53 protein-coding genes and 3 pseudogenes (2 of these 56 cut by a window edge) are annotated in these 55632 nt (G+C 72.6%); 37 read left to right on the top strand and 19 right to left on the bottom strand.

Going from position 1 to position 55632, the window contains the following annotated elements:
• Both OHB56_RS38820 and OHB56_RS38825 read right to left on the bottom strand, forming a co-directional pair.
• Nucleotides 1-1427, bottom strand: partial view of an alpha-1,4-glucan--maltose-1-phosphate maltosyltransferase gene (locus tag OHB56_RS38820; RefSeq protein WP_406358582.1) — the 5' portion only. Its footprint begins 571 nt before the window's first position; only the first 1427 of its 1998 coding nucleotides appear in the window; it begins with the start codon at nt 1425-1427; its stop codon lies off the left edge, out of view.
• Between the two features lie 74 nt (nt 1428-1501).
• Nucleotides 1502-1801, bottom strand: coding sequence for a DUF5133 domain-containing protein (locus OHB56_RS38825; protein ID WP_406358584.1), 300 nt, complete (start codon nt 1799-1801; stop codon nt 1502-1504).
• Nucleotides 1802-2166: 365 nt separating this feature from the next.
• Here OHB56_RS38825 and OHB56_RS38830 point away from each other — a divergent pair, with 365 nt between their 5' ends.
• Nucleotides 2167-2679, top strand: coding sequence for a pep a2 (locus tag OHB56_RS38830; protein WP_326751068.1), 513 nt, complete (start codon nt 2167-2169; stop codon nt 2677-2679).
• Entirely contained in the window at nt 2676-4820 is a 2145-nt protein-coding gene (gene glgX, locus OHB56_RS38835) for a glycogen debranching protein GlgX (RefSeq protein WP_406358587.1), read from the top strand. Before OHB56_RS38830 ends, glgX begins: the two co-directional genes overlap by 4 nt.
• A 63-nt stretch (nt 4821-4883) precedes the next feature.
• Here glgX and OHB56_RS38840 read toward each other — a convergent pair whose 3' ends face one another.
• Complete coding sequence (locus OHB56_RS38840) at nt 4884-5687, bottom strand: VOC family protein (protein WP_326751066.1); 804 nt, start codon at nt 5685-5687, stop codon at nt 4884-4886.
• A 253-nt stretch (nt 5688-5940) separates the two neighbouring features.
• Here OHB56_RS38840 and OHB56_RS38845 point away from each other — a divergent pair, with 253 nt between their 5' ends.
• Nucleotides 5941-6315 carry an ANTAR domain-containing protein gene (locus OHB56_RS38845; RefSeq protein WP_406358589.1) on the top strand — a complete coding sequence of 125 codons (375 nt, stop codon included), beginning with the start codon at nt 5941-5943 and terminating at the stop codon, nt 6313-6315.
• A 19-nt stretch (nt 6316-6334) separates the two neighbouring features.
• Here OHB56_RS38845 and OHB56_RS38850 read toward each other — a convergent pair whose 3' ends face one another.
• Entirely contained in the window at nt 6335-7129 is a 795-nt protein-coding gene (locus OHB56_RS38850; protein ID WP_326751064.1) for an RNA polymerase sigma factor SigF, read from the bottom strand.
• Nucleotides 7130-7674: 545 nt separating this feature from the next.
• Here OHB56_RS38850 and OHB56_RS38855 point away from each other — a divergent pair.
• Nucleotides 7675-8196 carry a hypothetical protein gene (locus OHB56_RS38855; protein ID WP_326751063.1) on the top strand — a complete coding sequence of 174 codons (522 nt, stop codon included), beginning with the start codon at nt 7675-7677 and terminating at the stop codon, nt 8194-8196.
• Between the two features lie 7 nt (nt 8197-8203).
• On the opposite strand, the gene hemC is transcribed toward OHB56_RS38855, so the two are convergent.
• Nucleotides 8204-9139: a hydroxymethylbilane synthase gene (gene hemC, locus OHB56_RS38860; RefSeq protein ID WP_326751062.1), complete on the bottom strand. Its 936-nt coding sequence runs from the start codon at nt 9137-9139 to the stop codon at nt 8204-8206.
• Between the two features lie 128 nt (nt 9140-9267).
• Nucleotides 9268-10044 carry an NPP1 family protein gene (locus OHB56_RS38865; RefSeq protein ID WP_326751061.1) on the bottom strand — a complete coding sequence of 259 codons (777 nt, stop codon included), beginning with the start codon at nt 10042-10044 and terminating at the stop codon, nt 9268-9270.
• 466 nt (nt 10045-10510) lie between these two features.
• Between OHB56_RS38865 and OHB56_RS38870 the strand changes: the two genes are divergently transcribed.
• The 3 genes from OHB56_RS38870 to OHB56_RS38880 all read left to right on the top strand — a co-directional run bounded on the left by OHB56_RS38870 (nt 10511) and on the right by OHB56_RS38880 (nt 11954).
• Nucleotides 10511-11032: a MarR family transcriptional regulator gene (locus OHB56_RS38870; RefSeq protein WP_326751060.1), complete on the top strand. Its 522-nt coding sequence runs from the start codon at nt 10511-10513 to the stop codon at nt 11030-11032.
• A 74-nt stretch (nt 11033-11106) separates the two neighbouring features.
• Entirely contained in the window at nt 11107-11490 is a 384-nt protein-coding gene (locus OHB56_RS38875; protein WP_406358593.1) for a hypothetical protein, read from the top strand.
• Entirely contained in the window at nt 11487-11954 is a 468-nt protein-coding gene (locus OHB56_RS38880; RefSeq protein ID WP_326751059.1) for a peroxiredoxin, read from the top strand. Before OHB56_RS38875 ends, OHB56_RS38880 begins: the two co-directional genes overlap by 4 nt.
• A 78-nt stretch (nt 11955-12032) precedes the next feature.
• Here OHB56_RS38880 and OHB56_RS38885 read toward each other — a convergent pair whose 3' ends face one another.
• The gene (locus tag OHB56_RS38885; RefSeq protein WP_406358595.1) at nt 12033-12863 is read right to left on the bottom strand and encodes an aldo/keto reductase; all 831 of its coding nucleotides are present in this window, start codon (nt 12861-12863) and stop codon (nt 12033-12035) included.
• 143 nt (nt 12864-13006) lie between these two features.
• Here OHB56_RS38885 and OHB56_RS38890 point away from each other — a divergent pair, with 143 nt between their 5' ends.
• Entirely contained in the window at nt 13007-14032 is a 1026-nt protein-coding gene (locus tag OHB56_RS38890) for a TauD/TfdA dioxygenase family protein (protein WP_406358597.1), read from the top strand.
• 47 nt (nt 14033-14079) lie between these two features.
• Here the strand turns inward: OHB56_RS38890 and OHB56_RS38895 are convergent, their stop codons facing one another.
• The 3 genes from OHB56_RS38895 to OHB56_RS38905 form a co-directional block, all read right to left on the bottom strand.
• Nucleotides 14080-15585: a metallophosphoesterase family protein gene (locus OHB56_RS38895; protein ID WP_406358599.1), complete on the bottom strand. Its 1506-nt coding sequence runs from the start codon at nt 15583-15585 to the stop codon at nt 14080-14082.
• 152 nt (nt 15586-15737) lie between these two features.
• Nucleotides 15738-16493: a dienelactone hydrolase family protein gene (locus OHB56_RS38900; protein WP_406358600.1), complete on the bottom strand. Its 756-nt coding sequence runs from the start codon at nt 16491-16493 to the stop codon at nt 15738-15740.
• A gap of 225 nt (nt 16494-16718) precedes the next feature.
• Nucleotides 16719-17339 carry an L-threonylcarbamoyladenylate synthase gene (locus OHB56_RS38905; protein ID WP_055596841.1) on the bottom strand — a complete coding sequence of 207 codons (621 nt, stop codon included), beginning with the start codon at nt 17337-17339 and terminating at the stop codon, nt 16719-16721.
• 245 nt (nt 17340-17584) lie between these two features.
• Between OHB56_RS38905 and OHB56_RS38910 the strand changes: the two genes are divergently transcribed.
• The 3 genes from OHB56_RS38910 (at nt 17585) to OHB56_RS38920 (ending at nt 22276) form a co-directional block, all read left to right on the top strand.
• A complete protein-coding gene (locus OHB56_RS38910; protein ID WP_326751054.1) occupies nt 17585-19093 on the top strand; it encodes a helix-turn-helix domain-containing protein in 1509 nt (502 codons plus the stop codon).
• Between the two features lie 971 nt (nt 19094-20064).
• Nucleotides 20065-21723, top strand: coding sequence for a catalase (locus OHB56_RS38915; protein ID WP_406358602.1), 1659 nt, complete (start codon nt 20065-20067; stop codon nt 21721-21723).
• 232 nt (nt 21724-21955) lie between these two features.
• On the top strand, nt 21956-22276 hold the full coding sequence (locus OHB56_RS38920) for a hypothetical protein (protein WP_326751052.1): 321 nt from the start codon (nt 21956-21958) through the stop codon (nt 22274-22276).
• 27 nt (nt 22277-22303) lie between these two features.
• Here OHB56_RS38920 and OHB56_RS38925 read toward each other — a convergent pair whose 3' ends face one another.
• A complete protein-coding gene (locus tag OHB56_RS38925) occupies nt 22304-23677 on the bottom strand; it encodes a trypsin-like serine protease (protein WP_406358604.1) in 1374 nt (457 codons plus the stop codon).
• Nucleotides 23678-24266: 589 nt separating this feature from the next.
• Between OHB56_RS38925 and OHB56_RS38930 the strand changes: the two are divergent.
• From OHB56_RS38930 to OHB56_RS38945, 4 genes and pseudogenes are all read left to right on the top strand, one after another.
• Nucleotides 24267-24539, top strand: a pseudogene (locus OHB56_RS38930) (alcohol dehydrogenase); the annotation flags it as partial.
• A 138-nt stretch (nt 24540-24677) separates the two neighbouring features.
• Complete coding sequence (locus tag OHB56_RS38935) at nt 24678-25283, top strand: hypothetical protein (RefSeq protein ID WP_326751050.1); 606 nt, start codon at nt 24678-24680, stop codon at nt 25281-25283.
• A 219-nt stretch (nt 25284-25502) separates the two neighbouring features.
• Nucleotides 25503-27233 carry a SulP family inorganic anion transporter gene (locus OHB56_RS38940; RefSeq protein ID WP_406358606.1) on the top strand — a complete coding sequence of 577 codons (1731 nt, stop codon included), beginning with the start codon at nt 25503-25505 and terminating at the stop codon, nt 27231-27233.
• Nucleotides 27234-27677: 444 nt separating this feature from the next.
• Nucleotides 27678-28022 carry a metalloregulator ArsR/SmtB family transcription factor gene (locus tag OHB56_RS38945; RefSeq protein WP_055626368.1) on the top strand — a complete coding sequence of 115 codons (345 nt, stop codon included), beginning with the start codon at nt 27678-27680 and terminating at the stop codon, nt 28020-28022.
• A gap of 28 nt (nt 28023-28050) precedes the next feature.
• Here the strand turns inward: OHB56_RS38945 and OHB56_RS38950 are convergent, their stop codons facing one another.
• A complete protein-coding gene (locus tag OHB56_RS38950; RefSeq protein ID WP_406358609.1) occupies nt 28051-28704 on the bottom strand; it encodes a class I SAM-dependent methyltransferase in 654 nt (217 codons plus the stop codon).
• A gap of 132 nt (nt 28705-28836) precedes the next feature.
• On the opposite strand from OHB56_RS38950, the gene OHB56_RS38955 reads away from it, so the two are divergent.
• From OHB56_RS38955 to OHB56_RS38970, 4 genes and pseudogenes are all read left to right on the top strand, one after another.
• Entirely contained in the window at nt 28837-29289 is a 453-nt protein-coding gene (locus OHB56_RS38955) for a flavodoxin family protein (RefSeq protein WP_055591628.1), read from the top strand.
• A gap of 74 nt (nt 29290-29363) precedes the next feature.
• Nucleotides 29364-30016 (top strand): annotated as a pseudogene (locus OHB56_RS38960) (GNAT family N-acetyltransferase).
• A 263-nt stretch (nt 30017-30279) separates the two neighbouring features.
• Nucleotides 30280-30957 (top strand): lytic polysaccharide monooxygenase auxiliary activity family 9 protein, encoded by a 678-nt coding sequence (locus OHB56_RS38965; RefSeq protein WP_326751046.1) that lies wholly within the window; start codon nt 30280-30282, stop codon nt 30955-30957.
• Between the two features lie 285 nt (nt 30958-31242).
• Nucleotides 31243-33183, top strand: coding sequence for a DUF1996 domain-containing protein (locus OHB56_RS38970; protein WP_406359302.1), 1941 nt, complete (start codon nt 31243-31245; stop codon nt 33181-33183).
• 116 nt (nt 33184-33299) lie between these two features.
• Here the strand turns inward: OHB56_RS38970 and OHB56_RS38975 are convergent.
• Nucleotides 33300-33863, bottom strand: a pseudogene (locus OHB56_RS38975) (MMPL family transporter); the annotation flags it as partial.
• A 664-nt stretch (nt 33864-34527) separates the two neighbouring features.
• On the opposite strand from OHB56_RS38975, the gene OHB56_RS38980 reads away from it, so the two are divergent.
• The 4 genes from OHB56_RS38980 (at nt 34528) to OHB56_RS38995 (ending at nt 37163) form a co-directional block, all read left to right on the top strand.
• Nucleotides 34528-35133, top strand: a complete 606-nt coding sequence (locus tag OHB56_RS38980) for a hypothetical protein (RefSeq protein ID WP_406358612.1) — start codon at nt 34528-34530, stop codon at nt 35131-35133.
• 104 nt (nt 35134-35237) lie between these two features.
• The gene (locus OHB56_RS38985) at nt 35238-35504 is read left to right on the top strand and encodes a hypothetical protein (RefSeq protein WP_055597419.1); all 267 of its coding nucleotides are present in this window, start codon (nt 35238-35240) and stop codon (nt 35502-35504) included.
• 150 nt (nt 35505-35654) lie between these two features.
• The gene (locus OHB56_RS38990; protein WP_406358614.1) at nt 35655-36575 is read left to right on the top strand and encodes an oxygenase MpaB family protein; all 921 of its coding nucleotides are present in this window, start codon (nt 35655-35657) and stop codon (nt 36573-36575) included.
• 81 nt (nt 36576-36656) lie between these two features.
• Nucleotides 36657-37163, top strand: a complete 507-nt coding sequence (locus OHB56_RS38995) for an SRPBCC family protein (protein WP_406358616.1) — start codon at nt 36657-36659, stop codon at nt 37161-37163.
• Nucleotides 37164-37244: 81 nt separating this feature from the next.
• Here OHB56_RS38995 and OHB56_RS39000 read toward each other — a convergent pair whose 3' ends face one another.
• From OHB56_RS39000 to OHB56_RS39020, 5 genes are all read right to left on the bottom strand, one after another.
• Entirely contained in the window at nt 37245-37940 is a 696-nt protein-coding gene (locus tag OHB56_RS39000) for an adenosylcobinamide amidohydrolase (protein ID WP_406358618.1), read from the bottom strand.
• 73 nt (nt 37941-38013) lie between these two features.
• Nucleotides 38014-38451: an ATP-binding protein gene (locus OHB56_RS39005; protein WP_326751041.1), complete on the bottom strand. Its 438-nt coding sequence runs from the start codon at nt 38449-38451 to the stop codon at nt 38014-38016.
• Nucleotides 38452-38537: 86 nt separating this feature from the next.
• On the bottom strand, nt 38538-38690 hold the full coding sequence (locus OHB56_RS39010) for a hypothetical protein (RefSeq protein ID WP_107097835.1): 153 nt from the start codon (nt 38688-38690) through the stop codon (nt 38538-38540).
• 146 nt (nt 38691-38836) lie between these two features.
• Nucleotides 38837-39919: a DUF6745 domain-containing protein gene (locus OHB56_RS39015; RefSeq protein ID WP_326751040.1), complete on the bottom strand. Its 1083-nt coding sequence runs from the start codon at nt 39917-39919 to the stop codon at nt 38837-38839.
• A gap of 121 nt (nt 39920-40040) precedes the next feature.
• Nucleotides 40041-40367, bottom strand: a complete 327-nt coding sequence (locus OHB56_RS39020; protein WP_406358621.1) for a hypothetical protein — start codon at nt 40365-40367, stop codon at nt 40041-40043.
• Between the two features lie 222 nt (nt 40368-40589).
• Here OHB56_RS39020 and OHB56_RS39025 point away from each other — a divergent pair, with 222 nt between their 5' ends.
• The 7 genes from OHB56_RS39025 to pgm all read left to right on the top strand — a co-directional run bounded on the left by OHB56_RS39025 (nt 40590) and on the right by pgm (nt 48228).
• Nucleotides 40590-41546 (top strand): STM4015 family protein, encoded by a 957-nt coding sequence (locus OHB56_RS39025; protein ID WP_326751038.1) that lies wholly within the window; start codon nt 40590-40592, stop codon nt 41544-41546.
• A 10-nt stretch (nt 41547-41556) separates the two neighbouring features.
• A complete protein-coding gene (locus tag OHB56_RS39030) occupies nt 41557-42804 on the top strand; it encodes an STM4014 family protein (protein WP_406359303.1) in 1248 nt (415 codons plus the stop codon).
• 118 nt (nt 42805-42922) lie between these two features.
• The gene (locus OHB56_RS39035; protein WP_326751037.1) at nt 42923-43744 is read left to right on the top strand and encodes an STM4013/SEN3800 family hydrolase; all 822 of its coding nucleotides are present in this window, start codon (nt 42923-42925) and stop codon (nt 43742-43744) included.
• On the top strand, nt 43741-45114 hold the full coding sequence (locus OHB56_RS39040; protein ID WP_406358623.1) for an STM4012 family radical SAM protein: 1374 nt from the start codon (nt 43741-43743) through the stop codon (nt 45112-45114). Before OHB56_RS39035 ends, OHB56_RS39040 begins: the two co-directional genes overlap by 4 nt.
• A gap of 34 nt (nt 45115-45148) precedes the next feature.
• Entirely contained in the window at nt 45149-46057 is a 909-nt protein-coding gene (locus tag OHB56_RS39045) for an STM4011 family radical SAM protein (protein WP_406359304.1), read from the top strand.
• A complete protein-coding gene (locus tag OHB56_RS39050; RefSeq protein WP_326751035.1) occupies nt 46054-46482 on the top strand; it encodes a hypothetical protein in 429 nt (142 codons plus the stop codon). Before OHB56_RS39045 ends, OHB56_RS39050 begins: the two co-directional genes overlap by 4 nt.
• 105 nt (nt 46483-46587) lie before the next feature.
• Nucleotides 46588-48228, top strand: a complete 1641-nt coding sequence (gene pgm, locus OHB56_RS39055) for a phosphoglucomutase (alpha-D-glucose-1,6-bisphosphate-dependent) (RefSeq protein ID WP_326751034.1) — start codon at nt 46588-46590, stop codon at nt 48226-48228.
• A 99-nt stretch (nt 48229-48327) separates the two neighbouring features.
• Here the strand turns inward: pgm and OHB56_RS39060 are convergent, their stop codons facing one another.
• Nucleotides 48328-48849, bottom strand: coding sequence for a hypothetical protein (locus tag OHB56_RS39060; RefSeq protein WP_406358626.1), 522 nt, complete (start codon nt 48847-48849; stop codon nt 48328-48330).
• A gap of 274 nt (nt 48850-49123) precedes the next feature.
• On the opposite strand from OHB56_RS39060, the gene OHB56_RS39065 reads away from it, so the two are divergent.
• The 7 genes from OHB56_RS39065 to OHB56_RS39095 all read left to right on the top strand — a co-directional run.
• Nucleotides 49124-50215, top strand: a complete 1092-nt coding sequence (locus OHB56_RS39065) for a PP2C family protein-serine/threonine phosphatase (protein ID WP_406358628.1) — start codon at nt 49124-49126, stop codon at nt 50213-50215.
• 73 nt (nt 50216-50288) lie between these two features.
• Nucleotides 50289-50846 carry a MarR family winged helix-turn-helix transcriptional regulator gene (locus OHB56_RS39070; RefSeq protein ID WP_406358630.1) on the top strand — a complete coding sequence of 186 codons (558 nt, stop codon included), beginning with the start codon at nt 50289-50291 and terminating at the stop codon, nt 50844-50846.
• A 117-nt stretch (nt 50847-50963) separates the two neighbouring features.
• The gene (locus OHB56_RS39075; RefSeq protein WP_406358631.1) at nt 50964-52076 is read left to right on the top strand and encodes an alpha/beta fold hydrolase; all 1113 of its coding nucleotides are present in this window, start codon (nt 50964-50966) and stop codon (nt 52074-52076) included.
• Nucleotides 52073-52504: a hypothetical protein gene (locus OHB56_RS39080; protein WP_406358633.1), complete on the top strand. Its 432-nt coding sequence runs from the start codon at nt 52073-52075 to the stop codon at nt 52502-52504. The genes OHB56_RS39075 and OHB56_RS39080 overlap by 4 nt, the downstream gene beginning before the upstream one ends.
• Nucleotides 52505-52602: 98 nt before the next feature.
• A complete protein-coding gene (locus OHB56_RS39085) occupies nt 52603-53868 on the top strand; it encodes a glycosyltransferase family 4 protein (RefSeq protein ID WP_406358635.1) in 1266 nt (421 codons plus the stop codon).
• Entirely contained in the window at nt 53865-54683 is an 819-nt protein-coding gene (locus OHB56_RS39090) for a transferase (protein WP_406358637.1), read from the top strand. Before OHB56_RS39085 ends, OHB56_RS39090 begins: the two co-directional genes overlap by 4 nt.
• A 419-nt stretch (nt 54684-55102) precedes the next feature.
• Nucleotides 55103-55632: the 5' portion of a hydroxyacid dehydrogenase gene (locus tag OHB56_RS39095; protein WP_326751025.1), read on the top strand. It continues 502 nt past the right edge of the window; 530 of the gene's 1032 nt are visible here — the first part of the coding sequence; the start codon lies at nt 55103-55105; its stop codon lies off the right edge, out of view.

Genomic DNA, 55632 nt, shown 5'->3' on the forward strand with positions numbered 1-55632 from the left:
TGGAGGTAGGCGTGCAGGATGTCGGGGGTGTTGGTGAACAGGTTGGGCCGCATGTAGCAGGCGGCGTCCCCCGACAGTTCGGTGAGGTGGTCGGTCAGTTCCTGTTTGGTGGTGCGCCAGGTGAAGTAGGTGTAGGACTGCTGGAAGCCGATCTGGGCCAGGGTGTGCATCATCGCGGGGCGGGTGAAGGCCTCGGCCAGGAAGATGACGTCGGGGTCGGTGCGGTTGATGTCGGCGATGACGCGTTCCCAGAACGCGACGGGTTTGGTGTGGGGGTTGTCGACCCGGAAGATGCGCACGCCGGTGTTCATCCAGTGGCGCAGGACGCGGCAGGTCTCGGTGTGCAGGCCCTCGGGGTCGGCGTCGAAGGCGATCGGGTAGATGTCCTGGTACTTCTTGGGCGGGTTCTCGGCGTGGGCGATGGTGTTGTCGGGGCGGTGGTGGAACCACTGGGGGTGTTTGTGGACCCAGGGGTGGTCGGGGGAGCACTGCAGGGCGAAGTCCAGGGCGATCTCGAGTCCGTGGCGGGCGGCCCGGCGGACGAACCAGGTGAAGTCCTCCGGGGTGCCCAGTTGGGGGTGGACGGTGTCGTGGCCGCCCTCGGGGGAGCCGATGGCCCAGGGCACGCCGACGTCGTCGGGGGCGGGGGTGAGGGTGTTGTTGCGTCCCTTGCGGTGGGTGGTGCCGATGGGGTGGACGGGGGGCAGGTAGACGACGTCGAAGCCCATCGCGGCGATGGCGGGCAGCCGGCGGGCGGCGGTGCGCAGGGTGCCGTGCGGCACGGTGGGGGTGCCCTCGGAGCGGGGGAAGAACTCGTACCAGGAGCCGTAGAGGGCGCGTTCGCGTTCCACGAGCAGGGGCATCGGGTCACCGGCGGTGACCGGGTCCCGCAGGGGGTATCGGGCCAGTACCGCGTCCACCTCCGGCGTCAACGCCCCCGCCAGCCGGGTGGCGGGGGGCAGTGAGTCGTCCCGGAGCGTCTTCGCCGCGGTGAGGACGAGGGAGCGGCCGTTGCCCTTCGGTACTCCGGCCGCGGCCCGCTCGAACAGGTCGCCGCCCTCCTCCAGCACCAGACCCGTGTCGATCCCCGCGGGCACCTTGATCCGTGCGTGGCGCCGCCACGTGGCGACCGGGTCCCCCCAGGCCTCCACGCGGTAGGTCCACCGGCCCACGGCATCCGGGGTGATCTCCGCGCCCCACCGGTCGGTGCCCGGCGCCAGTTCCCGCATCGGCGTGAACGGCCCCGGCCGGCCCTCCGGATCCTTCAGGACGACATTGGCGGCCACCGCGTCGTGCCCCTCACGGAACACGGTCGCCGTCACCTCGAACGTCTCCCCGACGACCGCCTTCACCGGCCGTCTGCCGCATTCGACGGTCGGCCGGACATCCCGTACCGGGATGCGCCCGATGGCCCGGGTCGCCTTCATGGGTCTGTACCTCCGCCGTGCTCGACGCCGGGCCCGCGCCCGGTCGTGGGACGAAACTGAGGCGGGAAGGTCCTTTACCTTCCCGCCGGGGACCGCCGCTCGACCGCCGGCGGACTCCGCCTGGCCGCGGTGGCCGGACGAGGCCGGTCGTTCTGTTCCTGCAGGTAGGTGACGAGACCGGTGCGCAGGTACCGTTCGGCCGCGTCGGCCGCCTCCCGCGCGCAGCGCTTGCCCATCAGCACAGAGAGGGTGTAGCCCGAGTCCTCGAACGTCGTCCGTACCGTGAGGTCGGTGGGGGCGGCGAGCATCACACGTTCCCAGGCCCGGTAGCGACGCAACTGCCGGGCGACTTCGGCTCTGGCGGGTAGCAGCATGGCGCCGTTCACCTTTCCGGGGCTCGTGGGGGGACGTTTCTTCCGACGGCCGGGCGGCGGCCGTGCGCGCGAAGGACACGGCCCGTGACGGCGTTCGACGGTCTTCACACATGGTGCATGATCAGTAACTGTGCGTCCTGTTGAGCCTTGGTTCGGTGCGGCGGGCCGAGGACCGTCCGGGGTCGGCGCGAACTGCGCCCATCCGGCGCAACGGTCACCCCGGCCGTGCGCTCGTGTTGCACGAATGGACCAACCCGGTCACGCTGATGATGACTCAGAAGCGCCAGCCGCTCACTTTTCGTGTTCGGGGCTCGTCCCGCAGGGGCGAGGGGAAATGGGAGCTTCGCGGTGAGGAGCCAACGAAGATGAAGACCGCAGTGCCCTGCTGCTACCACCTCGACGTGGAAGTCAGCCCGGAGCGCCTGGAGCAGGTCGGCCGCATTCTGGCCGCCCACCTCCGGCACTGGGACCTGGAGAACCTGGTGGAGCCCGTCTGCCGCGGCACCGAGATGCTGCTGCGCGCCATCGACGAGCACGCCACCGACAAGAACACGTCGATCGAGATGTGGTGGAACGGCCAGCACCTCATCACCGCCATCGGGGGCCACGACCGCGCTCTGCGCCCCGACCAGGAGCTGCGCGGCTGCCTGGAGCACATCGCGGCCAGCAGCGACGGCTGGGGCTGCTGCGCCACCGCGACCGGCAGCAAGGTCATCTGGTTCTCGCAGCGGGCCCGCGCCGACGAGCGTGTCCCGCTGGTGCCGACCGGGCCGGATCCGAGGGTGAGCGAGGGCCTGAGCCTGCCCCGCGTGGTCACCGTCGCCCAGCTGGCCGGCCTGGTGCGTACTCCCGCCGGCCTTCTGGAGGCAGCCCGGTGACCCGGAGGAAAACCGGCAGAGGGGCGCCCGCGTGGAGCGGGCGCCCCTATCCGCTGGGCGCGGTCCATGACGGCGAGGGCACCAACTTCGCACTGTTCAGCGAGGTCGCCGACGGCGTCGAACTCGTCCTGGTGGACGACTCCGGCCGCCACACCACCGTCCCGCTGACCGAGGCCGACGGCTTCGTGTGGCACGGCTACCTGCCCGGCGTCGGACCCGGCCAGCGCTACGGCTACCGGGTGCGCGGGCCGTGGGCCCCGGCCGCCGGGCATCGCTGCAACCCGGCGAAGCTGCTCCTCGACCCGTACGCCACGGCCGTGGACGGGCAGATCGACAACCACCCCTCGCTCTACGAACGCCGTCCCGACGGCCCGGACCCGGCGGACAGCGCCGGACACACCGTGCTGGGCGTGGTGACCGACCCGGCGTTCGACTGGGGCGACGACACCCGGCCCGGCCGGCCGTACGCCGACACGGTGATCTACGAGGCCCATGTCAAGGGCATGACCCGCACCCACCCCGAGGTCCCCGCCGAACTGCGCGGCACCTACGCCGGACTGGCGCACCCGGCGGTGGTCGACCACCTGACCTCGCTGGGCGTCACCGCGGTGGAGCTGATGCCGGTGCACCAGTTCGTCCAGGACGGTGTGCTGCAGAGCCGCGGCCTGGCCAACTACTGGGGCTACAACACCATCGGCTACTTCGCCCCGCACAACGCCTACTCCGCCCACGGCACCCGCGGACAGCAGGTCACCGAGTTCAAGACGATGGTCCGGACCCTGCACGCGGCGGGGCTCGAGGTGATCCTGGACGTCGTCTACAACCACACCGCCGAGGGCAACGAGAAGGGCCCCACCCTCTCCTTCCGCGGCATCGACAACTCCGCGTACTACCGGCTGGTGGACGGCGACTGGTCGCACTACTACGACACCACCGGCACCGGCAACAGTCTCCTGATGCGCCACCCCTACGTACTCCAGCTGATCATGGACTCGCTGCGGTACTGGGTCACCGAGATGCATGTCGACGGCTTCCGCTTCGACCTCGCGGCCACCCTGGCCCGGCAGTTCCACGAGGTGGACCGGCTCTCCGCGTTCTTCGACCTCATCCAGCAGGATCCCGTGATCAGCCGCGTCAAGCTCATCGCCGAACCGTGGGACGTCGGCGAGGGCGGCTACCAGGTGGGCAACTTCCCCCAGCTGTGGTCGGAGTGGAACGGCAAGTACCGGGACGCCGTACGGGACTTCTGGCGCACCGAGCCGCACACGCTCGGCGAGTTCGCCTCCCGCCTCACCGGCTCCTCCGACCTGTACGCGCACAGCAGGCGACGGCCCCGCGCCAGCGTCAACTTCGTCACCGCGCACGACGGCTTCACCCTGCGCGACCTCGTCTCGTACAACGACAAGCACAACACGGCCAACGGTGAGGGCAACCGGGACGGCGAGAGCCACAACCGGTCCTGGAACAGCGGTGCGGAGGGCGACACCGACGACCCGTCCGTGCTCGAACTACGGGCTCGCCGTCAGCGCAACTTCCTTGCCACGCTGCTTCTTTCGCAGGGAATTCCGATGCTCTCGCACGGGGACGAAGTGGGCCGCAGCCAGCGCGGCAACAACAACGCCTACTGCCAGGACAACGAGACCTCCTGGATAGACTGGAAGCTGACCGAGGAGCAGCGTTCCCTGCTGGACTTCACCCAGCGTGTCATCTCGCTGCGGATCGCCCACCCCGTACTGCGGCGCCGCCGCTTCTTCCACGGCGGGCCGGCGTCCCGCGCGGGCCGGGGCCTGCCCGACCTGGTGTGGCTGCTGCCGAGCGCCGAGGAGATGTCCGACGTCGACTGGCGGCGCTCGGACGCGCACAGCGTCGGTGTCTTCCTCAACGGCGACGCCATTGCCGAACCGGACCCGCGCGGCCGGCGCCTGGTCGACGACTCCTTCCTGCTGCTGCTCAACAGCCACTGGGATCCGGTGGACTTCCGTCTTCCGGCCGCCGCCTACGGTGAGCGCTGGACGGCGCTGATCGACACCGCCGACCCGGACGGCGTCCCCGACGAGTCGGAGTGCAAGGCCGGCACCGGGCTGACCGTGGGCTCGCGCAGCCTGGTGCTGCTGTCCCGGCCCTCGCACACCGCGGAGTGAGGGACCGGGACCGCGGTCCTCCCGGGAGACGGGTCCGGGAGGACCGCGGGCGCCCGGCCGGAGTCAGCCGCCCCGGCGCGCGGTCACCGTGAACACGGCACCCTCGTTGTCGCGCAGCACGGCCTCCTCGTCGCGCAGGGTCACCACGCTGCCGCCGTGCCGCTCGGCCGCGCGGACGCAGGCGTCCACGTCCGGCACGCTGAAGTGCACCTGCCAGTGGGGCCGGATCGTCGGATCGGGCGCCGATCCCAGTGCCCCCGACTCGATGCAGGCGAGCACCTGCCCGTCCCCGCGCAGCACCACCTCGTCGCCCTCGTAGACGACCTCCGTGTGGCCCGTCCCCGTCACACCCCAGTCGAAGACCTCGCCGTAGAAGATGGCGGCGTCGAAGGCGTCCCGTGTGTGCAGCCTGATGAAGGAGGGCTGGGACCGCTGCCAGCTGAGCCAGTCGGTGGACAGCTCGCCCTCCCACACCCCGAAGGTCGCGCCGTCCCGGTCGGCCAGCAGCGCCGTGCGCCCCGGGGGCAGTGAGATCGGGCCGACCGCCAGAGTGCCGCCGCGTTCCTGCACCCGCGCCACCGCCTCGTCCGCGCTGCGCGCCGCGAAGTACGGGGTCCAGGCCACGGCCATCCGCCACATGTCGGCGACCGCGGCGACGCCCGCCACCGGGACGCCGTCCGCCAGGGCGACCCGGAACCGCTCGTCCATCCTGACGGGGCGCCATCGCCAGCCCAGCACGGCCCCGTAGAACTCCTCGGTCGTCCCCAGATCGCGGCTGGTCAGACTCACCCAGCAGGGTGTTCCGTACACGGAGTGCGTCGAGAAGACGTCCGTCGTGCCGGAGGGGGAGGGCATGTCGTGGTTCATCACACTCGCGTCCTGATCGCTGATCTCGTCGGCCGGCAGTGACCCGCCGACTCCAGTGTCCGGCCTGTACGGCTCCGGGCGCCTGCCGAGTACCCCGACGGCGGTACCCGGTCCCGTGCGGCAGGGGCCATGGAGACGTCCGGTGGCACAGGACGGGACGAGTGACGACGATGGAGGAGCCGGACACTCGCTGAAGGCGCCCGAACACGGGTGCGTGCGGCACGGAAGCGGCACACCGGACCCGGAGGTGACCATGCCCACGGAGGGGGAAGCGGACCGGATCCTTCAGCTGGAGGAAGAGGTGCAACAGCTGAAGGAGGCGGTCGTCTCGCACGCGGTGGTGGACCAGGCGATCGGAGTGGTCGTCGCCCTCGGGCGGGTGTCGCCCGATCAGGGGTGGACGGTGCTGAAGGAGGTCTCCCAGCACACCAACGTCAAGCTGCGCGACATCGCCGCGACGATCGTGGCCTCGGGACGCACCGGTGTGCTGCCGCCGGGGCTCCGTGCGGAGCTGAGGAAGGCCCTGGACCGGGTCGGTGCCCCGGGCTGCCCGGACGCCACCGGCTCGGGCGTCCCGGTCCGTCCCGCCGGTCCACCCTGCGCCCGGGACGCGGTGGCCGGACCGTGACGGATTCGGCCGGACCGGTTCAGCCGGCCTCCGCCCGCAGTTCCTCGCGTACCTGCGCGAAGCAATTGCTGAGCAGGCGGGACACATGCATCTGCGAGATGCCGAGCAGCTCGGCAATGCTGCTCTGTGTCATGCCCCGGAAGAACCGCAGATAGAGGATGAGCCGCTCGCGCTCCGGAAGCGCCTCGAGGCAGGGCCGGACCGCCACCCGGTCGACGACCGTGTCGTACGCGGGGTCCGGGCCACCGAGCGAGTCCCCGAGCGCGTAGCCGTCCGTGCCCGGCATCTCCGCCTCCAGCGACAGCGCGGAGAAGCACTCCAGGGCCTCCATGCCGGTGCGTACCTCGTCCTCGGTCAGCTGCGCGTACGCGGCGATCTCGGCGGTCGTCGGAGCCCGGCCGGGAGTGGTCTGCGCCAGCTCCTTGGCGGCGTGCCGCACCCGGTTGCGCAGGTCCTGGACCCGGCGGGGCACGTGCAGGGTCCACATGTGGTCACGGAAGTGGCGTTTGATCTCCCCGGTGACGGTCGGCACGGCGTAGGCCTCGAAGGCGGTGCCGCGCGCCGGGTCGTAGTGGTCGACGGCCTTGACCAGGCCCAGGGCCGCCACCTGGTACAGGTCCTCCAGCGCCTCGCCGCGCCCGCGGAAGCGCACGGCGATCCGCTCGGCCATGGGCAGCCAGGAACGGACGAGCCCGTCCCGCAGCGCCTTGCGCTCGGGGCCTTCCGGCAGCCGGGCGAGGCGGACGAAGTCCTGGGCGGTGTCCGGGGCGTCGTGGTGAGGATGCGGCTTCGTGGTGCTGCCGGCGATACGCATGACGCGCACCTCCCTGAGCAGGTACCGGGTGGACGGGCACCGTGGGAGCGCGGACTCGGACCACACGGAGAAGACCCGGGGCGGCGAGCCGGTTCCCACGGTCGTGCCTCCGGTCCGAAGCACTGAACCACTCATTCCCCGTATTGCTGTGGTGAAACGATTCTCCGAATTCGGGGCGGGGAATGCGCGGGGAATTGAGGGAGTCGCACGCTCTGAAATCGGGGGAATTCAGTGCGTGAAATTCCGGAGGCCGGTGGTGCCGGTGGTACCGGTGGTGCCGGTGATGAGGCTCCGAGGGCCGGCGGCGCGGAGCGCGCCCGCCCCGGCCCGGTGATCGTCCGGCCGGGGTGAGGAGAGCGGCGGGGGCGACGTGATGTACGGCACGCCGTCGCGCGGGCCGGGCGGAGGGTCCGGCGGATCGTGCCAGCGCAGCGCTTGATCGGTGGTCGTCGGGGACGAAGCGCCCGACCACGGAGCATTCCGCTCATTTGACAGTGCCCCGAGCCCACAGATAGGAAACAGCGACAGAAGTCGAGAGGTGCACCGTGTACGAGCCGAACGTGGTCGGGGACTGGCAGGAGTACGACGAACATGCCGGTCTGCGGGTCCGCGTCCACCGTCTGGAATCGGGCGAGCCGCCCCGGGGACGGGACGACGCCGCCCAAGGGCTGACGTACTTCAGGGTCCGCGTGACCGTCGAGAACCGCGGCGAGCGGAACGTCGGAATTCATCTCGAGGACGGTCAGGTCGACGTACGGATCGGCCCCGACGGGGAGAGCGCGCTCCTGGACTGGCGCAACTCGCAGTTCATCGAGGGATTCGACGTCTATCCGCTGCGCCGGGCCACCGCCGTGCTCTACGCGGCCGGCCCCGAGGCGTCCCTGAGCCATGTCGACGTCCAGGTGCAGTTGCGGGTCGACGAGGAGTGGACCGGCCGTCGTCTGTGGTCGGGCGGCATCGACGTGCACGAGGGGCCCGCCGTGACTCCGTCGGGCGGTGTCCGGGAGGGCCTCGCGCATCAGATCGGCGTGTTCCTCCAGGAGCAGGCCGAGGAGGGCACCGCCTGAACCGGCGTCAGTGCGGGATCCCGTCGATGAGCTCGCGGGCACCCTGACGGAGCAGGGCGACCGCGACCGAGGTGCCGAGCGTCGCCGGATCCAGCCGGCCGGCCCACTCGTGGGCGTTCAGCCGCACCTTGCCGTCCGGGGTGAAGACACAGGCCCGCAGCGACAGTTCGCCGCTCCGGTCGACCCGCGCGTATCCGGCGATCGGGCTGTTGCAGTGTCCCTGCAGCACATGCAGGAACATCCGCTCGGCGGTGGCCTCCCGATGTGTTTCCGGATGGCCGAGGGTGCTGACCGCGTCGATGAGATCCGTGTCGCCCTCACGGCACTGGAGTGCGAGGATGCCCGCGCCGATGGGCGGCATCATCGCCTCGGGGGAGAGGAGCTCGCTGATCACGTCGCGGCGGCCGATGCGCTCCAGGCCGGAGACCGCGAGCAGCAGCGCGTCGGCCTCACCCGCCGCGAGCTTCGCCAGCCGCCGGTTGGCGTTGCCGCGGAACGGTACGCACTCGAGGTGCGGATGGGAGACGGCCAGCTGCGCGACACGGCGCACCGAGGAGGTGCCGATCCGGCTCCCGGCCGGCAACTCGTCCAGGGTGAGTCCGTCCAGGTGCACGAGGGCGTCCCGGACGTCGTCCCGCTTCATGAACGCGGCGAACACGGTCCCCGCGGGGAGCGGGCGGTCGGCGGGCACGTCCTTGACGCAGTGCACCGCGAGATCCGCCTCGCCGGTCAGCAGCGCGGCGTCGACCTCCTTGGTGAACGCGCCCTTGCCCTCTACCTGTGCCAGGTCGCCCAGCCATGTGTCGCCGGTGGTCCGCACGGGGACGACCGCAGTGCGCACACCGGGCAGGATGTCGGCCAAGTCGGCCCGGACGCGCTCCACTTGGGCGAGCGCCATGGGCGAGTCGCGGGAGACGATACGGATCAGTTCGGGGACGGACATGGCGACACGATAGACCCTTCGGCTCGAGCGCCCGTGCAGAGCGGGCCGGTTCGGGAGCCCGGACGGCGGATTCGTCCGGACTCCCGGTGACGGGTGGTCAGGTGTTCGGTCCCGGAGGGGTTACCGGGTCAGGCGTTCGGGTCGAACGGGATGCCCGACGGTTTCGCCGCGGCGAGATGGGAGGCGAAACTCCCGTCCTTGAGACCGAAGTTCGCACTGCCGAAGTTGTGCTGGACGAGCTTGTCGCGCAGCCCGGCCGGATACCCGTCCCAGCCGACCAGCGCCGGGTACTGCCAGGTGCCCTTGTGGTTCTCCGGCGGTTCGTCGCCGGTGCTCGCGAGCCGGAAGCAGTGCGTGCTGATGCCGTCCTTGTGGTACACGATCTTCGGGTGCGTCCCGTCGAAGCGGACCGCCGACCTCGCGTGGATCGAGAACGAACCGTGGTTGGAGGTCGAGACGTACTGGGCCGTGTCGTTCTGCACCCACACCACGACGTGCTCCCAGTCGTGGCGGTGGCCGCCGAGGCTGACGCCCGGAAGCGCCTGGTCCTTCTCGAAGTACAGGGCGTAGACGATGGCGCACCAGCCGTTGTTGCACTTCGAACGCGAGTAGCCGTTGGTGCTGTCCAGGTCCGGGGCGTCGCGGCAGTTGCCGTTGAGGGCGCCCGTCGGGTTGAGTCCGGGGTTGATCGCGCCGTCCGGGCCGATCGCGGGTGTGGGGTAGCACCCGTCGGTGTCGTAGTCGTAGGCGGGCTGGTACGTCCGGTCGAGAGTGCCGGCGTCGGCCGGCAGGGCCGGTGGTGGTGCGGCGAAGGCGGTGGCGGGGAAGGCGATGACGAAGGCGAAGGCGCCGGCGAGACCGGTCAGCCATCTCCTGCGGTGCGTTCGGAAGGTACTCGACGACACTGCGTCCTCCTCGGAATCCGGGCGCAGCCCAACGGCTGTGGGGGGCAAGGGCGTTCAGCATCGCGGTTAGACGCGTCCATGCCAAGGGTCGTGGGCGTACCAAGGGTGAAGCGCTGCCCAACACTCGTGGAGCCGCTGCCGGATCACTCCCCGGCGTCCGGAACGCCGGCGGCCTCCTCCTCGGGGAGAGGGCGGGCCGGAGCCGGATCCGGAGCCCCGGGACGGCCGGCCGGCATGCCGTGCCGGGTGCGGGCGTCGCGGTGCGCTTCGCCGACCGGCAGCGGCACCCCCGGTGCGCGCCCGTGCGATCGGCGGCAGGGATGTGGCGGGGTGCGGGCGTCCGGGCGCCCCGTCGCGCGCTGTCGCCCCCGGTCTTGCCCGAACGGTGCCCCCTGGCGGGCGGAGCGGTACGCTCCGTGCCCCCATGGATTGATTGAGTTACGCAATGAGATGGTAAAGTGGGCGCATGCACGCATCCTCGGTCCCCGACATTCCCGCCTCGCCGGAAGTGGCCGAGATCGAGCGCGCGCTCATGCGCATCACCTATCTGGGCTCCCGCGCCCGCCAGCACGAACGGCTGATGGCCATGGCGGGCGTCCCCCTGGACCGTGCGGCCGTCGCGCTGCTGCGGCAGGCGGCCGACGCCGAACCGATGCGGCCGGGCGAACTGGCCGCCCGCCTGGGCGTCGAGGCGTCGCACGTCACCCGCACCGTGCAGCAACTGCAGAAGTCCGGCCACGTCACCCGGGTCCCGGACCCCGACGACCGCCGCGCCCACCGCGTCGAACTCACCGAGACGGGCCGGGAGGCCATCACCCGCATCCGTGAGGTCGGGGCGCGGGCCATGCAGGTGGCTCTCTCCGACTGGTCCCCGGCGGAACTGCGGCAGCTCGCCACGCTCTTCCACCGCATGGTCGACGACTTCCTCGCCCACGCCGCCGAAGGAGAAGCGGAACCGCGCGGCGCCACCCCGGCCGGAGCCGCCTGACACGCTCCCGACCCGGTGACCCCCTGTACTTACCGTCCGGTAATGTCGCGGGGCAGGCCACCGGAGGAGGAACCGTGTCACGGTCCGATCGCTCACCCCTGCTGCTCGCCGGCCTGCTGGCCGCCGCGGGCACCACCCACTTCACCGCCCCGCGCCGGTTCGACCACATCGTGCCGCGCTCCCTGCCGGGCTCGCCCCGGGCCTGGACCTACGCCAGCGGTGCCGCCGAGCTCGCGCTGGCCGCCGGAGTGGCGCTGCCGCAGACCCGTAGGGTCGCCGCACTGGCCACGGCCGCCTTCTTCGTCGGGGTCTTCCCCGCCAACGTGAAGATGGCTGTGGACTGGCGCCGCCGCCGCCCCGCGCCGCAGCAGGCAGCCGCCTGGGGCCGACTGCCCCTGCAACTGCCGCTGGTGCTGTGGGCGCGAGGGGTCGCCAAGAGCGCGGAGCGTGCGGCGTGAGCGGGAGGCCGGAGAAGGGCGACACGGTCGAGGACTTCGCGCTCCCGGACGAGACGGGCACCGTCCGCGGGCTGTCGGAACTGCTCGCCGAGGGGCCCGTGGTGCTGTTCTTCTATCCGGCCGCGCTGACCGCCGGCTGCACCGCGCAGGCCTGTCACTTCCGCGACCTGGCCGCCGAGTTCGCCGCGGCCGGCGCGCGGCCGGTGGGCATCAGCGGTGACGCCGTCGAACGGCAGGCGGAGTTCGCCGGACGGCACTCCCTCGGCATGCCCCTGCTGTCCGACGCCGACGGCGCCGTCCGCGAGCGGTTCGGGGTGAAGCGGGGCATCTCCCTGGCGCCGACCAAGCGCGTCACCTTCGTCATCGGGCAGGACCGCACCGTTCTCGAGGTCGTGCGCAGCGAACTGCGGATGAACGTGCACGCCGACCGCGCGCTCGCCGCACTCCGCGACCACCGGGCGTGACCCGCGCCCGACGGGCGCACGGCCCGCAGCGGCACACGTGGTCCGACTGCGGGCCGCGCGCCCGTCAGGGGGCGGCGGTCAGAACTCCTCGTGCACCTCCGGGTCCCCGCCGATCCGCCGGTGGGCCCGGTCCGTGAGGGTGCGCATCTGGGCGTCGTCCAGCGTGAAGCCGAAGACATCGAGGTTGGCGCGCTGCCGCTCGGGGTCGGCCGACTTGGGCACGGGCAGCGCCCCGAGCTGGATGTGCCAGCGCAGCACCGCCTGGGCCGGGGTGACCCCGTGGGCCTCGGCGACGGCGGCCACGGCAAGGTCGCCCAGGAGCTGCGAACCCCGGCCCAGCGGGCTCCAGCTCTCGACGAGCACGCCCTTGTCCGCGTGGTGGGAGCGCAGCTCCTCCTGGGGGAAGAACGGGTGCAGCTCGACCTGGTTGACCGAGGGCAGCACCCCGGTCTCCTTCTCCAGCCGCTCGATGTGGGCGGGCGTGAAGTTGGAGACGCCGATCGACCGTACGAGACCGTCCTCGCGCAGCTTGATCATGGCCTTCCAGGAGTCGACGTACTTGCCGACCCGGGGGAGCGGCCAGTGGATCAGATACAGGTCGACGTACTCCAGGCCGAGACGCGCGCGGGACTCCTCGAAGGAGGCGAGGGTCTCCTCGTAGCCGTGGTGGCGGCCGGGGAGCTTCGTCGTCACGACGACCTCCTCGCGCGGGACACCGGCACGGGCCACGGCACGGCCCACCCCGGTCTCGTTGCGGTAGTTCGTCGCCGTGTCGACGAGGCGGTACCCCGCCTCCAGGGCCGCGGCCACGGACTGCTCGGCCTGCGCGTTGTCCATCGGCCAGGTGCCGAGGCCGATGGCGGGGATCGTTGTGCCGTCGTTGAGCGTGTGGTTCGGGATGCTGATCACGAGGGGACCTTCCCGTTGACAGTGTCGTCTCTCCAGCCTCACCGACCGGGCGGCCGACGATCAACCTGACGGGCGGGCCGGACGGACGACACGGACGCATCCGAACCGGCACCGGCCGGGGACGAACGATGGAGGGGGCACGCATGACCACGGGCGGGAGCGACATGGACGGCACGAGGAGCATCGGGCGGCACACGGGAGGGGAGCGGCACGCGGGGACGGGGCCGGGCACGGGTCCGGGCGTCGAGGTGCGTCCGGTCGCCGGGCACATCGGTGCCGAGATCACCGGTGTCGACCTCGCCGACGAGCCCGGTGACGCCGTGATCGCCGCCATCCGGGCGGCGGTGCTGCGCTGGAAGGTGGTGTTCTTCCGCGGGCAGCGACTGGACCACGCAGGGCATGTGGCGCTGGCCCGGCGGTTCGGCGAGCCGGTCGTCCTGCCCCGGCGGGGCAAGGCCTCGCCGCCCGGCTTCCCGGAGGTCGAGACGACCGCCGACCGGCTGGAGCTCGGCGGACGGTTCGGCATGGAGCACGACGAATGGCTGCGGCGCCGCCGCCACACCCTGCTGCGCGGCTGGCACTGCGACCACGGCGCCCGGATCGACCCGCCCGCCGCGACGATCCTGCGCGCCCAGACCGTCCCGTCCTACGGCGGTGACACCACCTGGTCGAACCTGGCCGCCGCCTACGCCGGACTGTCCGCCCCGGTACGGGAGTTCGCCGACCGGCTGCGCGCCGAGCACCGGCTGGGGGTCGGCTACCTGCCCCGGTCCGGCGACGACGCCTATGTACGGCACCTGCTGGACCACCAGACCGCCTCCGAGTATCCCCTGGTGCGGGTCCACCCGGAGACGGGGGAGCGGGTGCTGTTCGTCAACGGCTACTACGTCGAGCAGATCACCGGGCTGTCCCGGCCGGAGAGCCGGGCGATCCTGGAGATGCTGCTGGAGCAGGCGACCCGGCCCGAGTACACGGTGCGTTTCCGGTGGGAGCCGGGGAGCGTGGCGTTCTGGGACAACCGTGCCACCATCCACCTCGCCCCGGGCGACACCGCCCACCTCGACCACCCACGGATCATGCACCGGGTGATGCTCGCGGGGGAGGTGCCGGTCGGCACCGACGGCCGCGCCTCGGAGCCGATCACCGGGACCGCACCCGGACACTGGTGACCGCCCGCCCGACGTGCTCCGCCCGACAGCCCCGTGCCGGGGACCGGTCACGTCAGCGGGATGGTCACCTCGTCCTCGACCGGCGGGGCGACCTCCTGCGCGAGGTTGCCGGTGGCGGCGTGGCAGCGCAGCCGGATCGCGTCCGGGCCCACGTCCAGCCGCAGGAAGCACTTGAAGAACGGCGGCGTGTAGGTGGCCGAACCGGGTGAGAACACCTGCGTGTGGACCTTGCGCACGGGCAGCCTGAACCGTTTGCCCCGGTCGGGCCGGCGGCCGGTCCCGAGCAGTCCGGCGACCAGCCGCATCCGCCGGGTGACCCGGGCCGGCGGGTGCGGCACGCGGGTGGGACCGATGCCGAGGCGTTCGGCGATCACGGCCGCCGCCTCGGCATCGGTGAGGGTGAAGAAGCGGCGCAGCCGCGTCCGGCGCGCGTAGAGCGCGCTGTAGAAGGCGAGGGAGTCGCCGCGCAGCGGATAGCAGCGGAAGTCCCGCTCGGTGACGCCGGCGACGTCGACACGGGGGATGGTGTGGGTGGCGTGCGTGAAGGCGCCGCCACCGCCCGCCACCACGTACTGGAGGGTACGGCCGTCGTCCAGACGGACCGGATAGCGCTGGTAGTTGTGGATGTCACCGCCGATCGCCGCCACATAGTGGTGGTCCGGGTCGCGGACGATGTCGTCGACGGTTCCCCCGCCCTCGACGGGACAGGGACGGTGCGCGCCGTCCACGTACAGCGGCGAGCCGGTCACGAGGATCTTCGGGCGCGGCCCCCGGGACACCTCCCGCAGCCAGGCTCCCTGCTCGGCGTCGACGGTTCCCAGCAGGCCGGTGTCGATGCCTATGATCCGCACCGGCCCCGCGTCGATCGCCCAGTACGGGCCCGGCTGCACCGCCCGCTGTTCCGGACCGGACCGCAGCTTCCGCGCCTCGGCCAGGCATTGCCCGTCGCCCGGGCGCGGCCGGTGCCACAGCAGGGAACGCAGCCACGCCCGGGTGAGGGGACGCGGGGCGGGCTCGGGCGGCAGGGGAGGGGCGTCGTCGCAGAAGACCCGCATGAACCCGTCGAGGTCCTCGTACCAGTCGTGGTTGCCGGGGATCGCGTAGATGGGCGCCCTGTAGTCCTGGTACGGGCGGAAGAACTTGTCGCCGTAGTCGTCGGCGCTGCCCACCGGATAGATCACATCGCTGGCAAGCACGGTGAAGGCGGTGTCCCGGCCCTCCTTCAACAGCCCCGGTACGACGGCGTACTGGGGCTCACCGCCCTCACCGGTGTCGCCGATGACGAGGAAGGAGAACCGGTCCGGACCGTCGTGCCGGATCACCTTGTCGGCGGGCGCGCCGGCCGCCGTCCGCTGGGCCACCCACCGGCTGCGGATGCGGCCCGTCGGGTCCCCGAGCCAGGAGGCCAGGACCCCGTTGCGGGCGGCCCACAGCATCTGCGGGTCGAACCAGGAGATCTTCTCGGCCCCGGGCGGCAACAGCCGCCGGTACTCGCCCCGTTGCCCGGTGCCCCAGCCGGCGCCCTCGGCCGTGTCGCGTGAAGAGTCTGACATCGGAGCACCGTAACAACGCTGCCGCGGACGGCCGGAGAACGGGTGTGGACAGCGGTATGCACGAACCTGGTCCGTTCCGATGAGACGTTGACCGCTTTGCTCGGTCGGTGCCCCCCGACAGGGCTCTCGGAGAGCGAGGTTCGGCAGGTTCGTCAGAGGGTTCGGTTCAACAGGTCCAGCAGTGCGGTCCAGTGGCGCTCGTCCGCCTCCTTGTCGTAGGCCGCGGTGTCCGCCTGCGTGTAACCGTGGCGGGCCCCGGTGTACACCTCGCAGCGGTGCCGGACCCCGGCCGCGGTCAGCGCCTGCTCCAGCCGCTCGATCTGCTCCTCGGGCATCGACGGATCCTGGTCGGCGTGACCGAAGTACAGCTCCGCGGTGATCCTGTCGGCCAGCAGATGCGGGCTGTCCGGCGCGTCCGGCGCCAGCCGGGCCCCGTGGAATCCCGCGGCGGCCGCCACCCGGTCCGGGTAGGTGCCCGCCGTGTGCAGGGAGAGCACCGCACCCATGCAGTAGCCGGTCACCGCCACCGGGCCGTCGGCCGCCGCGGGATGGCCGGCCAGCCACCGCAGGTAGGCGCCGGCATCGCGCATGGCGAGCTCCGGCGTCAGCTCCCGCAGGATCGGCCCGATACGTTGGAAGATCTCCGGCCGCGCCACCGGGTCGATGAACTCGGGCAGTTCGACCACCGGACTGCGCCCATGGCGGTAGAACACGTTCGGTACCAGGACCGTGTACCCGGCCTCCGCCAGCCGGTCGGCCATCGCCCGCAGCCGCGGCCGCAGCCCGAAGGCGTCCATGTAGAACAGGACCGCCGGCCGGGAACCCCCGTCGGCGGGATGCGTCAGATACGCGTCGGCGGTGCCGTCCTCGGTGGTGATGTCAACGGTGCTTCCCTGTACGGCGGTCATGGCCGGCTGGCGCCTCTCTGCGGGATGTCGGACGGGGCCGCCCCCGCGACGGGCGGGACGGATCATGCCCCATCGTGACATGTCCCGGGCCCGGCACTTCGGCTCTGCCCGGTCCAACACGGTTCAAGGTGCGCTTCTTTGGGACAACCTGCGCGCGCCCCGGTACGTTCGTCACCGCTCCCGCGGATCCGGCGGCCCGTATCGGGGCAGTTCACCGCGTCGCCCTCACTCGAACCGTGAGACGTCCCCCGCGCCCCGCCGTACGATTTCGGCCTCGCCGCCCGAGAAGTCGATCACCGTGGTCGGCTCGGTGCCGCAGTCCCCGGAGTCGAGCACCGCGTCCACCACGTGGTCGAGCCGGTCCTTGATCTCCCAGCCCTGGGTCATCGGCTCGTCCTCGCCGGGCAGCAGCAGGGTGCTGGACAGCAGGGGCTCGCCCAGCTCCGCGAGCAGTGCCTGGGTGACGACGTGCTCGGGGATGCGCACGCCGACGGTCTTCTTCTTGGGATGCTGGAGCATGCGCGGCACCTCCTTCGTCGCGGGCAGGATGAACGTGTAACTGCCCGGCGTGGACGCCTTGACCGCGCGGAACACGTCGTTGTCGATCCGTACGAACTGGCCGAGCTGAGCGAAGTCCCGGCACACCAGAGTGAAGTGGTGCCGGTCGTCCAGCTTGCGGATGGTACGGATCCGGTCGATGCCCTCCCGGCTGCCGAGCCGGCAGCCGAGCGCGTAACAGGAGTCGGTGGGGTACGCGATCAGGGCGTTGTCGCGGATGCTCGCGGCGACCTGGGAGATGGTGCGCGGCTGGGGGTTGTCGGGGTGCACGTCGAAGTACTTCGCCATTCACCGAGCTTATGCCGACCGCACGGCGGGACCGCACATCCCCGGCCGGGGCCGTCCGTGCCCCGGTCCCGTACCCGTCCGTTTCCCGGCCGTGGACCGTCCGTGTGCCGACGGCGTGTCGATGGTGTGCCGACGTCGTGCAGGGCTTCCCCTTCACCCCCTCCGCCCGGCATGAACCGGCCGCATGCGTGGGGTAACGTCCGGTGCCGGGCCGAAGAGACCCGGCGTACGAGGGGAAGACCGAGGTGGCAGCCCGTAAGGACGGAATCCCGCAGCCGGCGGCGGCCGGTGAACAGCCGGGGTGGGCGCAGGAACTGCTGGAGCACCTGCGGCCGGCGGGCCGCGATGTCCGCAGGGTCGTCGACTGGCTCGCCCGCACCGTGCACGGGTCGGTGGCACTCCGGGACGGCACCGGCACGCTCGTCGCCGGAACCGGGCTGGCGCTGGACGAGAACCTCGTCGCCGATGTCACTTCCGGCCGGATCGCCTCCGCGGCCTGGGAGGACGGCGAGCGGCACCTGCGTCTGGTGCAGATCGGGCACCCCTCCCGGACCTGGGCGCTGGCAGTCTCCCGGGACACCCCCTTCGACCGGCACAGTGCCGACGTCATCACGCACACCGCCCAGGTGATCGAACTGCTGCTGACCGCCGGTGAGACCACCGCGGCCGGGCAGCGGCTGCGTCGGGCCAGCGCCGACCTGCGGCTGGCGATCCTCCAACTGCTCATGGTCGAGGACACCGTCGCGGCCCGCCGGGTGGCCGCGGGGCTCTGGCCGGGCCTGCTCGAGGCCGACACCGCGTGCGTCTACGTCGTCGAGTCCGAGCCCGCCCGCCGTGACCGCCTCGCCGAGGAGGCCCTGGACAGCACGGAGGAGGAGGCACTGGTCGTGCGGTGCCCGGCGATGGACGGGCACGTGATCGTCGTCAGCCCCCGCGAGGCGACCGCCGGCGATCTGAAGTCCCTGGTCGAACGGCATCCGGACACCTTCCTCGGCGGCAGCGTCTGGCAGAGCCTCGCCCGGACCGCCACCGCGTACGGGCAGGCCGTCAGCGCCCTCGCCGTGGCGCGCTTCCGCCCGGACAAGACGGCGGTGTACGCGGAACGCACCCATCCCGAGCGGCTGATGGACCCGACGGCGCTGCGCGGCTGGACCGCCCGGCTGCTGCGCCCCCTGGACACGGTGCCGCACCACACACGTGCCGAGCTCCTCGCGACCACCCGTCTCGGCCTGGAGTTCACCGCCGTCAACACGGCCAAGATCCTCGGCGTGAGCCGCAACACGGTGCGTGCCCGGATGGAACGCGTCGAGAACATGCTGGACGCCGACTTCGACGACCTCACCGCCCGTGCCGTCGTGCACCTGGCGCTGCACACCCAGTTCAACCTCCAGGACGGCCAGGCGGGCAGCGCCTTCGAGGCGCCCGTCCCCGGACTCGCCCACCTGGTGTCCGGGCCCGCCGTACGCGCCTGGGCGGGAGAACTGCTGGAACGCCTGGACCGGGACGCCCGCCCCCTGCGCCGCACGCTGCGCACCTGGATCGCGGCCGGCGGCAACGCCGAGCGGGCCGCGCAGCTCCTGGGCGTCCACGCGCAGACCGTGCGCGAGCACGTACGCAGTGCCGAGCCGGTCCTGGAGCGCCAACTGCTGGCCGCCGGCACCGACCTGTACGAGGTCGTGCTCGCCCATCTGGCCCTGGGAGACCTGGAGACACCGGTGTTCGCGGGCCCGGTGCCCACGTCCCCACCAGGGTGAACGACGGTCCGCCGACCCCGTCCCGGCCGGCTCGCGCGGGGTGAAACGGGTCGTAACGGACTCAGTTGTGCACGGCTGAGTCCCGCGGCCGTCCCAGCGGGCACCGGTGCTATACACAGCCGCGCCGCCATTCACATAGGTTCGTCGTGCCGCGGGAGCACGACCGGAACGGGGGACCGGTCGCGCTCCCGTGCGCCGTGTACCTCTACGGTGTCCGCCGGATCGGCTCCGCCGTCCGCGACGACGACGCCGCCGCGATGACGGCGTCCAGGAGCGTGCGGGAGCGTCACAGGTCCTCGATCACGCGATCGGCACGGTCCCGCTCCACCGTCGGCTCGCTCACCAGGAGGGCCTCCGCCGTTTCGGACGCGTCCCGCACGCAGGGCGGCAGCTCGGCGATCTGCGAGCCGCACAGCCCGCCGCGTACAGCTCCTGGCTCCGTTGCCCCCGGTCCACCGCCGCCGGCCTCATCACCTCAACCGGTCCTTCCTCACCGACCCCGACCTCGTCGAGCGCCTGTACACCGGTGCTCCGGTCAACGCCGTCCGCAGGGAGGCCGCGATGTACACCGCCGGCCCCCGGACACACCGACTGTCCCACCCGTCACCGCCTCGGCCGCCTCGGCGGTCCCGGCGGTTCCGGCGGTCCCTGCCGTACGGCGGGCGCAGCGGGCCGCCACCGCTTCGAGTCGCCGGTCTCCGTGATGCACGGCAGCATGGCCCTCGTACGCAAGCCCCCGGCGGGACATGCGCGAGGCGCGCGGGCCCGGCCGTCGGGCGGCGGACGTTCAGTGAGCGGGCCACCGACGCGTGAGTGACCACGCGGTTCCTGGGAGACCGGGGACGCCGGGAAAGGGACACGGGGCTGCCGGGACACCGGAGCTCCCGCGCAGTCGAAGGCGACCGGCCCGCGGCCGTGCCACCGTGCTCCGGCCCGCCACCAGCCATGAGCAGCCGAAGGAGTCCACAGACATGACGGACGTTTCGAGCCGGGGTCCTGTTCCGGGCGACGACCGCAAGGTACTCACCAACCGTCAGGGCCATCCGGTCTACGACAACCAGAACCAGCGCACGGTCGGCGCCCGGGGGCCCGCCACGCTGGAGAACTACCAGTTCCTGGAGAAGATCAGCCACTTCGACCGGGAACGCATCCCCGAACGCGTCGTCCACGCGCGCGGTGTCACCGCCTTCGGCTACTTCGAGGCGTACGGGAAGTGGGGGGACGAACCGATCTCCCGCTACACCCGGGCCAAGCTCTTCCAGGAGCAGGGCAAGCGCACCGACCTGGCCATCCGCTTCTCCACCGTCATCGGCGGACGCGACTCCTCCGAGGCGGCCCGCGACCCGCGCGGCTTCGCGGTGAAGTTCTACACCGAGGACGGCAACTGGGACCTCGTCGGCAACAACCTGGGTGTCTTCTTCATCCGGGACGCGATCAAGTTCCCGGACGTCATCCACGCCCTCAAGCCCGACCCGGTCACCTTCGAGCAGCAGCCCCGGCGCATCTTCGACTTCATGTCGCAGACGCCCGAGTCCATGCACATGCTGGTCAACCTGTTCAGCCCGCGGGGCATCCCGGCGGACTACCGGCACATGCAGGGCTTCGGCGTGAACACCTACAAGTGGGTCGACGCCGAGGGCGGGACCAAGCTCGTCAAGTACCACTGGATGCCCAAGCAGGGCGTGCGCTCCATGACCGAGGAGGACGCCGCCAACGTGCAGGCCGACTCCCTCGGCCACGCCACCAAGGACCTCTACGAGGCGGTGGAGCGCGGCGACTACCCGGAGTGGGAACTGCTCGTCCAGATGATGGACGACCACGACCACCCGGAGCTGGACTTCGACCCGCTGGACGACACGAAGACCTGGCCCGAGCAGGACTTCCCGCCGAAGCCGGTGGGAAGGATGGTGCTGAACCGGATGCCGGACAACTTCTTCGCCGAGAACGAGCAGATCTCCTTCGGCACCGGTGTCCTCGTCGACGGCCTGGACTTCTCCGACGACAAGATGCTCGTCGGCCGGACCTTCTCCTACAGCGACACCCAGCGCCACCGCGTCGGCCCGAACTACATTCAGCTGCCGGTCAACCAGGCCAAGAACGCCGAGGTGCGCACCAACCAGCGCGACGGCCAGATGACGTACCACCAGGACGGCGCAGGCGAGAACCCGCACGTGAACTACGAGCCGTCGATCACCGGCGGCCTGCGGGAAGCCCAGTACCCGACGCACGACGACCAGGGCCCGGAGATCCGGGGCCGGCTCACCCGCAAGCGCATCCTCCGCACCAACGACTACCTCCAGGCGGGACAGCGCTACTGCCTGATGGAGGACTGGGAGCGCGACGACCTGGTCAAGAACTTCGTCGACCTGTTCTCCCAGTGCGACCGGGAGGTGCAGGAGCGCATGGTGTGGCACTGCCTCCTCGCCGAGAACGACCTCGGCCGCAGGGTCGGCGACGGCCTCGGCATCGGTCCGCAGGACATCGCCCATCTGAAGCCCCTGGAAGGCCAGGACCTGACGGACGAGGACCGCAAGCGACTGGCCAGCCTCGGCGACAACCCGCCGCGCGACGTGGAGGGACTCACCATGACCCACTGCGTCCCCGACGAACGGCATGTGGTGAGCCGCTGAGCGGTTCTCCCGGCGAGCAGCACGGTGTGCACCGGCGGCGGAAGACGCCGGTGCACACCGTGCTGCTCGCCGACGCGTTCCCGCCCGCCGTCGCCGAGGACGCGACCTCTCGTGGGCCGTCCCCGGTGCGCCCCCTCCACGCCCCGACATTCGCCACCGACCCGTCACGCGGGACGGTGAAAACGCCCCGCCCCCCGATCGAACGGGCCGGTGCCGGGGGACGACTCCGTTCATGACTGCATCGTTCTCCAGCACCCTCACTCTGCCCGCCTCCGTGTGCGACCAGGCCGCACAGCACCTGGAGCAGGCCGCCGAGCGGACCGTCGACGGGGCGGGGATCCCGTTGAAGGCGTTCCGCGCGGCGGCCGACAGCGACTACACCTTCCCCGTCGCCGTGGTGGAACAGGCCGCCGCCTGCCTGCTCGTCCTGGCCACCGAAACGGCCCAGACGGTACGGCCGTCGGCGCTGCGCGCCACCATCAGCGTCGCCCTGAACCTGCGCGACGCCGCCCAGGCGGTGCGCCGGCCCGCGCTCACCACCCGGTTCTGGTGAGGCCCGTCGGGCTCCACGGAGCAGGTGTCAGAAGCGCTGCCACAGGGCCGGCGTGCCGGCGGGCGCCCACGCGCTCTGGGCCTGGTGCGTCTGCAGGCACTGGTAGCGAACCCCGTCGCGGGTCACCGTGGTCCCGGCCGGGTAGACGCGGCCGGGGGCCCAGGCGTCCTCGGCGTCGTCCTGCGGGGCCGGTGTCGCGGTCCGCGCGAGCTCGGTGGTCAGGGTCAGACCGAAGTCGGCGAGGATCGGGTTGACCGGCTGGTAGAACGTGGTCCCGCCGCGCGTGCAGTCACCGGAACCGCCGGAGGTGACCCCCTGCGCCTGGGCGCCCGCGACGTAGGGTCCGCCGGAGTCGCCGGGCTCGGCGCAGACCGTCGTCCGGGTCACTCCGTCGACCGTTCCCTCGGCGTAGCTGACGCTGGTGTCGTGCTGCTGGATGGTCCCGCAGTGCCATCCGGTGGTCGAGCCGGACCGGCACACCGACGCCCCGACGAGCGCCTCCACCGAGCCGGTGACCTGCACCTCCTGGCCGTCCTGCGCCCTGACGCCCGGCGTGGCCGTCCACGTGTCGTTGGCGCCCACCCACGCCATGTCCCTGCCGGGGAAGACGGAGTCCTGGAAAGTGCCCTGGGCGGTCTGGTCGAAACCGGTGGTCGTGTCACCCCGGTCGCCGCAGTGACCGGCGGTGACGAAGCCCTGCTGCGCGTCCTCGGTCGCGGAGAAGCCGACCGAGCAGCGGGCGGTGTCGTTGATGTAGTAGGCGTCGCCGCCGGTGATGTCCTGCAGCAGCCGCGGCCGGACCGTGGAGACGAGGATGGTCACATCCTGGTCGTCGACCCCGGCGGCCTTGACGAAGGCGGCACCGGCCGACACCGCCCGCGCCTGCACCACGAGCCGGTTCGCCGGCACGTCCACGTACCACAGCGGGGTATCGGCGGTGTCGCGGGCGGCGGCCGCCGCGTCCAGTTCCTCCTTGGCGGCCCGGAGGTCGGCCAGCGAGCGGGCGACGACGACGGCCTTGGCGCCCTGGGCCTCGATGGCCGCCACGTCCTTGGAGTCGGTGGTCGCGACGTTGAGTTCCTCGGAGGCCGCCCCACGCACCCAGGCGCCGGCGAACCGGTCGCCCAGGGCGTTGCGCAGGACACCCGCGCGGGCGCCCGCCTCCGCCTCGTTGGCCGGCCGCGCGGACGCCTGCGCCGAGGTCAGGCCCAGGTCGCGCCGGAGTGCTTCGAGCATCGCCGCCGACGGGCGGTCGGCGCCGAGGGTTCGGGCCGCGCCGGACGCGGTTTCCACCGTCGGGTCCGGCTCCGCCGACACGGTGGAGGGGAGGGCTGCGAGGACGAGCGCGCCGAGCGTGGCCAGGGCCGCCCGTCGTGCGGACCGGCCATGTCTGTGGACCATGCGGTGATCTCCTTCGTCGTGGGGTGAAGCTGCCGCAGAGCCTCAGGTTTTTCCCGTGGCGCCCGTTGCGATGTCAGCGGCGACCCGCTTTCGCGCTTTGGTGACGCGAACGGGCGCCAAGTGCAGTACTGCGTACGGCGCCTGGGGTGAGGACCTGCTCCGCGTACGTTTTGCGCGCGTGCCACCTGCGTGTGGCCGCGCCCGACGCCCGCCGACCGAGGCCACGCTCCTGCGGGGCTCCGTCGCCGTCCGCGCTGTGCCCGGACCACCGGCCACGGTGCACAGCGGGTCGCGAGGGGGTGACGGCCCGGGTCCGGCAGCGCGCTCGACCGGGTGCTCCTCCGAGGGCCGGGGACCGCCGACATGCCGGGGCAGTCCGTGCGACCGGCGCGGCCGGGAACCGGGTCACCGAGCCGCCGCGGCTGTCGGACGGCCCGCGCGGATCCCCTCCGGTGCGCTCAGACTGGAAGAGCAGGGCCGGACCGCGGGCCACCTCCCGGAGTCCCGGCCGCCGCAGGCGGGCGCGGGTTCGCCCGAGGCCGAAGCCCGCCGGAACCGAGAAGGGGTGAGGACCGGCATGAAGGGCTACGGCTTCCACGGCCCCGCCACCCTGCGCATCGAGGACCTGTGGAGCAAGAACATCACCCTCACCACCGGGTCGGTCGACACCCGCTCCACCCCGACCCTGCTGCGGACGGCGGCGGCCGGCCGGTTCTCCGGCGGGCAGCTGATCACCCCCACCTTCCCGCTCGACCGCATGCAGGAGGCGTACGACGTCTTCGGCGACGCCGCCGAGACCGGTGTGCTCGAGGTCGTCCTGGGCGGAGAGCGGCGTGAGGTCGTCCCGGCGTACGCGGCCTGACGGCCCGGCCTCCCGGTGCGGCCCGACGGCGGCCGTGGCTCCGAAGCTTTCGGACCCCGGACAGGACCGTTGGGCCCCATGCGTCGGGCAGCCCGGTGACGGACCCTGAAGAGGGGGCGCGCGAGGAGGTGACAACCGATGGGAAGGGCCCGTGGTGCGCGGCCCCGCAGGGTGTGGCTGTGGCGCTGGCGGAGCAGCCCGCTGCGCCGCCGCAGTGACGTGATCGAAGCCTGGCTGCTGCTCGCCACCCTTGTCCTCACCCTGTTCGCCGGGGCGGTCACCGGCCTGGCGGCGGCGGGGGCGGTGGACCGGTCCCTCGCGGAGCGCCGCGCGGAGTCCCACATCGTCTCCGCCGTGCTGGCCGAGGACACGGCCGACGCGCTGCCCTCGCCGGTGACCGAGGACGGCAGCGGGGACGGCCGCGCGTGGGTGAAGGTGCGGTGGAAGGCCCCCGACGGCACCAGCCGCACGGGCCGGGCCGAAGCCGGCCCCGGGGACAAGGCGGGCGACGTGGTCACCGTGTGGACGGATGACGCGGGACGTCTCGTCCCCGAGCCGCCCGGCGGAGCGGACGCACGGTTCCAGGCGGTCATGGCCGGCCTCACGGTCGCCGCCGCCACCGGGGGAATGGCCGTGATCGGCGGATGGCTCGTCCGGTCCCGGATGGGGCAACGGCGCTCGGAGGAGTGGGAGGCCGAGTGGCGGCAGGTCGAACCGTTGTGGCGAAGGCGGATGAGGGGGTGACCGGCTGACGGGCCGGTCACCGGCGTGCTGACGACCGGCCGGACCGTGCGAGCCGGCCGGGTACTGCCTTTCCCACCGCGCACTACTCGAGCGATCTGCGCAATTGCTAAATTTAGCAATTGCATACATGCTTGAACGCATGTCCGTCGTCGCGGGCCACCGAGGCTCGCGACGTCATCGCGCGACGGCGTGCCGTGGCCGCCGGGAAGTCGAGGGGTCGTGTCAGTACCGCCGTGGCTCACCGGAGCCCGGTCCCGCATCACGTCGCTGCTGCCCGGCCGGGACGACCTCGGCCGGATGCGCCGCAACCCGCGCCGGGACCTGCTCGCCGGTCTGACCGTCGCCGTCGTCGCCCTGCCCCTCGCGCTCGGCTTCGGAGTCTCCTCCGGACTCGGCGCGCAGGCCGGGCTGGCCACCGCTGTGGTCGCCGGCGCGCTGGCGGCCGTGTTCGGCGGCTCCAACCTCCAGGTCTCCGGACCGACCGGCGCGATGACGGTGGTCCTGGTGCCCATCGTCGCCGACCACGGCCCGTCGGGCGTGCTCACCGTCGGGCTGATGGCAGGCGCGATCCTGGTGGCGTTGGCACTGCTGCGGGCCGGCGGCGGCATGCGGTACGTGCCCGCGCCCGTGGTGGAGGGCTTCACACTCGGCATCGCGTGCGTGATCGGACTGCAGCAGATCCCGAACGCCCTCGGCGTGCCCGCCCCCGAGGGGGACCGGGTCCTGGTGGTGGCCCGGCGGGCGTTCGAGGAGTTCGCCCGCACCCCCGACTGGACCGCCGTCGCACTGGCGCTCTCGGTGGCCGCCGTGATGCTGCTCGGGGCGCGCTGGAGACCCGCCGTGCCCTTCTCCGTCCTCGCCGTGATCGCGGCCACGCTCGTGGTGCAGATCGGCGGACCGGACGGGGTGCGGCTCATCGGCGAACTGCCCTCCGGTCTGCCCGCCCCCTCGCTCGCCTTCGTCGACGTCGGCGCCCTCCCCGACCTGGTCGCGCCCGCCCTGGCCGTGGCGGCCCTGGCCGCACTGGAGTCGCTGCTGTCCGCCTCCGTCGCCGACGGCATGACCGTCGGGCAGCGGCACGACGCGGATCGCGAGCTGTTCGGACAGGGCGTGGCGAACCTGGCCGCGCCGCTGTTCGGTGGTGTCCCCGCGACCGGCGCGATCGCCCGCACCGCGGTCAACGTCCGCGCCGGAGCCACTTCACGGCTGGCCTCGCTCGCTCACGCCGCGGTCCTCGCCGGGATCGTCCTCACGGCGGCCCCGCTGGTGTCGAAGATCCCGCTCGCCGCTCTGGCGGGCGTCCTGCTGGCCACCGCGGTCCGGATGGTCGAGGTCGGCTCGCTGCGCGCCATGGCCCGTGCCACCCGCTCCGACGCGCTGATCCTCGTCCTGACGGCCGTCGCCACCCTTGTCCTCGATCTCGTCCTCGCCGTGATCATCGGTCTGGCCGTCGCGGGTCTCCTCGCGCTGCGCGCCGTCGCCCGGCAGGCGCGGCTCGCACCGCTGGCGCTCGACCGGGGCGACCACACGGAGGAGGAGCACCGGCTGCTCGCCGAGCACATCGTCGCCTACCGCATCGACGGTCCGCTGTTCTTCGCCGCCGCCCACCGCTTCCTGCCGGCACTGAACGAACTCGCCGGTGTACGCGTCGTCGTCCTGCGCCTGTCGCACCTGAGCGTCGTCGACGCCACCGGCGCTCTCGTGCTCAAGGACGCGGTGGCGAAGCTGAGGCGGCGCGGCATCGCCGTCATGGTCTCCGGTATCCGTCCCGGCCATCGTCAGGTCCTCGACTCCGTCGGGGCCCTCGACCTGCTGCGGCACGAGGGCCGGGAGTACGCCACGACCCCCGAGGCGATCGGTGCGGCCCGCGAGCACCTGCGACTCACCGGCGTCCTGCCCGCGGCCCGGGCCCCGGGACCGGCACCGCTGCCCGTGGGGGAGGCGCTGTGACCCGCGCGCAGCCCGCTCCGCCCCCTCCGCGGCACAGGCGGAGCCCATCCGCGCGGGGAGCGACGGTGACGCCGGTGTGCTGCCTTGCCGTCAGGTGCTCACCCTCCCCGCCGAGCCGTCCGCCTCCCCCGCCCGCGAGACCGCCGAGCAGGCCCGGCCGAGCAGAGGAGCGGCGAACGCCACCCCGCGACCGGCCCCGCGTCACTCGTCGGGCGCCGGGCCACCGTCGTCGGACCGGTGACACGGCGGTGGTCCGCGACAGCGGTGACGGCCGTGGAAGGAGCGTCCGGGCCCTCCCGTGATCCCCGAGGGCAGGACCGCCGGGCACCAGTGATGTGCGGAGTTGCTAATGTCGGCAAGCGTCGAGGCCGGGTGCCGACGACGTACAGGTGAGGCGAGGGACCGGGGCCCGGGCCGGACCGGCGCCGGGAAGGGGACGGCACGATGACCACGCCGCTGCACCAGCTGAAGGCCGAGTTCTTCAAGACCCTGGGGCATCCCGCCCGTATCCGGGTCCTGGAACTCCTCAGTGAGCGTGAGCACTCGGTCGCGGAGATGCTGCCCCAGGTGGGCATCGAACCGGCACATCTCTCCCAGCAGCTGGCGGTGTTGCGGCGGGCGAACCTCGTGGTCAGCCGTAAGGAGGGCTCGACCGTCCACTACTCGCTGACCAGCCCCCACGTGGCGGAACTGCTCCGCGTGGCGCGCACCATCCTGTCCGGTGTCCTCGCCGGCCAGGCCGAACTGCTCGCCGACCTCAGGGACGAGACGAGCCCGCTGCCCCGGTGAGGGCCGCGTTCCGCGCAACCGTCCCGTGTCAGTCCGCCGGGGCCATGTCCTCGCGCCGGCAGTGCAGGAAGAGCTGGGGTTCCGGCGTGGCGTCGGGATGGGCCGGGGTGAACATCACGCTTTCCTCGGACAGCACCGTCAGCCCCGCGTCCCGCACCAGGCCGATCACGCCCTGGGCGGCGAAGCTGGTGACCCGCACCTTCTGCCCCATGAAGACACCGTCGAAGCCCTCCACGTCCAGGGGCACGGTCGCCAGGACGAACAGGCCCCCCGGCCGCAGCACCCGGGTCAGTCGGCGCAGCAGGTCGGACTGCTCCGCACGGGACATCTGGAGCAGCGTGAAGTACAGACAGACGGCGTCGAACGAGCCGTCCTCGACCGGTGTTTCGCGGATGTCGCCGCAGCGGAACTCGGCATCGGGCACCTGCCGGGACGCGATCTCCACCATCACCGGTGACACGTCGACCCCCAGCACCCGGTGCCCCGCCGCGGCCAGTGTCGCGGCCGTGGGCCGGCCCGTCCCGCTGCCCACGTCCAGTACCCGGGCGGCGGGCGGGAGCCGTTCCAGCAGCCATGCCAGGGAGGCCCGGTGCGTCCCGGAAGCGGCGAACGCCTCCTCGTAGTCGCTGCCCAGCGCGTCGAACACCGCTGCCGCCGGTGACCTGCGATTCTCGTCGACCAAGACGTACCCCGTCTCCGTGTACCGATGTCGCGCATCGTGCCATTCCCGCAGGGCCCCCACAACCGTTCGCCGCTCCTCCCGGCGCGCCGGACCGGCTTGCGGGGGTGCCGGCCGGCACGGCAGGGTCGGAGGGTGCCGACTCTGCTGATCATTCATCACACGCCCTCGCCCAACTGCCAGACGATGTTCGAAGCGGTCCTCTCCGGTGCCACGGCCCCGGAGATCGAGGATGTCCGCGTGGTGCGGCGGGCGGCCCTGTCCGCCACCGCGGGCGACGTCCTGGAAGCCGACGGCTATCTCCTCGGCACCCCGGCGAACCTCGGCTACATGTCGGGGGCGCTCAAGCACTTCTTCGACCAGGTCTACTACCCGTGCCTGGACACCACCCGGGGCCGGCCCTTCGGCTACTACGTGCACGGCGGCAGCGACGTCACCGGGGCGGTGCGGGGTATCGAGTCCGTCACGAAGGGCCTCGGCTGGCGGCGCGCCGCCGACGCCGTGACCGTCACGGGCGAACCCGACAAGGCCGCCGTCGAGCGGTGCTGGGAACTGGGCGCCACCCTCGCCGCCGGCCTGATGGACTGATGTCCCGGTCGCATCGGCCCGTCGTCCCGGTACGAAGTGGCAGAAGGGGGCGACAGAGTTGTAAGAGCGCTCCCATGTGGTGCAGGGTGCCGGGCGTGATCCCGTCTCCCTCGATTCGCCCGTACCGGCGCGAGGACCGGCCGGCCCTCGACGACATCTGTATCCGCAACGCGCGCAACGGCCAGGACAGCCGCCCCCTGCACCGCGATCCGAGCATCCTCCCGGCGATCTCCGCCGCCCCCTACGTGCATCTGGAGCCCGGACCGGCCTTCGTCCTGGACGACGGGCGGGGCGTGCGGTCGGCTGCATCCTCGGGGTCGCCGACACGGAGCGCTTCGCCCGGGACTTCCGGACCGCGTGGCCGCCCCTGGTCGCCGACCGCCACCCCGAGCCGTCCGGGCCGCCGGGGGCGAGGGGCGAGGAGACGGCCCGGCTCCTGCACCGTCCCGAGCGGATGTCCGTCCCCGAAGTCGCCGCCTACCCGGCCCATCTGCACATCGATCTGCTGCCCGACCGGCAGGGGCTCGGTCGCGGCCGGGAGCTGATGCGGGCACTCCTCGAGGCGCTGGGCGACCGCGGGGCGCCGGCGGTCCACCTCGTGATGGCGAAGGCCAACGAGCCCGCCAGGGCGTTCTACGACCGGATGGGCTTCCACGAGATCGAGGCGCGCATCGACGATTCCGTCGTCTGCCTCGGCCGCTCCACCCGGGACCGCGACCGGCTGTGACGGACGGATCGCGGCCGGCTTCGGACGGCCGGGACCGCCCCGCACGTCGAACGGTGTCGAACACGCCATGACCGGCGAGGAAGTGGCGCAAACGGGTGTTGCCCCTCCGCTTCTCGGGGCGCAGCCTGTGTTTCTGGGAGCGCTCCCATGGATCCTTCGTGTGCGCTCCGGCGTGCACCCCTGTATGCACCCCCACGTGCACTGGCACCTCCGCACGTCGCGCGCCGGCGTCCGCACGTCCCCCCACCCGGAAGAAGGAGATCATGAACTGGCATGTACGTGACTTACGGGTTCGTGTCGCATCGTGTCCCCCGATCGTCCTGAGCGTCCTCGTCGCCGCGCTGCTGTGTCTGATCCCCTGGAGCGGCACCGCGGTCGCGCACGGCTCGGTGGTCGACCCGGCGTCCCGCAACTACGGCTGCTGGCTGCGCTGGGGGAGTGACTTCCAGAATCCGGCCATGGCGGACGAGGACCCCATGTGCTGGCAGGCGTGGCAGGACAACCCCAACGCCATGTGGAACTGGAACGGTCTCTACCGCGACGGCTCCGCCGGTGATTTCGAGGCAGTGATCCCCGACGGTCAGTTGTGCAGCGGCGGACGGACCGAGGGCGGTCGCTACAACTCCATGGACACGGTGGGCGCCTGGCGGACCACCGACGTGGACAACGACTTCACCGTCCAGTTGTACGACCAGGCGAGCCATGGCGCGGACTACTTCCTCGTCTACGTCACCCGGCAGGGCTTCGACCCCACCACCCAGCCGCTGACCTGGGACGACCTCGAACTGGTGGCCACCACCGGCTCGTACGGCCCGAGCCAGAACTACTCGATCCCGGTGAGTACGTCCGGCTACAGCGGCCGCCATGTCGTCTACACGGTCTGGCAGGCCTCGCACATGGACCAGACGTATTTCCTGTGCAGTGACGTGAACTTCGGCTGACCAGCCGTTCCTTGCACTGCCCGGCCCCCGAAGTCCCCTCCGCGCAGGCCGAGTCGGGCGGGACCCGGGGGCTCGGGTGCGCCGGGGGTCCTGAGATTCTTCGAAGAAATCGTGAGGCGCTTGAACGCATCGCGGAGCACCTACGTATGAGGCGTGGGAATTTCATGCCCCCCGCGACAGAAGCGTAGGAGTACTGCCTTGGCACGCAACACACGCAGACGCCCCCGAGGGCCACAGCGCGCGACCTTCGCAGCGGTCGCGCTGATCCTGGGCGGAGGGGGGTTGATGGCGGCCAATGTCTATGCTTCCGCGACGGAGGACGACGCCGACGGGGCCGGTCAGACGCGGGTTCTCGGTGGCGCCACCATCGACTGCCCCGACGTGGGGACCAACCTGACCACGGTCCCCGAGAAGGCGCGGCCGGCCGTCGACAAGGAACTCGCGGCGCTGGACGAGCAGATCGCCCAGGCCTACCAGCGCCTGGCGGAGTCCGCCCCGGCCATTCAGCAGGACCCCGGCGTCGCCGACGAGAAGGTCGTGGGCCCGCTCGAGGAGGAGCGCTCCGCGACCCTCGACCGCATCTCGGGTGCCATGGAGCAGGAGGGCGACCGCCCCGAGGGCCTCGGCGAACTCGCCGACTGCTCCGTGGTCGACTCCGGTAACGCGTCCGCCCAGCCCGGCGACGGCCAGGACGGGAACGGTCAGGAGGGCGGACAGGGAGAAGAAGGCGAACAGGGCGGCGGAAACGGCGGCCAGGCGGGCAACGGGCCCGTCGCCGCGGACTTCGTGGACATCAAGAGCATCCAGCCCAACGCGGCCAAGCCCGCCGAGTCGGGCGACGCCTCGAAGGGCACCTTCGTCAGCAGGTGCGGCGTCAACGAGAACGGCCTGTTCAACTCGGACAACGTGATCGCCGCCCCGGGCGTCGCCAACGGCGCGCACCACTTCCACGACTACATCGGCAACCAGGCCACCAACGCCTTCTCCAGCGACGACGAGCTGGCGGCGGCCGACACCACCTGTGAGAACCAGAGCGACAAGTCGTCGTACTACTGGCCCGTGCTGCGGCTGCAGAACGGCACCGAGGAGCAGGACGCCAATTCACCCGGCGGCGGCATCGAGGGCAACGTCGGTGAGATCGTGACGCCCAAGGAGGTCACGCTGACCTTCGTGGGCAATCCGCAGGGCGAGGTCACGGCCATGCCGAGGCTGCTGCGCATCATCACGGGTGACGCCAAGTCCTTCGTCAACGGCCCCGCCAACGCCAACGCGTCCTGGAGCTGCACCGGTTTCGAGGACCGGCAGCTGGCGGACAAGTACCCGCTGTGCCCGCAGGGCAGTGACGTGGTCCGTACCTTCGACTTCCAGAGCTGCTGGGACGGACGCAACATCGACAGCGCCAACCACCGTACGCACATGGCGTTCGTGGACGCCCAGGGCAACTGCCCGTCCGGCTTCACGCCCGTGCCGCAGCTGGTCCAGCGCATCGTCTACGACGTCGACGCGCCCAGCCTGAACGACGGCGGCGCGACGACCCCGCTGTTCGCCGTGGACTCCTTCCCGGAGCAGCTGCACAAGCCGGGCACCGACCACGGCGACTTCGTCAACGTCTTCGAAGAGGACCTGATGCAGGAGATGGTCGACTGCATCAACGGCGGTCGCACCTGCGGTGCGGGTGCCGGCGGCGGCGAGCAGCCGGGTGAGGACCCGGAGGAGGAGCCCACCGAGGCGCCCTCCGCCCCCGAGGAGGGCGGCAACGACAACGGTGGCGCGCAGCCGGGCGACAACGGCGGCAAGGACAACGGCGGCAAGGACGACGGCGGCGCGCAGCCGGGCGACAACGGCGGCAAGGACAACGGCAACGGCGGCGACGACCAGCAGGAGAACCCCTCGGAGCCCCCGGCCGACGCCCCGGCCACCGAGGAGCCCGCGGGTGACGACGCCACCACCCCGCCCGGCGACGAGCAGCCCGAGGTCCGGGCCTCGGCCAAGGGCGACAACGTGGCAGGCGCCGGTCAGGACGACGACGGAGCCGGCCAGGCGACGCCGGACGTGGGCACGGCGACCAACGACGGCGGACAGCAGGCCGCTGCCGCGGACTCCACCGAGCCGCAGGCAGTGAACGGAGGTCTGGCCGACACCGGAGCCCAGCTCTGGCCGGCGGCGGTGGGCGCCGTCCTGCTCGTCGCGGGAGTCGTGCTCCTGCGTCGCGTGCGACGCGCCTGACCCAAAACGTCCCGCCTGGTGAGGTGCGGGCGCGGTACGACGGCGGCAGGTACCCCCGGGACCTGCCGCCGTCGCATGCCCGGCACCCGAGGCGTCCGTGTCTCCGGCCCTGAGCGCTACCCGGGCGTCCGGGAGGGCGCCGGCACGGCCTCACCCTCCGTGTCGATGTGCGGCAGGATCCGGTCCAGCCACCAGGGTGTCCACCAGGCGTGCCGGCCGAGCAGCGTCATGACGGCCGGGACCAGCAGCAGTCGTACGACGGTGGCGTCGATGAGCACGCTGACGGCAAGCCCCAGACCGAGCATCTTGACCACGACGTTGTCGCTCACGACGAATGCCGCGAACACGCTCACCATGATCAGCGCGGCGCAGGTGATGACCCGCGCGGTGATCTCCAGGGCGTGGGCGACCGAGGCCTTGGCGTCGCCGGTGCGCAGCCAGGCCTCGTGGACGCGGGAGAGCAGGAAGATCTCGTAGTCCATGCTGAGGCCGAAGACGATCGCGAACATCATCATCGGCACATAGCTCTCGATCGGCACCGTGCCGGACACGCCGAGCGCGGGCCCGCCCCAGCCCCACTGGAAGACGGCGACGACGACGCCGTAGGACGCGGTGATGGACAGGACGTTGAGGACGGCGGCCTTGACTGCGACGAGCAGCCCGCGGAACACGACCAGGACTCCGACGGTCTCCCCGCCCACCGACACCGGCTGGTGGGCGGAGGCGAACGAGTGCGGCAGCGCGGCGGTGAACGGGGGGAAGCGCAGCATCGTCGCCCGCTCGTCCGGCAGCCACAGCCGCCCGCCCGAGCGGTAGGCCTCGGCCATCGGCAGCGCGCCGCCCATCGGCACCCGCCACCAGGGTCTCAGCAGCGACCGGGGCACCCCGGCCACCACGCACAGCACCAGCGAACGCCGGTCGCGCGACCTCAGGTACACCAGGCCGCCATACCCTCCGAGGGCCTCGACCGCCGCCACCAAGGGCTGCGCGAGGACATCCTCGATCCGCCCCGCGTCCCCGGCCCCGCCCGCGGCCGGGCCGGGGCCGTGCCGGTCTCCCGGCCGCTCCCCGGTCGGCCCGGAAGCTGCCTCTTCCCTCTCGCGTCCTCCCGGTGCGGACGCACAGGACATCGTTCGCTCCCCCGCAGGATGTGCCATGCCCGGTGCTCCGGCGTGGCGGGGGACGGCCCCGGGCCCGCTCCGGGGGCGCCCCGGGCGTGAACCGGACATGCTGTGGACGTGCTCCGAGCGCGAAACGGGATCTGCCCAGAAGAACGCAACCTTTGGGTCAACCAGGTCGTCTCACCCGATATCAGCAGGATGCAACCCCTGGGGGCAGGAAATCATGCAAACCAGAACCATCTACGTGACCCTGGCACTCGTAGGTGCCGCGCTGAGTACGGCGGCGACGCCCGCCCTCGCCGCCCCGTCCGCCGCTCCGGCGGCGACGGCCCCGTCCACGGCCTGCCCCACCGGCTGGGGCAGCCTGGCCAAGAGCGCCACGGCCGGCACCGCCACGACCACGCCGGTCCGCGACGTCAGGACCGGCCGCCACGACTGCTACGACCGGATGGTCGTCGACCTGCCGGGCACGGGCGGCGGCAGTGCCGGAGCGGTCGGATACACGGTCCGGTACGTCGACCGGCTGTACCAGGACGGCTCCGGCACCCGCATCCCCGTCACCGGCGGCGCCGTCCTCGAAGTACGGGTGGCCGCACCGTCCTACGACCCCGAGACCGGCGAGCCCGCCTACCCCGCCCGCGCCGGGCAGCCACTGCCGGGTGTGAACCCGGCCGGGTACCGCACCTTCAGGGACACCCGCTTCGCCGCCAGCTTCGAGGGCGACACCCAGATCGGGCTCGGCGTGCGCGCCCGGCTGCCGTTCCGGGTGCTGCAGCTCCAGGACCGCCTCGTCATCGACGTCGCCCACAGCTGGACGGGCGCCCGCTGACCTCCCGCACCGCCCGGCCGGAGCGGACGCGGGGGAGGACAGAAGCCCCGGCTCCGCTCCGGCGCGGGGCGGCGATTGTCAGTGGGGGATGCCACCCTGCGGGTATGGACGAGCTGGAGTTCATGCGTGGCCGGGTCTACGGGGCGGACCACGACGATCCGGGACCGCGCGACGGGCGGTCCTACGTGGAACTGGCCGGCGGGCCGCTGGACGGTCTGTTGCTGGACATCACCGACCTGTGCGGGACGGAACTGCGTGGCGGTGTCGGGCTGCCCACCGAGATAGGGCGCTACGGCGCGGGCGGCCGCGCCGTGTACGTGCCCCGCGCCGGGGACGGGAGGGTGTTCGACTGGAGGGGGGACGTTCCGTGAGGCGTGCCGGGGAGTGAGGCGGGCGTGGTGACCTGGCGGATCACGGGTACTGGACGGGGAGCGGGCAGGCGTGGGAGCAGGCACGGTGCAGGGGCGCCGGCCGGTCGCGCGCCGACCGGGCGTCGCGGGTGCAAGGAGGCGGTGCGAGCGATGGAACTCCTCTCGGACAACGGCCGGGTACTGCGCGACCGGATCGGCGAGGCGATCTTCTCCCGGGTGGCGGGACCGGACGGTCCCGACAACCGCGCCCGTATCCACGGCGCGCCCGGCCCGCGCTGGTTCGGTCCCGAGCGCCCCGTCCGGCAGGTGCACGGGGACGCCTCGATGTTCATCGGCGGGCTGTCGGCGCTGCTGCTCCAGTCGCTCCATCCGCTGGCCATGGCCGCCGTCGCGGGGCACTCGGGGTTCCGCGGCGACCCCTGGGGACGCCTCCAGCGGACCAGCACCTTCCTCGCCATGACCACCTACGGCCCGGCCGACAGCGCCCAGCGGGCGGTCGACCGGGTACGGGCCGTGCACGCGACGGTGTACGGCACCACCCCCGACGGACAGGAGTACCGCGCCGCCGACCCCCATCTGCTGTGCTGGGTGCACATCGCGGAGGTCGACTGCTTCCTCCGTGCCCACCAGCGCTTCGGCGCCCGGCCGCTGGATGCCGCCGGCTGCGACGCGTACGTCGAGGACATGGCGCGCATCGCCACCGCGCTCGGCGTGCCCGACCCGCCGACGAACCGTGCCGAGCTCACCGACCGGCTCGCCGCCTACCGGAGCGAGCTGCGCTCCACACCCGAGGCACGCGGCGTGGCGCGCTTCCTGCTGCTCCACCCGCCCGTGCCGGTTCTCGCCCGGCTGCCGTACGGCGCCCTCGCGGCCGGAGCGGTGTCGCTGCTGCCCCTCTGGGCCTCGCGCGCGCTGCGGCTGCCCCGGGTGCCGCCCGCCGAGGGTGTGGTCGTCCGCCCGCTGGGCATCGCCGTCACCGCCGGCATCCGCTGGGCCCTGGCGCCGGGCGCGCCCGCACGGCACGGGCAGCGCCCGCGCCCGCCCGCACCCGGGCCGGGCACCGATGGCTGACCGCGTGTCGGCGCCCGGCCCGGGTACGGGCGGACGGGACCGGTTGATGCGCTCGTACAGGTCCGTACGCGGGAGGTCGTGGTGGCGGTTCGGCCTCGTCTGATCAGAACGAGTCCGCAGACGGTCTGGGACGTCCTCGCGGACGGCAGCCGCTCTGCGGACCGGGTGGTGGGGGCCTCGTCGTCGGAGCCGGTGTGCGGGCAGTGGCCCCGGCTCGGAGCGGCGATCCGGTACGAAGTGCGGCTGGGGCCCGTTCGCCTGGCCAACGAGATGGTCGTCCGGCGCTGTGAGTGGGGCGAGGCCCTGGAACTCGAGGCCCGGGCGGGCGCGTTCGGCACGGCGCGGATCGCCGTCGAGTTGCGGTCCCGGGATGAGGAGTGCCTGGTGACCGTGGACGAACACCCCCTGCGGGGCGTCGGCGGCCGAGTGCGCAATCCGGCCGTGCAGGCGCTGGTCCCGGTCCGCCACCGTGCCGTGCCCGCCAGGCCGGCGGAACTCTGCGAGACCGAGGCCGCCGAGTGCGAACGCCGTCGCCCGCTCGGCCAGGTCGTCGCGCGGGAACCCGGTCCGAACGGCACCCGCGTTTGACTCCGAGACGCGTCTCGACACTTCGACGCCTCGGCCGACCGGGCCGAGGAGCAGGGGCCCGAGCTGCCGGGCCGCCACCGCTCAGAACGAGGGCGGCGTCGCGTCGTGCACAGCGCGGTGAACGGCGCGTGCCAACCGTGCTCCCCAGGCAGAGCGGGGCCCGGCGAAGGCGTGCGGCGTCTCGCCGGGGGAGGGGGTGCGGGCGGCGACGCACACCGCGTCGGTGGGGGTTCCGGAACAGTGGTGACCGGCCTCCAGAAGGGCCTGTGTCTTCGCCTCCGTCGCGGTGGCCACCGCGTTGACCAGGGCGGCGTCGGTGAGCGGCACCGGCAGCGCCACCACGATGTTGATCGTGCCCGGCGCCTGCGCGCCGCTTCCCGCAGCCGCCTCCTCGGCTTCGGGGACCGCCGCCCAGCCGCGTACGTCGATGCCCGAGGTGACGATCGCCTCCACACCGTTGTCGTGCGCGTGGGCGTACGCCGAGACGTCGGCGGCCGTCATCAGACCGACCCCCGGACCGCGCGCGCCCGCTCCGGCGGCGAGTTCGGCGAGGTGCCGGTCCGGGTCGGTGCGCCGGTAGCCGTGGGATACCTGGGCGTTGAGGACCCAGCACCGTTCGCCGATGCCGCCGCCCAGCACCGCGCTGCTGATCATCCGCATGCCCGGTCCGGGGGCCCACAGCAGGGCGTGCAGGTCCCCACCGTCCTCGACACGGGTCAGGCGGCGCGGGCGCAGCAGCCCGCCGGAGACGCGGGGCGGGGGGAGGACGGCGGTCACCGGACGGAACTCCTCGGGGATCGGGGCGGACCGATCGTATTCCGGTGTGGCCGTCCTGCGGGCAGCGGCCCGATCAGTGCTCCGCTTCCGCCCCCGGCGCCCTTTCCGTCCGCGGCCCGCGGAAGCAGGCGGTGACCGACTTGCCGTGGGGACAGGGGCGGCTCTCCCACTCGTCGGCCAGGGCGTCCACGAGGAGCATGCCGCGCCCCCCGGTGCCCTCGAGCCCCGGGCTGCGGCGGGCCGGCAGCTCGGCGGACGTGTCGTGGACGGAGATGTGCAGGCAGTTGTCGTCGCGGGACAGGGTCAACTGGGCGTTGCTGTGGGCGTGTTTGTGGGCGTTGGTGACCAGCTCCGACACGGTCAGCAGCACGGCGTCCGCCGTCTCGGGCGCCGTGCTGGTCCATCCCAGGGCGTTGAGGTGCTCCCGCGCCCAGTCCCGGGCGGCCTTCACCTCCCCGCCCATCGGCAGGGAACGTGCCCAGCCCACAGCGCGGACCGACGGCTCATCCATGAGGCTCCTTCCTGGTCTTCCTGGTCACAGCCGCGCGGCCCGGGACTTCACGGGCCCCGGACCGCTCCGACGAGCGGTACGAACGGTCAGCGGCGGCGGCCGCCGCGGAGCCTGCCCAGCATCCGCTGGGCCTGCGCCCGGCGCCGGGGGTCGGCCGCGGCACGCCGCACCTGTTCCGTCGCGCGCCGTCCCTGAGGGCTGCCGGCGAACCGCTTGATGCGCTCCACGATTCCGGCCATGAGGGGCTCCTTTCCACGGGACCTCGTTCCCGGTGGCCCGGTCGGCCGGTGGTCACTCGTCGGTCACCGAATGTCGTCCTTGCCGGTACGTCCTCCGCTTACCCCCTCCAGGCCGACTCAGCCCTGCGGCCGGCGGGACGGCCGCCTCACGTCTGCCGCAACGGCTCGTAGACCCCGGCCTCGAGCCCGAACGTCCAGGCCACTCCCTCCCGGGCGGTCCGCGTCGTCGGCGGCACCCGCAGCCAGTACGTGCGGTGGGTACCGTCGGGCTCCGGCGTGGAGTTGACGACCTCCACCATCACGACCGGCTCGTCGTCGTCGAGTTCGATCCGCCAGAGGATGCCCGTCTCGTCCCGGTGCATGGGCTGTGCCCCGGAATCGGCCAGGTAGCGGTCGTAGCCGTAGTACTCCAGCATCACCCGGCGCAGCTCGGCGTTCTCCTCGGCACGGATCCGCTCCGGCGTGAGGGTGCGCAGGTCCTCCAGGAAGGCGCGTTCCACCGGCATGCCGCGCCAGGCGCACAGGGCGAACCCGTCGGGGTACTCCAGCGCCGGGCCGTCCCCGTGGTCCAGCCGGCCCGCCTCGTCACGGTGCAGGGCGACCGGGCGCTCGCACACCACCGCCACCTTCTCGAAGGGCCACCACCAGCCGGCGCTGCGGCACACCTGCGCCAGTCCGTCGAGTGGGGAGGCCCCGTCGGCCTCCAGTGCGGCCAGCCACGGCGCGTCGTGCTGTCCGAGCAGCGCGTCCAGGAGGACCAGCCGTATCCCGGTACGGGCGTCCGTGTCGTCGGCGGCGAGTTCGTCGAGCACCCCGGTGCCGATCCGATCCGTCAGCGCCTGCGTGGAATCCCAGAGCGCACCGCCGGTCGCCGACCAGTGCCGCGCCCAGCCCGCCGCGCCCAACCGCTCGTGCAGACGCGCGCGTTCGGCCGCCCAGGGGGCCGTGCGTACCGCCTCGCGCACGCTCGCCCCGAAGCCGGTGCCCTGCCGCACCAAGGTCACGCCCTCGCGCGGCGATCGGGCCCAGACCAGCCGCTCCGGCTCCGGCAGCCCGGCGCGCCGGTACGCCAGCCGGACGCCCTCCTCGGCCGCGTCCCGGTCGGCGGGTTCCGCGCTCGCGGCCCACGCACGCCAGCGCCCCGGGTCCTGTGCGCCGTCCTCGCCCGCCCTCGACGGGAAGACGCCGGTCCCGGCCGCCGTACCGTTCGTCTGCTCCGTCGTCGTCATCGTCAACGTCCCCTGCCCGCGCCGCTCGTTCGATCCGTGCTCTTGGTGCTGTTCGTGCTCTGCGTGCACTTCGCGTTCCTCACGCCCTGGTACCCGTCGTGGTGCTTGCCGGCCGTGCCGCTCAGTCGGCGACGATCCGTACGGAACCGGGGACGTACTCGCGCTGCCGGATCACGCGGTACCACCCCTTGGGCAGCGGGATCGTCGCGTGCTCCTCGTGCACCACCCGGCCGTCCTCGGGCAGATGCAGCAGCAGCGGCCCGAAGGGACCCGGCTCGCTCACCAGTTCGCCCTTTCCGACGACCGCGTGCGCATGCCCGGTGACCTCTCCCAGGGCCAGCACCAGCCGGCCCCGGGCGTCACGCGGTTCCTTGGGCGCGTCCGGGACGTGCGCGGGCACCGCCTCCTCCGCGACGGGCACGATCAGCACGTCTCCCTGCCGGTACATGGCTCTCCCCTCCACCCCGGCGCACGGTGCTCCGGGGTCAGTGGGAGGACCGTACGGGCCACCACTGACAACAGTCCCTGGCCAGACCCGCCGCGGGATGTTGTCAGTCGCTGTTGGTAGAACTGCTGCACGCACCGTCGGGCGGCTCGCATCCCGGGTTCCGTGGCGGCGTCGGACCTGGAACGCCATCCGTTCGCTCATCACATGTCAGGAGCAGTCCGCATGACCCACGTCGCTCACCTCGAGGAGCTGTACGGCCTGCGCGTCTTCCACTCGCCCGGAGCGTCCGACACGGCGGCCGACCTGCCCCGGCCCGAGACCGTGGCCTGGCGGATCGCCACCGAGACGTACGACGCCGAGGAGACGTGGGAGGAGGCCTTCGCCCGGTTCTGCGCCACGGTCGACACGACGAAGGTGCGGGCCCTGGTCGTGGGCCCCTGGGAAGACGCGTACGAGGCGTCCTCGTCCAGGGTCATAGAGGTGCTGCTGGCCGCGCGCGACCGTCTGCCCGCCCTGCGAGCACTGTTCCTCGGGGACATGACCTCCGAGGAGGCCGAGATCTCCTGGATCACCCAAGCCGACGTCTCCCCCCTGTTGGCGGGCTTCCCCGCCCTGGAGGAGTTCGGGGTGCGGGGCAGCCAGGGGCTGAAGTTCCCCGCCCTGCGTCATGACGCACTGCGCGCGCTGGCCCTGGAGTCCGGCGGGCTCCCGGTGGACGTCGTCCGGGGTGTCGGGGCCAGTGAACTGCCCGCGCTGGAACACCTCGACCTGTGGCTCGGCACCTCGTGGTACGGCGCCGACAGCGAGACCGCGGACCTGGCACCGATCCTGTCCGGTGACCGCTTCCCGAACCTGCGCCACCTCGCCCTGCGCAACAGCGAGATCCAGGACGAGGTCGCCGCCGCCGTCGCCTCCGCCCCGGTGGTCGCCCGTCTCGACGTGCTCGACCTGTCCATGGGTACCCTCGGCGACGAGGGCGCCGCCGCCCTCCTCGGCGGTCAGCCGCTGACCCACCTGAAGAAGCTCGACCTGCACCACAACTACCTCAGCGAACCCGTCCGGCAGCGCCTGACCGAGACCCTCGTGACCGCGGGCGTCGAGATCGATCTGGACCCGGACGGCGCCGAGGAGTACGAGGACGAGGGCATCGTCGAGCGTTACGTGTCGGTCGGGGAGTGACGACCGCGTGATGCAGCCTCAGCCGCCCCTTCCGGTGCCCGCCCGGACCGGGCCGGCCGCCCCGACGGCCGGCCCGCCCGTGCGCTTCGCCGTCGTGGGCAACCCGGAGAACCGCAGGGTCACCCTCTTCGCCGACGGCGTACGCGCGGCCGGGCTGCCCGCACCGCGCGTCGTGCCCTGGGCCGAGGTCCTGCGTGCGGGCGGAGCAGACTTCGCGCCGGAAGAGATCGTCCGGCTCGATTCACCCGGCGAGAACCCGGAGGTCGACCGACTGCTGCGGGACACCCCGGACCCCATGAGGGTCGAGGGTTCGGCACGCTGGTACACGCGGTTCACCCGGGCGGTCCGGGAACTGCGGGGCGGAGTCCGGCTCGACGACGCCGGCGACCTGGCCGTCCTGTTCGACAAGCGGCGCTGCCACGCGATCCTCGCCGCGGCGGACGTCCCCGTGCCCCGGTCGCCCACCTCCGGAGAGGACGCGGCACCGGTCCGGGGCTGGGACGACGTCCGTGCGGTCATGCGCGAGCACCGGATGCCGAGGCTCTTCGTCAAGCTCGCGCACGGTTCCTCGGCCTCCGGTGTACTCGCCGTCGAGTCGTCGGCCGCCGGCCGTATCCGGGCCACCACCTCCGTCGAACTGGCTCCGGACGGAGCTCTGTTCAACTCCCTCAAGCTGCGCCGTTACGAACGCGAGCGGGACATCGCCGCGATCGTCGACACGCTGGCACCCGACGGTCTGCACCTCGAACGCTGGCTGCCCAAGGCCTCGCTGGGGGGCCGCGCCGCCGACCTGCGGATCGTGGTGGTGGACGGCCGCGCGACCCACGTTGTGGTGCGCACCAGCACCTCGCCGCTGACCAACCTCCACCTCGGCGGAAGGCGCGGCGACCTGGACGCGGTCCGGGGCGCCGTACAGGCGGGGGGCGGGCGGTGGTCGGACGTCCTCGCCGTGTGCGAGCGGGCGGCGGCCTGCTTCCCCCGCACCCTGTGCGTGGGCGTCGACCTGCTCCCGGCCACAGGGTGGCGCCGGTTCGCGGTCGGCGAGGTCAACGCCTTCGGCGACCTGCTGCCCCGCCTCACGGGTCTGCCGGGCAGCGGAGCGGAGGGCCTCGACACCTACGCGGCCCAGATCACCGCCGTCCTGCGCCGCACCGGCACCGAGGGCGGCCCACGGCAACCGGGCCACCGGCACGCGCACCACCTCCAGCAGCACGCGCACGACCCGCACAGAACAGGAACCACCCATGCCAGCGCCTGACCCGACGCCCCACGCGTCCGCCCCGCGCGACCCGCAGGCCGCCGGACCCGGCGTACCCACCGCGTCCCCGGCGCCCCGGCGACCGGACCGGCACGGGCTCGGCACGAGCAGACCCGACATGAACGAGATCGTCGGCAGCCACGACATCCTGCTCGTCACGCTCGACACCCTCCGCCACGACGTCGCCGCCGAACTCGCCGCCACCGGCCGCACCCCGAACCTCGCCCGCCTGCTGCCCGGCGGCCGCTGGGAGGAGCGGCACGCCCCGGGCAGCTTCACCTACGCCTCGCACCAGGCGATCTTCGCCGGCTTCCTGCCGACGCCCGCCACCCCCGGCCCGCACCCCCGCCTGTTCGCGGCCCGCTTCGCCGGCAGCGAGACCACGGCCGACGGCACCTTCGTGTACGACACCCCGGACCTGGTGTCGGGCCTGGCGAAGGAGGGCTACCGCACGGTGTGCATCGGCGGAGTCGGCTTCTTCAACCGGCAGGGACCTCTCGGCTCGGTACTCCCCGGCATGTTCCAGGAGTCCCACTGGGAACCGGAGTTCGGCGTCGCCTCGCCCACCTCCTTCGAGGCCCAGGTGACCCGCGCGGAGGAAGTCGTCCGGGAACTGCCCGACGAGCAGCGCCTGTTCCTCTTCGTCAACGTGGCCGCCCTGCACCAGCCCAACTGGTTCCACCTGCCCGGCGCCACCCCGGCCGACGGCGACAGCCGCGCGACGCACGCCGCCGCCCTGGAGTACGTCGACCGGCACATCGGCCGCCTCTTCGCCGCCGCGAGCAGCAGACGCCGCTGCTTCGCCGTCGTCTGCTCCGACCACGGCACCGCGTACGGTGACGACGGCTACACCGGTCATCGCATCGGCCACCCGTCCGTGTGGACCGTGCCCTACGCCCACTTCCTCCTGGACCACACCCCCGCCGAGGCCGCCCGATGACCACCGCCACCAGCCCTCACCCCCACATCGCCGGCGCACACCCGGCGAGCCCCTACCAGAGCTACGTCTACGCCTACCCGCACAAGACCGCCTACCGGCAGCTCCCCGACCGCCCGCGCCTGCGCGACCTGTGGGCCGCCGAACCCAAGGACGCCCTCTCCCTCTATCTCCACATCCCGTTCTGCGAGGTCCGCTGCGGCTTCTGCAACCTCTTCACCCGCATCGGCGCCCCGGACGGCCTCACCGGCGCCTACCTGGACGCCCTGGACCGGCAGGCGGGTGCCGTGCGGGAGGCCCTGGGCGAGCAGGACGGCCTGCGCTTCGCCACGGCGGCCTTCGGCGGCGGCACCCCCACCTTCCTCACCGCCGCCGAACTCGAGCGGCTGTGCGACATCGCCGAACACCGCATGGGCGCCGATCTGCGCGCCGTCCCCCTGTCCGTGGAGGCCTCGCCGGCCACGGCCACCGCCGACCGGCTGGAGGTCCTCGCCGCGCGCGGCACCACCCGGCTGAGCCTCGGCGTCCAGAGCTTCGACGACACCGAGGCCCGCGCCGCCGTACGGCCACAGCGCCGCGCCGACGTCGAGGCGGCCCTCGGCCGCATTCGCGAGGCCCGGATCCCCGTCCTCAACATCGACCTGATCTACGGCATCGACGGCCAGACCGAGCGGACCTGGCTGCGCTCCCTGGACGCCGCCCTGGCCTGGCAGCCCGAGGAGCTCTACCTCTACCCGCTCTACATACGCCCCCTGACCGGCCTCGGCCGCCGCGCACCGGCCACCGACCCGGCCTGGGACGAGCAGCGGCTGCGCCTGTACCGGCTGGGTCGCGACCATCTCCTCGCCCGCGGCTACGGCCAGCAGTCCATGCGCATGTTCCGCCGTGCCGACGCTCCGCCTCAGGAGGCCGACGACTACGCCTGCCAGACCGACGGCATGATCGGCCTCGGCTGCGGCGCCCGTTCGTACACCGCCGGTCTGCACTACTCCTTCGACTACGCCGTCGGCATGCACGAGATCCGCGGCATCATCGACGACTACGTCTCCCGCCCGGCCGCCGACTTCGCCCACGCCGAGTACGGCCGGACCATCGACGCCGACGAGGCCCGCCGCCGGCACCTCATCCAGTCACTGCTCCAGGCGGACGGCCTCGACACCGCCGACTACCGGACCCGGTTCGGCAGCACGCCCCAGGACGACTTCGGCACCGAACTGTCCCGGTTCGCCGAGCGCGGCTGGCTGGCGGACGACGGCCCGCACGCCCCGTCGACGCTACTGACCCCGGAAGGGCTCGCCCACTCCGACGCCATCGGTCCGGAGCTGTTCTCGTCGGCCGTCCGGGCCGCCATGGCCGCCTACGAGCGGAAGTGAGACCCGCCCCATGACCGGCTCCCCGACCAGCCCCATGGACCTGACCGTGCTCTACCGGGGCCCGCTCGCCTCGTGCGACTACGACTGCCCGTACTGCCCCTTCGCCAAGCGCCGCGACAGCCGGGAGCAGCTGCGCGCCGACCGGGCCGCCCTGGAGCGGTTCACCCACTGGGCCACCGCGCAGACCGGCGACCGCCTCTCGCTCCTCTTCACCCCCTGGGGCGAGGGCCTGGTCCGCTCCTGGTACCGGCGCGCCCTGACGGAACTCTCCCACCGGCCGCACATCCGGCGGGTCGCCATCCAGACCAACCTCAGCTGCCGCACCGACTGGCTCGCCGACGCCGACCTCGACACCCTCGCCCTGTGGTGCACCTACCATCCGGGGCAGACCCCGTACGACCGCTTTTCGGCCAAGTGCCACGAACTGGCCCGCCTCGGTGTCCGGTTCAGCGTCGGCATCGTCGGCCTGCCCGAGCACCTGGAAGCGGCCCGGCGGCTGCGTGCGGAACTGCCGGACCAGGTGTACCTGTGGGTCAACGCCGCCGAGGGCCACACCTACGACGACGCGGAGGCCGAGGTGTGGACCGCGCTGGACCCGCTCTTCCCCTACAGCCGCCGTCCCCACGCCAGCGCGGGCGCGCCCTGCCGCACCGGGGAGTCCGTGATCTCCGTCGACGGCGAGGGCACGGTCCGCCGCTGCCACTTCGTCCCCGACGAGCTGGGCAACCTCTACGACGGCAGCTACCGGGCGGCCCTGCGGCCGCGGGCCTGCCCCCTCACCAGGTGCGACTGCCACATCGGCTATGTCCACCTGGAGACGCTGCCGCTGTACGACGTGTTCGCGGGCGGTGTCCTGGAACGCATCCCGGCGTCGCCCGCGGGGCGGGACTTCCGGGACCGGGCGGGTTTGCCGAGGGGTTCAGCGGCAAGTCGGTGTCCATGAGTGAACAGAACAAGAGCGCGAATCAGAAGACCACCTCCACCCGGACCGCCGCGTCCAAGGCCCGGAACGCCACGGAGAAGGCGACCGCTCCCGCGGAGCGGGCCGCCGGTGGCGTTGCCACCAAGGCGGGTGACGCGGCGTCAGCGGCCAAGTCGGGCGCCGAGCGCGCGGCCGGAGTGGCGAACGGTGCCGTGCAGAGCGCGGCCAAGGGCGTCGAGGCGGGCCGCCGGGCGGTCGTCGCCACCTCGGGACAGGTCGCCGCCACCGCCGTGACCGCCTGGACGGTCCTCACCCACCGCAAGCTCGTCGCCGCCGGCGTCGGGGCGGGCCTGACCGTGCTGAGCGCCGCGTCCTACGCGGTGGGGCGCCGCGCGGAACGCCACAGCCACGGTCCTTTCACGCGGATGACCGGCGGACGCATCTGACCCGGGGGCGGTGCGGGGCCGGGCGGTTCCACTCGCGCAGTGCGGCCTCGAAGAGGAAGGATGTGTCCACAAGCGCAGAATCAACCCCTGCCAAGGAGTGGGCACATGCAGCACGAGCGAGCGGGCGGCCCGGCCCGCCCCGAGGATCTCGTCGACGTCGCTCGGCTGGTCACGGCGTATTACGCGGTGCACCCGGACCCCCAGGACGCGGGACAACGTGTCGCGTTCGGGACGTCGGGGCACCGGGGATCGTCCCTGGCGGGCGCGTTCAACGAGGACCACATCGCCGCGACCAGCCAGGCCATCTGCGAGTACCGCGCCGGCCGGGGCACCGACGGCCCGCTCTTCCTGGGCGCCGACACCCACGCGCTGTCCGAGCCCGCGCGGGTCACCGCCCTGGAGGTGTTCGCGGCCAACGGAGTCACGGTGCTCATCGACAGCGCCGACGGCTACACGCCGACCCCCGCGGTCTCGCACGCGATCCTCACCCACAACCGGGGCCGCACCACCGGCCTCGCGGACGGCGTCGTCGTCACCCCGTCCCACAACCCGCCCGCCGACGGCGGCTTCAAGTACAACCCGCCCAGCGGCGGCCCCGCGGGCTCGGAGGCGACCGGCTGGATCCAGGACCGGGCCAACGAGATCATCCGGGGCGGCCTCGAGGACGTCCGGCGCATTCCCTACGCCCGCGCCCTCACCGCCCCCGGTACCGGCCGCTACGACTTCCTCGGCACCTACGTCGCCGACCTGCCGAGCGTGCTGGACCTGGAGGCGATCCGTACGGCAGGCGTCCGTATCGGGGCCGACCCGCTGGGCGGGGCGTCCGTCGACTACTGGGGCCGGATCGCCGAACAGCACGGCATCGACCTCACGGTGGTCAACCCCCTCACCGATCCCACCTGGCGGTTCATGACCCTGGACTGGGACGGCAAAATCCGCATGGACTGCTCGTCTCCGCACGCCATGGCGTCCCTCATCGAGCGGCGCGACCGCTTCGACATCGCCACCGGCAATGACGCGGACGCCGACCGGCACGGCATCGTCACCCCGGACGCCGGCCTGATGAACCCGAACCACTACCTCGCCACGGCCATCCAGTACCTCTACGCGCACCGCGAGCAGTGGCCTGCCGGGGCCGGTGTCGGCAAGACGCTGGTGTCCTCCGCGATGATCGACCGGGTCGCCGCCGAGCTGAAGCGCGAACTGGTAGAGGTGCCCGTCGGCTTCAAGTGGTTCGTCGACGGACTGGCGGACGGCACCCTCGGCTTCGGCGGTGAGGAGTCCGCCGGCGCCTCCTTCCTGCGCCGTGACGGTTCGGTGTGGACCACCGACAAGGACGGCATCCTCCTCGCGCTGCTCGCCTCCGAGATCACCGCGGTCACCGGGAGGACGCCCTCCGAGCACTACGCCGCGCTCACCGCCCGCTTCGGCGAGCCCGCCTACGAGCGGATCGACGCCCCGGCGACCCGGGAGGAGAAGGCCCGCCTGGCGAAACTCTCTCCCGAGCAGGTCACCGCCGACACCCTCGCCGGGGAGGCGGTCACCGGGGTGCTCACCGAGGCCCCCGGCAACGGCGCGTCCATCGGCGGCATCAAGGTGACCACGGCCAACGCCTGGTTCGCGGCCCGCCCTTCGGGCACCGAGGACGTGTACAAGATCTACGCCGAGTCCTTCCAGGGCCCCGGCCACCTCCGCCGGGTGCAGGAGGAGGCCAGGACGGTGGTGCTGTCGGCACTGGGCGGCTGACCGGTCCCGTACCGTCCGCCAGCCGCCGCCGTCTGCCCGGCGCGGGTGCGACGCCGACCGGGGGTCGCACCCGGGCCGCGTATCGCGGCCGGCGGCGCGTCAGCCTGCCTGTACCGCAGACGTGGCCGGGGACGGGGAGGCGAGGCCGGACGGGGCGGACGTCGCCGTGGGCAGCTCCGCGGGGACGTCCTCCGACTGCTGCAGCACCGTGTCGGCGGGCCCCTGGTCCGCACTGCCCGCGCCGGTGGACAGCTGGGACCAGGCACCCAGGACCAGCGCGATCGCGGCGGCCGTGCCGATGACCCGGCAGACCCGGCGCGCCCTGGCCCGCCCGTCCAGGTTCCGCCACGACGGGCCCTCCCACGGATCGTCGGGGTGCCACAGGTCACCGACGGCGCCCGTGGTGTCGGTGACCTGCCCCTCCGTGCGGTCGCGTGCGTCCGTGCCGGCCGGCTGCGGCTGCCACCCCGACGCCCGTTGCAGGGCGGAGGGTTCGACGGGGGCGGTGGCGCGGATGGCACGTTCGTTGTCCGTGAGGAACCGCTGCCAGACCTCGTCCGGCACCGACGGCGTCCCGTCCCTGTCCTCCGGCGTCTCGCCGTCAGGTCGCTGCGCGGTCACGTCCGTTCGCTCCTCTCCGGTGAGGGAGCCCGTCGAACACACCTCAGCTCACTCGCACCAGGACCCCGGGCAGGATCATCCCACAGCACGAAATCGTCGGACCAGGGGCCCGGAGCCCCGGATGTCGTCGTCCGGGCCGGGGACTCGATTGCATAAAGGTCCGAGGTAGGGGCCGGAACGCGCCCACGACCATTGCATAGTCTAACGGTGGGGGAGGGGCGTCTGCGGAGGAATCGGACGGCTCTCGAGCGCCTCGACACCGCTGGAGCAGGTCATGACCGACGAGAAACCGCCATGGAGCCAGACGGCGCTGTCCTGGATGCCGTTCGTGGTGATGGCAGTGATCGCGATCATGGACGTCCTGGTCGGACCGGGGGTGGGCCTGCTGCCCCTGGTGGCGGTCGGCCCCGCCTTCGCCGGACTCGTCGGCGGCTGGCGCCGTACCGCGGTGATCGGCGTGCTGGCCCTGCTGCTGTGCGTGGGGCTGGGCCTGTACAACGGGCTGTTCGCGGAGCGCCGCGGGTACACCGCCATGGTGTCCGTGGCGGGGGTCACCGGCGTCGGCATCGCGGCCGCGGTCATGCGCTCCCGCCGGGAGGCGGAACTGGCGAGCATGCGGTCGATCGCGGAGGTCGCGCAGCGCGTGCTGCTGCGGCCGGTGCCGCTGAACGCCGGGGCGTTCCAGGTGGCGGTCTCCTACACGTCCGCCGTCGCCGAGGCCCGTATCGGCGGCGACCTGTACGAGGTGGTGGCCTCACCGCACGGGGTCCGGGTGATCGTCGGTGATGTCCAGGGCAAAGGGCTGGCCGCGGTGGAGACGGCCGCCGTGGTGCTCGGTGCCTTCCGGGAGGCCGCCTACGACGAGCAGGACCTGGCCGGAGTCGGCGAGCGGGTGGAACGCAGCGTGGCCCGGGAACTGGAGGGCGAGCGGTTCGTCACCGCCGTCCTCGCCGAGATCGACGTGGGCCGGGACCTCGTCCTTCTGAACTACGGGCACCCGCCTCCCCTGCTCGTACGGCGCGACGGCGGCGTCGACTTCCCGGAGCCGCCCTCGTACGCCCTGCCGCTGGGCCTGACCGCGCACGGCACCGAAGGGCCGGAGCCCTTCACGGTGGGGTTCGAGCCCAGCGAACAACTGCTGCTGTACACCGACGGAGTCACCGAGGCGCGTGACGAGGAGGGCCGCTTCTATCTGCTGGGCGAGCGCACCCACCTGCTGAAGGAGCCCGACATGCACCGTGCCCTCGAGGCCCTGCGCGAGGACCTGGTCCGGCATGCCGGCGGGCCGCCCGGTGACGACGCCGCGATGATGCTGCTGCGCCACCAACGGCACGGCGACGGGAACCCGCCCCCGCCCGGCGGCTGAACCGTGACTCCGGCGCACGGGCCGGGCGATGACGAGAGTGCTGACGAGGACGAGGACGAGGTACAAAGGATCCATGCCGGAGCGTGAGATTCCCGCCGGGGCGGGTGACGACGTCGACGCCGTCACCCGTGCGGTCCTGACCGCCTCACGGTTGCTGGTGGCGGTCTCCGCGCGGTCCCTGGGCGCGGTCGGGGACCGCGTGACCCTGCCGCAGTTCCGCATGCTGACGGCCCTGTCCACCCGCGGTGACACCAAGCTGGTCGCCCTCGCCGGACTGCTCCACGTCGCCCCGTCCACCGCGATGCGCATGGTGGACCGGCTGATCGCGGCCGGACTCGCCGTACGGCACACCAATCGGGCCAACCGCCGCGAGACACTGCTGCGGCTGACCGACGAGGGCCGGCGGACCGTCGAGGACGTCACCGCGCGGCGTCGCGCCGAGATCGCCGCCATCGTCGAACGGCTCACTCCCGGGGAACGGGTGGCGCTCGTCGAAGCACTCACCGCGTTCAACGAGGCAGGCGGCGAGCCACCGGCTCCGGACGCCCCGGAGGGCCCGCAGCCCCCGGACGCCCCGCGGCTCCGCCCGCCCGACCTGCCCGCCGAGGACGGAAGCGCTCCGCGGAAGTGATCCGGCCGAAGCGCCGATCTGCCGAAGCGGCAACAAGGCTCCACCCCCACCCGCTCCTGCCTCCATGCTCGGAGCACGGTCCAGGTGCGGGACGGATCACGCGTCACGGGAGCACGTATGCCACCGCGGCAGCCCCAGCACGACGCCACCCGCCGGCTGGTCCCCTCGCTCGCGGGCCGCATCCATCTGGTGGAGCAGGGCACCGGCCCGCTGGTCCTGCTCGTGCACGGGTTTCCCGAGTTCTGGTACTCCTGGCGCCACCAACTGCCCGTCCTGGCGGCGGCCGGGTACCGCGCGGTGGCCGTCGACGTCCGCGGCTACGGCCGTTCCTCCCGGCCCACCGCCACGGACGCCTACCGCATGACGGAACTGGTGGCGGACAACGTCGCGGTCGCGCACGCCCTGGGGGAGCGGTCCGCCGTGATCGTCGGGCACGACTGGGGATCGACGATCGCCGCCCACTGCGCCCTGCTCAGGCCGGACGTCTTCCGCGCGGCGGGCATGCTCGGCGTGCCCTACGCCCCACCCGGCGGCCCGAAACCGAGCACCGTCTTCGCCTCGACGGGCGGCGACGAGGAGTTCTACGTCTCCTACTTCCAGCAGCCCGGCCGGGCCGAGGCCGAGATCGAACCGGACGTACGCGGCCGGCCGGCCGGCTTCTACGCGGCGCTGTCCGCCGACACCATGCCCGCTCCGGACGCCCCGGGACCGTACTTCGTGAGTCCGGACGGCACCCTGCGCGACCGGTTCCCCACCGGCCGGCGGCCCGCCCGGCTGGGTGAGACCGACCTCGACGTCCACGCCGCGGAGTTCGAACGCACCGGGATGAGCGGAGCCCTGGCTCGCTACCGGACCATGGACCGGGACTGGGAGGACCTCGCCGGCCACACCGGCGCGCCCCTCACGCAGCCGTCCCTGTTCATCGGCGGTGCCCTGGACGCGTCCACGGCCTGGAGGGGCGACGCCATCAAGGCCTTACCCGGCACACTTCCCGGGCTGTGGTGCTCCCGCATCCTCGACGGCTGCGGCCACTGGGTCCAGCAGGAACGGCCCGAGGAGACCAACGCGATCCTCACGGACTGGCTCGCGGCACTGCCCGCCGTCCGGGAGCGGGGTGCGCCGCGGCGCACCGGAGCGGGCGACCGGGCTTCAAATATGCATGCTAAATTCCTATTTGAGAGATCCTGTGTACAGGAATCACAGGACGCACAGGACGGTGACATCCGATGACGGCAGACGACGGAGACGTCACCACCGGGCGCGGGGACGACGTCCCGCTGCCCCGGATGCTGTGCGACACGGACGCGCTGGCGGCGCTCGCGGACGCGCCGGCCGGCGCCCTGTGGCGGCTCGCGGAGTCCGGCCGGCAACTCGACGCCAACGTCGTACGCATTCCGCCCGGCCGACAGGTCGACACCCACCGCGAGCCCGACCTCGACGTCCTGCTCCTCGTCCTGGCCGGAGAGGGCTCGCTGACCGCGCCCGACGGAACGCGGGTCCTGCGCGCGGGCGCCCTGATGTGGCTTCCGCACGGCTCCACACGCGCTCTCGCCGCCGGCGGGCAAGGACTGACCTACCTGACCGTGCACCGCCGCCGCCCCGGCATGCAGATCAAGTCGCCGGACGTGACGGCACCTTCGGCCGACCGGCCCCAGTAGAGGTGACCAGGCGAAACTTTCGTCCAGAAGGCGTAACCCGAGCCAACGAAGTGATAACAGCAGACAACTTCTGAACGCTTTGGGCGGTCTAGTCCGCCATGAAGATTTCTTTCCTGATCCACAACGCCTATGGCATCGGAGGCACGATCACCACCACGTTCAACCTCGCCGCCGCGCTGGCCGAACGGCACGACGTGGAGATCGTCTCCGTGCTGCGGCACCGGGAGCACCCCAACCTCACCCCGCACCCCGACGTGCGGCTGCGGCCCCTGGTGGATCTCAGGACGGAGAAGGACGACCCCCGGCACCGAAGACCGGCCAAGGTGTTCCCGGCGGCCGAGTACCGCTACCACCAGTACAGCGAGTTGACGGATCAGCGGATCGCCGAATGCCTGGAGTCCATCGACGCCGACGTGGTCATCGGGACCCGGCCGGGACTCAACGTGCACCTCGCGCTCCAGGCCCCTGAGCACGTCGCACGCGTCGGCCAGGAGCACCTCACCCTGGACAACCATCCGCCCCGGCTGCGTACCGCGCTGCGCCGTGCCTACCGCCGCCTCGACGTGCTCACCACCGTCACGGAGGCGGACGCCGACTCCTACCGGCGCAAGATGAGGCTGCCCGGTGTGCGTGTGGAGGCCCTCCCGAACAGCGTCCCCGACCCCGTGCTGCCCGCCGCGGACGGCACCGCCAAGGTGATCGTCGCGGCCGGCCGGCTGGTCCCGGTCAAGCGCTACGACCTGATCATCAAGGAGTTCGCCCGGGTCGCGGCGGCCCATCCGGACTGGCAGCTGCGCATTTACGGCAAAGGTGAGGAACAGCCCGCGCTGCGCCGCCTGATCGAGTCGCTCGGCCTGTGGAACAACGCCTTCCTCATGGGCGCGGCGACTCCCATGGAGGCCGAGTGGGTCAAGGGCTCCATCGGTGTGGCCGCGTCCAACTTCGAGCCGTTCGGCATGACCATCGTCGAGGCGATGCGCTGCGGACTGCCCGTCGTGAGCACCGACTGCCCCTACGGACCCGGCGAGATCATCAAGGACGGGGTCGACGGCCGGCTCGTGCCCGTCGATGACGCCGACGCCCTCGGCGAGGCCCTGCTGGACCTCGTCGGCGACGACGAACGGCGCCGCCGCATGGGCAGGGCCGCCCTCGACAACGCCCGCCGGTACGCCCCCGGACCCGTCGTGGCACAGGCCGAACGCCTCGCCGAGGAGGCCGTGGCGGCCCGGAGCACCGGTCGGCGCCCCGCGCCGGACGGCGGCCGGGCCCACCGGAACCTGTCCGGCCAGGGCCACGCCGCCGCCGACCTCGCCCTCGCCGCCGCCTCCGAGGCGCTGCGCACCCTACGGAAGGGACGCCGATGAGCACCGCCGCACAGGACACGGGAGCACCACGCGCCCACTGCACGGTCGACGCCGACGGCCGGACCCTCTTCCGCGTCGCCCTCCGCTCGGCCGGGCGCCCCCGGCTGGCCCTGGTGCCGAGACCGAAGAAGAACGTGCCGCAGCAGCCCACGCGCCTCCTCGACCTCGAACCCCACGGCGACGACGGAGACCTCCGCGCGGTGCTCGAACCGCTGCCGGCCCTCGCCGAGGGCCGCTGGGACGCATACCTGATGAGGGAACCGGACGCCGTACGGGAACGGCTGCGCCCGGGGCTGCGGGACCTGCGCGCCCTCGTCGACGGAAACCTGCGGGAGCGGCCGTCCCCGGTGGCCGTCCGGGTCCCCTACGCCACGAAGGACGGGTTCCTGGCGGTCCGGACCTGGCTGCGCCCCGCTCACGCCGAGGCCGGCCGCCTCGACCTCGCGGACGGTGCGATGACGGTCCACGCACGCCTGCACGGCGCCGAACTGTCCGACGGCGCCACCGCGTTGCTCCGGCTGCGCGGCGACAAGGACACCACGCGCTCCTTCCCGCTGCGGACCGACGGCAGCGCCTTCTCCTTCACGGCTCCCTTCGGGGAACTGACCGGCAGAGCGCCCGGCGACCAGGTCTGGGACGCCTTCCTCCGGCCCGCCGCCGGTGTCCCGCCGGTCCGGATCGGCCGGCTCCTCGACGACGTGGCCGACCGCAGGACGGTGTGCGTGTACCCGGCGCTCACCGTCGGCGAAGCCGCCGTGCGCCCGTACTACACCGTCGACAACGACCTCGCCGTCGAGGTGACCGCCGCGCACTGAACCGTCCGCCGCCCGCCCCGGCCGTGCGGCCGAGCCGCACACGGCCGGGGCGGGTCTCGCGTGTCCCGCCCCGCCCCGCCGCCCTCGTCCCGACCACCTGCTTCCGGGGGCGCTGCGGACACCGGGCCCCCGCCTGGCCGCCCTGTTCCTCTTCCGGCCCACCGCGATCCGGCACGTCTTCTTCCCGCCCATGATGACGCTGTCCGACCCGGACCCGGGCCCCCGCCGGTCCCGGCCTCCGCACAAGGAACGGTCCGGAGCCCGTTGCGCCCGAGTGCCACCCCGTGGTCACCATGGGCTTGCTCCTGACGGTCGTGCCCCTCGTTCTCGCCTTCGCCCTGCCTCAGCGCTTCCGGCGCGGCGGTCCGACCGCCGGCGTCGTGAAGCGACCCGCTCACAGAAGGAGTCCCGCCCCCACCATGACCGAGCACCCGCCCGGATCCGCCTTCCGACCCCGTGCCGCACTGGCCATGCACCCGGACGTCGCCCCGGCCGTCCTCGACGCCGAGGCGCACGCGGCTCTCGCCGCGCTGTGCGATCCGGTACCCCTCCCCTTACTGGACGACTTCACCACGCCCCGGGCGCGCGCCGTGCTGGCCGACGTCGACCTGCTGGTCACCGGCTGGGGCTGCCCGCCCCTGGACGCCGAGGTCCTGCGGGCCGCACCCCGCCTGCGCGCCGTCGTGCACGCCGCGGGCAGCGTACGCGGCCATGTCACCGACGCCTGCTGGGAACGCGGCATCGAGGTCTCCTCCGCCGCCGCGGCCAACGCCGTACCGGTCGCCGAGTACACCCTCGCCATGATCCTTCTCACCGGAAAACGGGTCCTGGAGAGCGCGCACGACTACCGCAGCGCCCGCGCCCGGACCGACTGGCCGCGCCCCGACCGCTCCACCGGCAACCACCGCCGCACCGTGGGCATCCTGTCCGCCTCCCTCATCGGCCGTCG

It is taken from the genome of Streptomyces sp. NBC_01635, assembly GCF_045209715.1.
GTDB lineage: Bacteria > Actinomycetota > Actinomycetes > Streptomycetales > Streptomycetaceae > Streptomyces > Streptomyces hirsutus.

What these genes read in the sequence shown, in the direction of transcription:
- OHB56_RS38915 (WP_406358602.1), top strand. Translation starts at nt 20,065, where the DNA reads ATGACGGACGTTTCGAGCCGGGGTCCTGTTCCGGGCGACGACCGCAAG.
- OHB56_RS39005 (WP_326751041.1), bottom strand. Translation starts at nt 38,451, where the DNA reads ATGGATGAGCCGTCGGTCCGCGCTGTGGGCTGGGCACGTTCCCTGCCG.
- OHB56_RS38920 (WP_326751052.1), top strand. Translation starts at nt 21,956, where the DNA reads ATGACTGCATCGTTCTCCAGCACCCTCACTCTGCCCGCCTCCGTGTGC.
- OHB56_RS39035 (WP_326751037.1), top strand. Translation starts at nt 42,923, where the DNA reads ATGAACGAGATCGTCGGCAGCCACGACATCCTGCTCGTCACGCTCGAC.
- OHB56_RS38870 (WP_326751060.1), top strand. Translation starts at nt 10,511, where the DNA reads ATGCACGCATCCTCGGTCCCCGACATTCCCGCCTCGCCGGAAGTGGCC.
- OHB56_RS39020 (WP_406358621.1), bottom strand. Translation starts at nt 40,367, where the DNA reads ATGTACCGGCAGGGAGACGTGCTGATCGTGCCCGTCGCGGAGGAGGCG.
- OHB56_RS38905 (WP_055596841.1), bottom strand. Translation starts at nt 17,339, where the DNA reads ATGGCGAAGTACTTCGACGTGCACCCCGACAACCCCCAGCCGCGCACC.
- OHB56_RS39015 (WP_326751040.1), bottom strand. Translation starts at nt 39,919, where the DNA reads ATGACGACGACGGAGCAGACGAACGGTACGGCGGCCGGGACCGGCGTC.
- OHB56_RS38935 (WP_326751050.1), top strand. Translation starts at nt 24,678, where the DNA reads ATGGGAAGGGCCCGTGGTGCGCGGCCCCGCAGGGTGTGGCTGTGGCGC.
- OHB56_RS39070 (WP_406358630.1), top strand. Translation starts at nt 50,289, where the DNA reads ATGCCGGAGCGTGAGATTCCCGCCGGGGCGGGTGACGACGTCGACGCC.
- OHB56_RS38830 (WP_326751068.1), top strand. Translation starts at nt 2,167, where the DNA reads ATGAAGACCGCAGTGCCCTGCTGCTACCACCTCGACGTGGAAGTCAGC.
- OHB56_RS38825 (WP_406358584.1), bottom strand. Translation starts at nt 1,801, where the DNA reads ATGCTGCTACCCGCCAGAGCCGAAGTCGCCCGGCAGTTGCGTCGCTAC.
- OHB56_RS39025 (WP_326751038.1), top strand. Translation starts at nt 40,590, where the DNA reads ATGACCCACGTCGCTCACCTCGAGGAGCTGTACGGCCTGCGCGTCTTC.
- OHB56_RS38900 (WP_406358600.1), bottom strand. Translation starts at nt 16,493, where the DNA reads ATGACCGCCGTACAGGGAAGCACCGTTGACATCACCACCGAGGACGGC.
- hemC (WP_326751062.1), bottom strand. Translation starts at nt 9,139, where the DNA reads ATGTCCGTCCCCGAACTGATCCGTATCGTCTCCCGCGACTCGCCCATG.
- OHB56_RS39075 (WP_406358631.1), top strand. Translation starts at nt 50,964, where the DNA reads ATGCCACCGCGGCAGCCCCAGCACGACGCCACCCGCCGGCTGGTCCCC.
- OHB56_RS39085 (WP_406358635.1), top strand. Translation starts at nt 52,603, where the DNA reads ATGAAGATTTCTTTCCTGATCCACAACGCCTATGGCATCGGAGGCACG.
- OHB56_RS38985 (WP_055597419.1), top strand. Translation starts at nt 35,238, where the DNA reads ATGGACGAGCTGGAGTTCATGCGTGGCCGGGTCTACGGGGCGGACCAC.
- OHB56_RS38970 (WP_406359302.1), top strand. Translation starts at nt 31,243, where the DNA reads ATGGCGGCCAATGTCTATGCTTCCGCGACGGAGGACGACGCCGACGGG.
- OHB56_RS38990 (WP_406358614.1), top strand. Translation starts at nt 35,655, where the DNA reads ATGGAACTCCTCTCGGACAACGGCCGGGTACTGCGCGACCGGATCGGC.
- pgm (WP_326751034.1), top strand. Translation starts at nt 46,588, where the DNA reads ATGCAGCACGAGCGAGCGGGCGGCCCGGCCCGCCCCGAGGATCTCGTC.
- OHB56_RS38890 (WP_406358597.1), top strand. Translation starts at nt 13,007, where the DNA reads ATGACCACGGGCGGGAGCGACATGGACGGCACGAGGAGCATCGGGCGG.
- OHB56_RS38925 (WP_406358604.1), bottom strand. Translation starts at nt 23,677, where the DNA reads ATGGTCCACAGACATGGCCGGTCCGCACGACGGGCGGCCCTGGCCACG.
- OHB56_RS39045 (WP_406359304.1), top strand. Translation starts at nt 45,149, where the DNA reads ATGGACCTGACCGTGCTCTACCGGGGCCCGCTCGCCTCGTGCGACTAC.
- OHB56_RS38850 (WP_326751064.1), bottom strand. Translation starts at nt 7,129, where the DNA reads ATGCGTATCGCCGGCAGCACCACGAAGCCGCATCCTCACCACGACGCC.
- OHB56_RS39090 (WP_406358637.1), top strand. Translation starts at nt 53,865, where the DNA reads ATGAGCACCGCCGCACAGGACACGGGAGCACCACGCGCCCACTGCACG.
- OHB56_RS39010 (WP_107097835.1), bottom strand. Translation starts at nt 38,690, where the DNA reads ATGGCCGGAATCGTGGAGCGCATCAAGCGGTTCGCCGGCAGCCCTCAG.
- OHB56_RS39030 (WP_406359303.1), top strand. Translation starts at nt 41,557, where the DNA reads ATGCAGCCTCAGCCGCCCCTTCCGGTGCCCGCCCGGACCGGGCCGGCC.
- OHB56_RS39050 (WP_326751035.1), top strand. Translation starts at nt 46,054, where the DNA reads ATGAGTGAACAGAACAAGAGCGCGAATCAGAAGACCACCTCCACCCGG.
- OHB56_RS38840 (WP_326751066.1), bottom strand. Translation starts at nt 5,687, where the DNA reads ATGAACCACGACATGCCCTCCCCCTCCGGCACGACGGACGTCTTCTCG.
- OHB56_RS38945 (WP_055626368.1), top strand. Translation starts at nt 27,678, where the DNA reads ATGACCACGCCGCTGCACCAGCTGAAGGCCGAGTTCTTCAAGACCCTG.
- OHB56_RS38895 (WP_406358599.1), bottom strand. Translation starts at nt 15,585, where the DNA reads ATGTCAGACTCTTCACGCGACACGGCCGAGGGCGCCGGCTGGGGCACC.
- OHB56_RS39065 (WP_406358628.1), top strand. Translation starts at nt 49,124, where the DNA reads ATGACCGACGAGAAACCGCCATGGAGCCAGACGGCGCTGTCCTGGATG.
- OHB56_RS39080 (WP_406358633.1), top strand. Translation starts at nt 52,073, where the DNA reads ATGACGGCAGACGACGGAGACGTCACCACCGGGCGCGGGGACGACGTC.
- OHB56_RS38965 (WP_326751046.1), top strand. Translation starts at nt 30,280, where the DNA reads ATGAACTGGCATGTACGTGACTTACGGGTTCGTGTCGCATCGTGTCCC.
- OHB56_RS39040 (WP_406358623.1), top strand. Translation starts at nt 43,741, where the DNA reads ATGACCACCGCCACCAGCCCTCACCCCCACATCGCCGGCGCACACCCG.
- OHB56_RS38980 (WP_406358612.1), top strand. Translation starts at nt 34,528, where the DNA reads ATGCAAACCAGAACCATCTACGTGACCCTGGCACTCGTAGGTGCCGCG.
- OHB56_RS38845 (WP_406358589.1), top strand. Translation starts at nt 5,941, where the DNA reads ATGCCCACGGAGGGGGAAGCGGACCGGATCCTTCAGCTGGAGGAAGAG.